Annotated in this window: 45 protein-coding genes and 2 pseudogenes (1 of these 47 running past the window's edge); 32 read left to right on the top strand and 15 right to left on the bottom strand. The window is 49.4% G+C overall.

What is annotated here, in order from left to right; translation table 11 throughout:
- Positions 1 to 115: 115 nt before the first annotated feature.
- From K3T82_RS20315 to K3T82_RS20305, 3 genes are all read right to left on the bottom strand, one after another.
- On the bottom strand, positions 116 to 1,216 hold the full coding sequence (locus tag K3T82_RS20315) for a helix-turn-helix domain-containing protein (protein ID WP_220195374.1): 1,101 nt from the start codon (positions 1,214 to 1,216) through the stop codon (positions 116 to 118).
- Positions 1,217 to 1,588: 372 nt separating this feature from the next.
- The gene (locus K3T82_RS20310) at positions 1,589 to 3,403 is read right to left on the bottom strand and encodes an N-acetylmuramoyl-L-alanine amidase (RefSeq protein WP_220195373.1); all 1,815 of its coding nucleotides are present in this window, start codon (positions 3,401 to 3,403) and stop codon (positions 1,589 to 1,591) included.
- 426 nt (positions 3,404 to 3,829) lie between these two features.
- Positions 3,830 to 4,348, bottom strand: a complete 519-nt coding sequence (locus K3T82_RS20305; protein ID WP_220195372.1) for a hypothetical protein — start codon at positions 4,346 to 4,348, stop codon at positions 3,830 to 3,832.
- 347 nt (positions 4,349 to 4,695) lie between these two features.
- Between K3T82_RS20305 and K3T82_RS20300 the strand changes: the two genes are divergently transcribed.
- From K3T82_RS20300 to K3T82_RS20200, 21 genes are all read left to right on the top strand, one after another.
- Entirely contained in the window at positions 4,696 to 5,052 is a 357-nt protein-coding gene (locus tag K3T82_RS20300; protein WP_220194323.1) for a hypothetical protein, read from the top strand.
- A 10-nt stretch (positions 5,053 to 5,062) separates the two neighbouring features.
- On the top strand, positions 5,063 to 6,247 hold the full coding sequence (locus tag K3T82_RS20295; protein ID WP_220194322.1) for an ISKra4 family transposase: 1,185 nt from the start codon (positions 5,063 to 5,065) through the stop codon (positions 6,245 to 6,247).
- Positions 6,248 to 6,416: 169 nt separating this feature from the next.
- Positions 6,417 to 7,493 (top strand): LacI family DNA-binding transcriptional regulator, encoded by a 1,077-nt coding sequence (locus K3T82_RS20290; RefSeq protein ID WP_220195371.1) that lies wholly within the window; start codon positions 6,417 to 6,419, stop codon positions 7,491 to 7,493.
- Positions 7,494 to 7,651: 158 nt separating this feature from the next.
- A complete protein-coding gene (locus K3T82_RS20285) occupies positions 7,652 to 10,066 on the top strand; it encodes a beta-galactosidase (protein WP_220195370.1) in 2,415 nt (804 codons plus the stop codon).
- A gap of 262 nt (positions 10,067 to 10,328) precedes the next feature.
- Positions 10,329 to 11,969 (top strand): ABC transporter substrate-binding protein, encoded by a 1,641-nt coding sequence (locus K3T82_RS20280; protein WP_220195369.1) that lies wholly within the window; start codon positions 10,329 to 10,331, stop codon positions 11,967 to 11,969.
- A 120-nt stretch (positions 11,970 to 12,089) separates the two neighbouring features.
- Positions 12,090 to 13,082, top strand: coding sequence for an ABC transporter permease (locus K3T82_RS20275; protein WP_220195368.1), 993 nt, complete (start codon positions 12,090 to 12,092; stop codon positions 13,080 to 13,082).
- Between the two features lies 1 nt (position 13,083).
- Entirely contained in the window at positions 13,084 to 14,064 is a 981-nt protein-coding gene (locus K3T82_RS20270) for an ABC transporter permease (RefSeq protein ID WP_220195367.1), read from the top strand.
- A 4-nt stretch (positions 14,065 to 14,068) separates the two neighbouring features.
- The gene (locus K3T82_RS20265) at positions 14,069 to 15,922 is read left to right on the top strand and encodes an ABC transporter ATP-binding protein (protein WP_220195366.1); all 1,854 of its coding nucleotides are present in this window, start codon (positions 14,069 to 14,071) and stop codon (positions 15,920 to 15,922) included.
- A gap of 474 nt (positions 15,923 to 16,396) precedes the next feature.
- Positions 16,397 to 17,167, top strand: a complete 771-nt coding sequence (locus K3T82_RS20260; protein ID WP_220195365.1) for a sugar phosphate isomerase/epimerase family protein — start codon at positions 16,397 to 16,399, stop codon at positions 17,165 to 17,167.
- A 680-nt stretch (positions 17,168 to 17,847) separates the two neighbouring features.
- On the top strand, positions 17,848 to 19,035 hold the full coding sequence (locus K3T82_RS20255) for an extracellular solute-binding protein (protein ID WP_220195364.1): 1,188 nt from the start codon (positions 17,848 to 17,850) through the stop codon (positions 19,033 to 19,035).
- Positions 19,036 to 19,142: 107 nt separating this feature from the next.
- Positions 19,143 to 20,075 carry an ABC transporter permease gene (locus tag K3T82_RS20250; protein WP_220195363.1) on the top strand — a complete coding sequence of 311 codons (933 nt, stop codon included), beginning with the start codon at positions 19,143 to 19,145 and terminating at the stop codon, positions 20,073 to 20,075.
- A gap of 9 nt (positions 20,076 to 20,084) precedes the next feature.
- Complete coding sequence (locus K3T82_RS20245) at positions 20,085 to 20,927, top strand: ABC transporter permease (RefSeq protein ID WP_220195362.1); 843 nt, start codon at positions 20,085 to 20,087, stop codon at positions 20,925 to 20,927.
- 151 nt (positions 20,928 to 21,078) lie between these two features.
- Positions 21,079 to 22,188 carry an ABC transporter ATP-binding protein gene (locus K3T82_RS20240; protein WP_220195361.1) on the top strand — a complete coding sequence of 370 codons (1,110 nt, stop codon included), beginning with the start codon at positions 21,079 to 21,081 and terminating at the stop codon, positions 22,186 to 22,188.
- A 634-nt stretch (positions 22,189 to 22,822) separates the two neighbouring features.
- Positions 22,823 to 23,710 carry a DMT family transporter gene (locus tag K3T82_RS20235; protein ID WP_220195360.1) on the top strand — a complete coding sequence of 296 codons (888 nt, stop codon included), beginning with the start codon at positions 22,823 to 22,825 and terminating at the stop codon, positions 23,708 to 23,710.
- A 146-nt stretch (positions 23,711 to 23,856) separates the two neighbouring features.
- The gene (locus tag K3T82_RS20230; protein WP_420799328.1) at positions 23,857 to 24,942 is read left to right on the top strand and encodes a Glu/Leu/Phe/Val family dehydrogenase; all 1,086 of its coding nucleotides are present in this window, start codon (positions 23,857 to 23,859) and stop codon (positions 24,940 to 24,942) included.
- Positions 24,943 to 25,078: 136 nt separating this feature from the next.
- Positions 25,079 to 25,372, top strand: a complete 294-nt coding sequence (locus K3T82_RS20225) for a DUF1330 domain-containing protein (RefSeq protein WP_220195359.1) — start codon at positions 25,079 to 25,081, stop codon at positions 25,370 to 25,372.
- A 22-nt stretch (positions 25,373 to 25,394) separates the two neighbouring features.
- On the top strand, positions 25,395 to 26,711 hold the full coding sequence (locus K3T82_RS20220) for a sigma-70 family RNA polymerase sigma factor (protein WP_220195358.1): 1,317 nt from the start codon (positions 25,395 to 25,397) through the stop codon (positions 26,709 to 26,711).
- Positions 26,698 to 27,408: an alanyl-tRNA editing protein gene (locus K3T82_RS20215; protein ID WP_220195357.1), complete on the top strand. Its 711-nt coding sequence runs from the start codon at positions 26,698 to 26,700 to the stop codon at positions 27,406 to 27,408. Before K3T82_RS20220 ends, K3T82_RS20215 begins: the two co-directional genes overlap by 14 nt.
- 302 nt (positions 27,409 to 27,710) lie before the next feature.
- Positions 27,711 to 28,016, top strand: a complete 306-nt coding sequence (locus K3T82_RS20210) for an antibiotic biosynthesis monooxygenase family protein (protein ID WP_220195356.1) — start codon at positions 27,711 to 27,713, stop codon at positions 28,014 to 28,016.
- A 434-nt stretch (positions 28,017 to 28,450) separates the two neighbouring features.
- A complete protein-coding gene (locus tag K3T82_RS20205; protein ID WP_220195355.1) occupies positions 28,451 to 29,983 on the top strand; it encodes a sensor histidine kinase in 1,533 nt (510 codons plus the stop codon).
- Positions 29,984 to 29,986: 3 nt separating this feature from the next.
- The gene (locus K3T82_RS20200) at positions 29,987 to 30,700 is read left to right on the top strand and encodes a response regulator transcription factor (protein WP_220195354.1); all 714 of its coding nucleotides are present in this window, start codon (positions 29,987 to 29,989) and stop codon (positions 30,698 to 30,700) included.
- Positions 30,701 to 30,880: 180 nt separating this feature from the next.
- Here the strand turns inward: K3T82_RS20200 and K3T82_RS20195 are convergent, their stop codons facing one another.
- On the bottom strand, positions 30,881 to 31,537 hold the full coding sequence (locus tag K3T82_RS20195) for a DoxX family protein (protein WP_220195353.1): 657 nt from the start codon (positions 31,535 to 31,537) through the stop codon (positions 30,881 to 30,883).
- Positions 31,538 to 32,007: 470 nt separating this feature from the next.
- Here K3T82_RS20195 and K3T82_RS20190 point away from each other — a divergent pair, with 470 nt between their 5' ends.
- From K3T82_RS20190 to K3T82_RS20175, 4 genes are all read left to right on the top strand, one after another.
- On the top strand, positions 32,008 to 34,047 hold the full coding sequence (locus tag K3T82_RS20190; protein WP_220195352.1) for a PAS domain-containing sensor histidine kinase: 2,040 nt from the start codon (positions 32,008 to 32,010) through the stop codon (positions 34,045 to 34,047).
- A gap of 336 nt (positions 34,048 to 34,383) precedes the next feature.
- Positions 34,384 to 35,466 carry an FAD-dependent oxidoreductase gene (locus K3T82_RS20185; protein WP_220195351.1) on the top strand — a complete coding sequence of 361 codons (1,083 nt, stop codon included), beginning with the start codon at positions 34,384 to 34,386 and terminating at the stop codon, positions 35,464 to 35,466.
- Positions 35,467 to 35,600: 134 nt separating this feature from the next.
- Positions 35,601 to 36,656 (top strand): universal stress protein, encoded by a 1,056-nt coding sequence (locus K3T82_RS20180; protein ID WP_220195350.1) that lies wholly within the window; start codon positions 35,601 to 35,603, stop codon positions 36,654 to 36,656.
- 31 nt (positions 36,657 to 36,687) lie between these two features.
- Positions 36,688 to 36,903, top strand: coding sequence for a hypothetical protein (locus tag K3T82_RS20175; protein ID WP_220195349.1), 216 nt, complete (start codon positions 36,688 to 36,690; stop codon positions 36,901 to 36,903).
- A gap of 759 nt (positions 36,904 to 37,662) precedes the next feature.
- Here the strand turns inward: K3T82_RS20175 and K3T82_RS20170 are convergent.
- The 4 genes and pseudogenes from K3T82_RS20170 to K3T82_RS20155 all read right to left on the bottom strand — a co-directional run.
- Positions 37,663 to 38,373 carry an NAD(P)-dependent oxidoreductase gene (locus K3T82_RS20170; RefSeq protein WP_220195348.1) on the bottom strand — a complete coding sequence of 237 codons (711 nt, stop codon included), beginning with the start codon at positions 38,371 to 38,373 and terminating at the stop codon, positions 37,663 to 37,665.
- A gap of 522 nt (positions 38,374 to 38,895) precedes the next feature.
- Positions 38,896 to 39,384, bottom strand: a pseudogene (locus tag K3T82_RS20165) (AAA family ATPase); the annotation flags it as partial.
- Between the two features lie 217 nt (positions 39,385 to 39,601).
- Positions 39,602 to 39,817: a hypothetical protein gene (locus K3T82_RS20160; RefSeq protein WP_220195347.1), complete on the bottom strand. Its 216-nt coding sequence runs from the start codon at positions 39,815 to 39,817 to the stop codon at positions 39,602 to 39,604.
- 231 nt (positions 39,818 to 40,048) lie between these two features.
- Positions 40,049 to 41,242: pseudogene (locus tag K3T82_RS20155) on the bottom strand (nuclease/transposase family protein); the annotation flags it as partial.
- Positions 41,243 to 41,753: 511 nt separating this feature from the next.
- On the opposite strand from K3T82_RS20155, the gene K3T82_RS20150 reads away from it, so the two are divergent.
- Positions 41,754 to 41,975, top strand: a complete 222-nt coding sequence (locus K3T82_RS20150) for a hypothetical protein (RefSeq protein ID WP_220195346.1) — start codon at positions 41,754 to 41,756, stop codon at positions 41,973 to 41,975.
- Positions 41,976 to 42,640: 665 nt separating this feature from the next.
- Here the strand turns inward: K3T82_RS20150 and fxsT are convergent.
- Positions 42,641 to 45,433 carry an FxSxx-COOH system tetratricopeptide repeat protein gene (gene fxsT, locus K3T82_RS20145; RefSeq protein WP_220195345.1) on the bottom strand — a complete coding sequence of 931 codons (2,793 nt, stop codon included), beginning with the start codon at positions 45,431 to 45,433 and terminating at the stop codon, positions 42,641 to 42,643.
- Between the two features lie 347 nt (positions 45,434 to 45,780).
- Between fxsT and K3T82_RS20140 the strand changes: the two genes are divergently transcribed.
- Together K3T82_RS20140 and K3T82_RS20135 are read left to right on the top strand one after the other, a co-directional pair.
- Positions 45,781 to 47,139 carry a helix-turn-helix domain-containing protein gene (locus K3T82_RS20140; RefSeq protein WP_220195344.1) on the top strand — a complete coding sequence of 453 codons (1,359 nt, stop codon included), beginning with the start codon at positions 45,781 to 45,783 and terminating at the stop codon, positions 47,137 to 47,139.
- Positions 47,140 to 47,416: 277 nt separating this feature from the next.
- Positions 47,417 to 48,163 (top strand): GH25 family lysozyme, encoded by a 747-nt coding sequence (locus K3T82_RS20135; RefSeq protein ID WP_220195343.1) that lies wholly within the window; start codon positions 47,417 to 47,419, stop codon positions 48,161 to 48,163.
- Positions 48,164 to 48,780: 617 nt separating this feature from the next.
- Here K3T82_RS20135 and K3T82_RS20130 read toward each other — a convergent pair.
- Positions 48,781 to 49,194, bottom strand: coding sequence for an alkyl sulfatase C-terminal domain-containing protein (locus tag K3T82_RS20130; RefSeq protein WP_220195342.1), 414 nt, complete (start codon positions 49,192 to 49,194; stop codon positions 48,781 to 48,783).
- Between the two features lie 162 nt (positions 49,195 to 49,356).
- On the opposite strand from K3T82_RS20130, the gene K3T82_RS20125 reads away from it, so the two are divergent.
- The 3 genes from K3T82_RS20125 (at position 49,357) to K3T82_RS20115 (ending at position 51,276) form a co-directional block, all read left to right on the top strand.
- Positions 49,357 to 49,788 (top strand): MarR family winged helix-turn-helix transcriptional regulator, encoded by a 432-nt coding sequence (locus K3T82_RS20125; protein WP_220195341.1) that lies wholly within the window; start codon positions 49,357 to 49,359, stop codon positions 49,786 to 49,788.
- Positions 49,789 to 49,879: 91 nt separating this feature from the next.
- Complete coding sequence (locus K3T82_RS20120) at positions 49,880 to 50,593, top strand: SDR family oxidoreductase (RefSeq protein WP_220195340.1); 714 nt, start codon at positions 49,880 to 49,882, stop codon at positions 50,591 to 50,593.
- Positions 50,593 to 51,276 carry an NADPH-dependent F420 reductase gene (locus tag K3T82_RS20115; RefSeq protein WP_220195339.1) on the top strand — a complete coding sequence of 228 codons (684 nt, stop codon included), beginning with the start codon at positions 50,593 to 50,595 and terminating at the stop codon, positions 51,274 to 51,276. Before K3T82_RS20120 ends, K3T82_RS20115 begins: the two co-directional genes overlap by 1 nt.
- A 113-nt stretch (positions 51,277 to 51,389) precedes the next feature.
- On the opposite strand, the gene K3T82_RS20110 is transcribed toward K3T82_RS20115, so the two are convergent.
- Positions 51,390 to 51,866 carry a hypothetical protein gene (locus K3T82_RS20110; protein WP_220195338.1) on the bottom strand — a complete coding sequence of 159 codons (477 nt, stop codon included), beginning with the start codon at positions 51,864 to 51,866 and terminating at the stop codon, positions 51,390 to 51,392.
- A 338-nt stretch (positions 51,867 to 52,204) separates the two neighbouring features.
- Positions 52,205 to 53,098, bottom strand: a complete 894-nt coding sequence (locus K3T82_RS20105) for a DUF2268 domain-containing putative Zn-dependent protease (RefSeq protein WP_220195337.1) — start codon at positions 53,096 to 53,098, stop codon at positions 52,205 to 52,207.
- 274 nt (positions 53,099 to 53,372) lie between these two features.
- Between K3T82_RS20105 and K3T82_RS20100 the strand changes: the two genes are divergently transcribed.
- A complete protein-coding gene (locus tag K3T82_RS20100) occupies positions 53,373 to 54,215 on the top strand; it encodes a MerR family transcriptional regulator (RefSeq protein ID WP_220195336.1) in 843 nt (280 codons plus the stop codon).
- A gap of 404 nt (positions 54,216 to 54,619) precedes the next feature.
- Here K3T82_RS20100 and K3T82_RS20095 read toward each other — a convergent pair whose 3' ends face one another.
- The 3 genes from K3T82_RS20095 to K3T82_RS20085 form a co-directional block, all read right to left on the bottom strand.
- The gene (locus K3T82_RS20095) at positions 54,620 to 55,210 is read right to left on the bottom strand and encodes a CHRD domain-containing protein (RefSeq protein ID WP_220195335.1); all 591 of its coding nucleotides are present in this window, start codon (positions 55,208 to 55,210) and stop codon (positions 54,620 to 54,622) included.
- Between the two features lie 1,171 nt (positions 55,211 to 56,381).
- Positions 56,382 to 57,269 (bottom strand): ABC transporter ATP-binding protein, encoded by an 888-nt coding sequence (locus tag K3T82_RS20090; protein WP_220195334.1) that lies wholly within the window; start codon positions 57,267 to 57,269, stop codon positions 56,382 to 56,384.
- Between the two features lie 33 nt (positions 57,270 to 57,302).
- On the bottom strand, positions 57,303 to 57,671 hold the end of the coding sequence (locus K3T82_RS20085) for a hypothetical protein (protein ID WP_220195333.1). The gene runs 411 nt beyond the window's last position; the window shows 369 of its 780 coding nt (coding positions 412-780); its start codon lies beyond the right edge, outside the window — the gene reads right to left on this strand; the stop codon is at positions 57,303 to 57,305.

Below are 57,671 nucleotides of genomic sequence, written 5' to 3'. Positions count from 1 at the left end.
ACTGATATGATTTTTGTAGGCCATTCATCAACCAAGCCAATGAAGAGATGAAAGAGGTCATCTCTTTATTGGCTTGGTTGATGTTTAACGAGAATATGTCCTAAGGGGAGGTAACCTATTGATGCGTGTGCAGGAACCCCCAATTTAAAAGCGTACTGGCATCAGTCAGGCGCTGCCGCTTTCCTGGTGCTTGTAGAATCGCACCGATGAGTTGTTGATGGACGCCAGTTGCCGAGAAAACCAGGCAATAGCCCGCTTCATATGTATAGCCAGTTTTCACACCTGTTGCTCCTGCATATCGTGAGAGAAGTTCATTGCTGGTTTCCCACAGATAGGCATGATGCCATCTGGTGAGTGGTAGTTGGTAGCGTTGAGCTTGAACCAGGTGTGCGAGAAATGGATTGGCTAAGGCAATGCGTGCAATATGAACAAGATCAGCAGCGGTTGAGTAATTAGTTTGTTCGTTCTCTGCCAGACAATTGAAGGATGGGGTTCCACTGGGATTTACGAAAAAGGTATCGTGAAGATGGAATTGCTGGGCATACTGGTTCATCAATTGAACAAAGGATTTCATCGAACCCTCCAGCGCGTCAGCAATAATGACGGCTGCGTCATCCCCAGAGGGAAGCATCATCGCATAGAGAAGGTCTTTCAATTGGAGTTGGTCCCCTGCTTGGAGTTGAAGCGTATTTCCCCTATGTCTCTCGATTAGGTCCAATATTTCTTGTTTAATAGTAATGCGTTGCTCAAGATTGGCATGCTCGATGGCAATGAGAGCTGTCATCATTTTGGTTGTACTGGCGATGGGGACATGCTGGTGGCCCTGGATTTCCAGGAGTAGTTGATCACTACTTGCATTCAGCAGGTATGCTGGTCGGTGTGGAGAAACCGGAGGTTTGATGCGAGTAGAATAATATTTTTGATCTCCCCCGGATTCTTGCAATAATTGTGTGGCATTGATTGTAACCACACCTGCTGAAGGGAGAATCCCTGTCCGTGCGAAATTCCCAAATGCTGCTAGGGATGAGGGAACAACCCCTAGAGCATGAGCAAGTGCTTCTGTTAGTTGGGAAGAAGGAACGCGCTCGCCGTTCTCTATTTTTCTGACCGTGATGGTTGCGCAATGAAGGCGTGCAGCCAGTTCTGCTTGCGTAAGCGCATACTTTTTTCTCTGAGCACGTATCCATTTGCCAAAATCTCTCTTCTGTTCCATCATGGTTGGTAGCCGCTTCTAGCTGTTCAAGAATATCATTATTGTAGTATATCTATATAGTTGATCTTAAATTAGAAATACCCCTCTTTAAAGAGAACGTTTCTCTCTACAGAGAATTAACAAATGGGAAAAAGGTAGCAGCGATAGGAGATACGGCATACATTTTATATTCTCGCAATGAAATTCAACAGTTAGCGTACCCCCACTTTATACCTCAGAAGATGGTAGCCAGATCAATTATTGACATAGATACAAAGACACATTTCAGGTAAGTAGCACAGAGCACGAAAGAAATGAGATTCTTTCGTGCTCTGTGTAGTGTTTCTCTCCCTGTTCCTTATATGTGTCGAAAGAGCTTAAGCTGTGCTGATGCTCTCATTCGCACACGTTCTGGACAACAGTTGCCTCGTAGGCTGGAACCCATGCCTGACGATGATTGTAGTTAATCTCGTACCAGACAGTGCCGTTGGCCTCTGTAGTCCTTATCTTAGAGGCGAAGATAGCGCCATTGGGTGCGTCTCCAATCTGATAGTAATCAGTGTCGATTGGGCTCCCGTATATTTTCGCTGCCGTCGCATTGCTGAGATTCAGAGAAACAAGGGTGCCTGTTGATTCGACAGCCGCGCCTGGAGGAACTGCAAGCCAGGCAGTCTTAGCGTTCGCAAAATAGCTCACTGTCTTATCGTGTAGGTGCGTCTGTTCGCCATACCAAATCTTGTACATGGTATAGCCAGTTCCTGCGGGATCTGTGACCTTGTCAAGATAAGCATAGCTCATGTTGGTCTCTATATTATTGGTCCCGTCCGTAATATCGGAGTCGCTTCCATGAGGAATAAGACCCGATGCTGTGCTGGGACCATTGTACAGGTAGAAGTAGTTAAAGTTCGCAGGCGTCTCAGTGCCATTCATCTTCTCCGGATTCTCGTCTGTCGAGGGTTGGAGCGTAATAATATGGGAGTTTTCTTCCTCATCTGGATAGGGAACACCCTGTTTGTTAATCAGGTCCATATAGTAAGTCCAGAGCCAATATGGACCTGGATCGACATGGTTTGGTGTAGATGATGCTGATGGTGAAGGAAGGGTTGCATGAGAAAGGAGGTGTTCGCGATCCAGTGGAATATTGTATTTCGTGAGTAAGTAAGCAACCAACTTGGCAGAACCAAGGTATTCGGCGGCGTTATACCATTGGAATCCGGTGGCGTCAAAACCCGCGTGTTCAATGCCAATTGAGCGCTGATTATACCAGTAATTACCACCATGATAGGTGATATCGGTATCATGTACGAGCTGATAGACAGTGCCATCGGCATCTACAACGTAATGAATGCTGACGCCGCTATGTACATCTTGAAAGATGTTCAGGCCAGCCTGGGCGGAGCCTTCGATATCGTGAATGGCAACAAAGTTGATTGGCAAATCTTCGGGGCGCTTCGCGCTCTCGTATGTGCAAGAAGCATTAGCACTGACTGCATTGCAATCAAAGGTCTGAGGATCAAGGATGCAATCAATCGCGCCGGGATAATCGGTTTTACCATCATCGACACAGCCAGTCGGAAGGCCTTCAGTAGTTTTCATACCGCGCAAAGTACCCTTATTGGCGATAACATTCTGGGGAGCCAGATAGATTGCCTCACCGTGTTCCGTTGTTGCGCTAAAGCCTTTTTTCAAGATGGTATATGCTGCGTCTGCATACATAGTGGCTGTGGACCGGGTTGTGGCATGGCTATAAGCCGCAACGACGTTATACCAGTTGTTAAGTGAAGCAGGCAGGGTGGAATTAGTGGATAGCTGCAATGCCTGATCGCGTAGAACCGCCGCACCACCACGAATATTAGTGGCAATATCGCTCTTGAGTTGGTTTGTACTGACATCTAGTAGTCTACTTGCCTGGTCAAGAGTATCTGCGTGTTTGTTTTTTACCAGGTGCATACATCCGTAACCCTGGTCAATACTAGGGCTACCTCCGTGATTGCTTAGGCGACCTTCCATATAGCAAATGGCCTTTAATAATTCGGCTGGTATGCCAAATTCATTGGCTGCCTGATCGAATGCCGAAGCCAGGCTGCTACTGGCCCTGGTATGTGCAGAGGCTTGGGATGGATTGCCAAAGATTGTTGCAACCAGGAGTGCCAATACGCAGAGAAGAGGAATGACAATACGACTGAAATATGGGTGTTGTCGCTCACTCATGTTCTACCTCCAAAAAATCGTCATTTGAGTTACAGGGGGGGCTGATTATCCAGGAAGAGGTTTTGTACCTTTGTGTGTATTGATAAATCAGAATATATTAACACAGCCAAAATTGTAGCACATATGAGCTGCCTTTTGAAGAGTATAGTACTAAAATAGAAGATGTGATTATCAATAGGACAAGCACAGAATTCTAGTAAGAATAGCTTGTGTTTTTATTGGAAACAATCAATATAATGGAAGAAGTGCAGGTGAAATAGTCAATCTGGGATATGCATTAAGCAATGCCGCGCCCCGTTTTCCAGAGTTTCTAGAAGGCGGGAAGCGGCGTCTTAGAATTTCTCGGTTGCCAGGCATTTTGGTATTGTTCTTGTTTTCCAATCAAGCAACCACGGTTTCAGGCAAGTAGATGGTCGAGCCCTGATGTTATTCTGGCTCTTCGACCACGACTTTCCACTGTATCGGCCCTGTAAGAGTGACCGAGAGTGTGGCTTGCGTAATCCCATCAGCCATGACGGTTGTGCCCTTAGGAGTAGGTGAAGAAGATGGAGTACAAGTCATTGATGCGTGTACATTAGTCGTCGCACCCTCCTCTCCACTTCCTTCTAATGTAGCCTCAATCGAGCCGTCGCCCGCGCAGAGCGCGACGACATGAAAGCCGGTCCCAGGAGGAATGTCGATTGGAGCAAGCTTCTGACTCTCGCCTTTGCGTAGGTTCGTCGCGTCATTTGAGGTCTCGTATGCTAACTTCCAACCGGCTTGCGGAGTAATATTTGGTAGTGGTGCGATTTGTGCTGTCGATGCGAGCGTGGACATGTTGCTCTGTTCTGGAGACTGTTGCTTTGCCCGCGCGCTCGGCATGTCACACCCAACAAGTAACAGAACACAGATGAACGCTGCCAGGAAGAAAATGATAAATGCTTGTTTATGCTGTTGTTTTCGCATGAATGTCACCCTCTCTACATAATTCCCATTCACAACCAATTTGCATCCATACGTAGATAATATCTACTTGCTCATGTCCTGACAAGAAAGAAGGACTTTTCTCCTGATAACATTCGAATTGCATCAATGTAGCGTCTCCGGGCTCCAGCACTTGTATCAATTGCCGTTTAGACCGAAATATCAAGATTATGCTTCCGTATGCCCTGTGAGATATTCCACTTGTGAAGGGAGCTGTTTGCCGAGATGGCAATCGCCAAAGAATTTTAAGGGTGTAATTCAGATTTTTGCAAAAAGACAAAGATGGTACACTGAGGAGGAGACAAGCGAGAGAAAAGAGAGGAGAGGGTATGAAGCAGCAAGAGGACGATCAGCAATGGGAGCAAAGAAGCCAGCAGGTAGCCAAGAGTATGCAAGAGTGGCGGCTTGCCCATCCCCAAGCGACCTTAGCCGACATCGAGGAGGCGGTTGACCAACAGATGAACGAGCTACGAGCGAGAATGATCGAGGATCTCGCTCAAGCCAACCAAGCAGACCAAGGAACCGGTCGGAGTAAGCCGGTGGCCTGTCCAGAGTGTGGGAAACGGATGCAAGTGCGTGGCAAGCGAGAGCGCCGACTGCAAACGCAAGGAGGACAAGAAGTCACCCTGATTCGTGAGTATCAGAGCTGCCCTCATTGTGGGTACAGCTTTTTTCCCCCTCGATGAGCTCTTGGACTTGCCTCAAACAGGTTTGATGCCCCATGCCCATCAAAGCCTGGTTCGGTTGGGAGCCCGTCTTCCTTTTGAGGAAGCGGCCAGTGAACTGCATGCCTTGTTGGGGATCCAGGTCAGCGACTCGCTGGTGCGTCGGCAGACCTTACAAGCAGGAGCCAGAGTCCTGGTCATGCAAACCGAGCAAGCCAGCGCGGCCTGCGCCCTGGTCGGGGAAGGCACAGAGCCTGTGGCTTGCCGTCTGGCAATGAGTGGAGATGGAGCCATGGTTCCCCTACGAGGAGGATGTTGGGCAGAAGTCAAAACGGTGGTCATTGCAGAGGTCCTCCCTGCACACACACGCCATCAAGATGCGACGGACAAACGAACCATCAACCACTCCTGCTTTTCGCGGCTGGCAGATGCAACCACCTTTGCCGACCTGGCATCAGTGGAGATCACACGGCGAGGCATTGAGAGAGCCGCAGCGGTCTGTGCGGTGCAAGATGGAGCCGAATGGCTTCAAGGCTTTGTGGATGGGCATCGCTTCGATGCCGTGCGGATTTTAGATTTTGCCCATGCAGCCGAGTATCTGGGTCGGATCGCCGAACAAGGGGAATTGGCAGGTCAGCATGTGCCCAAAGGCTGGCTAAGAGCCATGCTTCATGAGCTCAAACATCATGGGCCAGAGCGCATCATGAAGCATATGGCGTGGTGGCAAGAACACCGCCCCTTGCCTGCGGTCAGCGATGCGGTGCGTTATTTTGGCAAGCGCCTTCCTCAGATGCAGTATCAAGAGTTCCAAACCCAAGGCTGGCCCATTGGCTCAGGCATGGTGGAAAGCGCCAACAAGCGAGTCATGCAGGCGCGGCTCAAACGAGCAGGCATGCATTGGGAGCCCGCCAACGTGAATCCTCTGCTAGCTTTACGCGATGCCCTGTGTAATCACCGCTGGGAAGAAGTCTGGGACCAGCAACATCAGCGACAAAGAGAAGAGCATCATGCCCGACGAGTGCAGCGCAGCCAGCGGCGACGAGCACAACTGGAACAGGTGCTGGAGGAACAGCTTATCGAGATCTTGCTGCTGTCGGCGCGTGGAAAGGCGAAGGCGCAACAGACTCCCCACAAAGGGAGAACCGAAGGCCAAAAGCGCTGGGGACGCATGACCTTTTCTCGCAAGGCGCTTCCAAACCGATTTGCAAAAATGTGAATCACACCCGAATTTTAAGTCTCCCTTGACAGGAGTGGTATTTCTCCTTATACTTTTTATGTAACCGCTCCCGAGAACGGTTTATGAGCTTATTTTTGAATCGTTACCATTGTATAAGGGTGCTCAAGGGACTGCCGGATTCCCCGCAAGGATGAAAAGAGGGAATTGTATGGTTGGGAAACTAACGATACAGGATATTGCCCGGCTCGCAGGTGTCTCCAAGGCCACAGTATCTCGGGTCTTGAATGCCAAACCAGATGTAGATCCTGCGACACGTGAACGAATTTTACAAATTATGCAAGAGCAGGGCTTTGTGCCCAATGTTGCGGCCTCCAGTTTGGCAGGGGGGCGTAGCCGCTTGATAGGCGTCGTAATTCCCCCTTTAACCTGGCCGTTAATTACAGAGATCTTGCGTGGGGTCTCTGAGGTTGTGGAGCAATCATCCTACGAATTGCTACTCTACAGTGTGGCTCATGATCTAGGTGATTATGAGAAAAACAAGGGCACTGTGATTGATCGCATTCTGGCTTCCCACCTCGCTTCCGGTCTTCTAGCTGTATATCCTGGCTCCTCGATTCCTCATCTGACAAAACTCTATGATCAAGGTTTTCCCGTTGTCATTATTGATGACCGCGAAACGCCAACACATGTTCCCTGGGTGAGCGCCGACAATCAAACGGGGGCTGCTGCTGCAACACGCTACTTACTCCAGTTAGGGCATCGACGCATTGCTTTTATCCAGGGGCCTCTAGAGTACGAAGTCTCGCTTAAACGGTACCAGGGGTTTTGTGAGGCACTGAAGGAAGCTGGACTGACACCCGATCCCGAACTGGTACAGCAGGGAAATTTCATGGCAAAGAGTGGGCTACCTGGCGCCAAACAATTCTTTACCATGGAGAAGCGCCCTACTGCTATTTTTGCCGGTAACGATCAGATGGCTTATGATGTGCTTGAGGATGCCGAAGCGCATGGAGTGCGGATACCGGGCGATATTTCTCTTATCGGTTTTGATGATATCCCTTCTTCTGCCTATACACGTCCAGCTCTCACAAGCGTCCGGCAGCCATTCTATGAAATGGGTCGACGTGCTACTGAATTACTTTTGTCCCAACTTGACGCGCCGCGCCCTGTCCCTACTAGCTATTATCCAGCTATTCTACCGCTTGCCATGCAAAACACTTCAGCTAACTACCTTCAATTACCAACTGAACTCATCGTGCGTGCTTCGTGTACTTCTCCCAGATAATTATGCTGATGGAGATGTAGCTCTTTGGAAATATGTGGTAGTAGATGGCTAAGGCCCAAGAGAATGACACATTCTCTTGGCTGGTCAAACTGATGAGTTACCATACACATCAGGCGCTCACTTCGACCTTTGAAAAGAGAGAAAGGTATCGATCAGCGATGATTGCTATCAAAGATAGGCAGATTCTGATAGATGGCAAGGCTCGTATGATTCTTGCGGGTGAGATCCATTACTTTCGCCTCAAACGTGAAGAGTGGCAGGATCGCATCTCGAAATTGAAGGAGGCGGGTTGCAATGCCGTGGCGTCTTATGTTCCCTGGTTGTGTCATGAGCCATTTGAGGGGCAGATTGACCTGGAGGGCAAGACGAGTCCGGAACTCGACCTTGGCGCATTCATCGATCTATGTAAGGATAACGGCCTTTATTTCTTTGTGCGTCCTGGCCCTTTCATTATGGCCGAGATGAAAAATGAGGGCCTACCTTTCTGGCTGTATACCAAACATCCGGAGATCATGCCGCCTAGTTGGGATGGTGTATCGGTCTCCACACGTACTGTTGACTACCTTGCACCTGCGTTCCTACAAGAGTCTTACCACTGGTACAGTGCTGTCATGAAGGTGATAGCGCCCCGCCTGTATACCAGAGGTGGCAATATTATTGCGGTCCAGCTTGACAACGAAGTGGGCATGCTCTCCTGGGTTACCAATAGCCCTGACCTTACTGCGAACGTGTTAGAGGATTTCGCCCGCTGGTTACATCAGCAGCACGGGCCTGCCTTGCTCAAGCAACGATATTCGTTTGATCTGGACAACGCTCTGGTGCGAGACGCTGCATTACGCTCCCCTGCAGAGGAATACGCCGCCTCGCTGCTTCATGATCTTGGCTATTATATGCGGTACCGTTTTGCCCGCTATGTATCCATCCTGCGCCGCTACGCTGAAGAATTTGGCGTCACCGATGTGCCGTTCATTATTAACGTGCATGGTACAGACGCAGGTCGGGGCCTTACCTTTCCAATTGGCATTAGCCAGCTCTATGAAGCGTATACACAGGCTCCAGGATATATCGCAGGATCGGATCACTATCTGGGAGAGTTGCAAATCAGCAACTTCCAGGATCTCTATCTCATAAACGCCTTTATGGATGCTGTCAATAGGCCGGAGCAGCCCTTAACCTCTGTGGAATTCGAGTGCGGTGATGGTGATTACGGCGGGAGTAATGGCAACCACTATGATCCTTCAACAGTTGATTTCAAGGCTCGCATGTGTGTTGCTCAGGGAAACAAACTACTTAGCTACTACCTCTTTAGTGGCGGCATAAACTCTCTCCTGCCGGAACCTGCCAATGATGGGAATAATCGCATTGCCTTTACAGGAGAGCGTCACGGCTTTGCCGCGCCAGTAAACCCTGAAGGAGAGCTGAGTTACTCATACTGGCCTCTGGCAAGGGTCAACAAAGCCATTGCGGCGGTAGCAGATAAATTGGCAATTATGCATGAAGAGCATGATCCACTGACCTTCGCTTTCATCCCTGATTATTACATGACGGAATCTAAATATCCGGCGAGTAGTAGGATGAAGGAAATCGTACAAAATCTGGAGGAGAATCGGGGAAGAGATGCCTGGGAAATGCTCGCCAAAGGTATGCTGCTGGCTGGCTATCGCTTTGGGGCTCTGGATGTGCAGAACAAGGCGCTCGATCAGTGGTCTACGCCAGTGCTTGTGGTGCCGTCAGCCCGCTATATGGACGGGGTACTTCAGCAGAAACTGGTGGATTATATGCAAGCAGGAGGCCATCTCTTACTCTATGGAGAATTGCCACTCTTTGATTTAGAAGGTCGCCCAGCAGATACGCTTTCCAGGCATCTGGGGCTGAACCCTGCTGGTTCGCGTGAGTCTACTCATCGTTACTTTCTTTCTCTGCGAGCCGAGGGCTGGGTTGCCCCGCGTCCTGAAGTACGCTCTTATCGCGCGCATTTCTATGGGGCAACTAGAGGTGAGGTGCTTGTAAGAGCTGCGGACACCAACGAGGCGTGCGGCTTTGATATCCCGCTTGGGCAAGGACGTGCTATTGTGCTCTCGGCGGCTTATCCCTGCGATGTCTCTCTCGTTCGAGCGATCCTTGAAGAACTTGGTGTACGAGCCGGGCTGAACCATCATGACAGGTCCAATGGCATTTTTATGACGACAACTGCCACTGAATCAGGAGAGCGGCTGTTGCACATCTTGAACCTGGATGGCTTCGACAAAGAAATCCATATCACAGAGAAAGAGCAGCCATTATTGGGGGGACGTTCCTTGCAGTTGCGGCGCAAAGAGGGAATGATGTTGCCGTTGAATCTATCCATTGGCGCTATGCGCATTGTCTATTCCACGGCAGAGATCTTGGGCAGGACGGAGACTGCTCTTAAGTTTCGTTTGACTCAACCACAGGACATCATAGCAATAGCTGGACCGCAAAAGGTCGCCCTAAGTCAAGATTACGATGTGGAGCTACAAGGCGGTGTGCAGATCATCACATCGCTCAAACCGGCGGTACTGAGTGATCAGCTCACGCTCTACCTGGAAGCATAGTCGTTCGTTTGCAAGCCGGTCTAACGGCTCAGAGCAGATCTTCCTCTGCTTTGAGCTAGCTTAGAAAGGAGGTAACTAGCGAAAAGCCTATTTTAACGAATCAGGCGGCAATCGGTAGAGAACAGCGCAGCCGCTGCTCTATTTTTCATGGAAAGGAAAACTGCCGCAGGTATTTATTACATACCCAAAACCAACCCAGGCTCAATTGAGCACAGTCCTTTGTCGAAGGGCTATGGATGAGTTTCAGATACAAGGTACAGTGATGGCTAAACAACGTTGTTTCCTCTCCTTCACGTCTTTACTTCTATTACTTATCGTATTCCTTGCAGGGTGTGGAGGGCCACAGAGCAACGGAAATACGAAAGCCGGTAATGGCATGATTGACACGCTCGATGGTGGCGGTTTTGGCGGAGGCGATAACCCGCAGGTCAATTACAATCCCTTTTTATCTAATGCCCTGCTTCCAGGTGTTAACTATCTCTACGAGCCATTGATGGTCGAGGATAACTATTCCTGTAAGGTACAACCCTGGCTTGCCACTGGCTTTAAGTGGCAAGATCCGGAGACGCTCATCTTTACTATCCGCCAGGGGGTAAAGTGGAGCGATGGGCAGCCTTTTGGGCCTGATGATGTGGTATTCACGTTAAATATGATGCAAAAATACCCGGCACTTGATACCCAGGGCATCTGGCAGAGCTTGAATAATGTGACGGCGCAGGGGAATCAGGTGACCCTCAAGTTCAAAGGTCCCTCGGTGCAGGTATTTGAGCGTCTCCTGCAGCAGGCTATTGTCTCCAAACATGTCTGGGAAAAGGTTTCCGACCCTGTCACATTCACCGATCCGAAGCCGGTTGTAACAGGCCCCTTTACAGTTGATAGCTTTAATCAGGAACAACTGGTCCTCAAACGCAATCCAAACTACTGGCAGGCTGATAAGATTAAGGTTGAGCATCTGGTTTTCCACAAGGCAGGCTCCATTCAGGTCGAGCAACTTAAGCTAGCCCGAGGCTCGTATGATTGGAATGCCATGTTTGTTCCCAATGTTCAGCAAGCCTATATTGCCCGCGATCCGAAGCATAATCACTACTGGTTCCCGGCGGGTGGCGAGATCTCGCTGGGTATGAACCTGACCAAAGCGCCGTTTAACGATCTCGCCTTCCGTCAGGCTATGGCATATGCGATCAACCGCCAGGAAATCTCCAAAAAGGCCGAATTCGGTTACGTTCAGCCAGCCAGTCAGACGGGGCTCTCAGTCCCTGGTCAGTCTAGCTTCATCCCTTCCGATATCCCAAACATGGGAATTTTCCCCTTTGATCAGCAGAAGGCTCTCAACATTCTTACCCAGGCTGGCTATACCAAGAATGCCAACAACAAAATTCTAGGGAAAGACGGCAAGCCAATTACGATCACCTTCCTGGTACAGAACGGTTGGACTGACTGGATTCAGGCTGCCCAGGTTATTCAGGCTAACTTGAATGCGTTGGGGCTGACGGTGAATGTGCAAACGCCATCACCTGAGATCATTGAATCACGTCGTAAAGCTGCCGACTACGATATGCTGTTCAGCGTACACGGTGGCTCTTGCAACATGTATGATACCTATAATTACCTCAATAGCCGGGTAGATCCAAGTGTAAACTACCTTCACTTTAAAGACCCTGCAGTTGATAAAATGCTTGACCAACTTCAGCAGGCCTTAACAGTTGATGAGCAGAAGAAGGCTGTGTCTCAACTGGCTGAGTATAGTTATCAGAATTTCCCAGATGTTCCTCTCTGGTATGGTGCCCATTGGTTCGAGTACAGTACCAAGAGGGCTGTGGGCTGGCCCGATGCGAACAATCCGTATTGTCAGCCGGGCGACATCTTGCTCGTCATTACTCATTTGAAGCAGAGTCTGGAATAGTAGTTGCGCAGGCAGTTTCTAGGAGGGAGTGCGTCACTTTGCGCTCCCTCCCCTCTTTCATTTTTGTGTGACTTGCAGGGTAACGAATAATTCCTGCTCTACTATCTGGGAGAACCTGCTATGCGTTACTACATTCGACGTTTCCTGTTTTTTCTTCTGACATTATGGACAGCAGTGACATTAAACTTCATTATTCCTCGCCTGCAACCGGGAGATCCTGCGGAGGATATTGTTCGGAAACTTGCTGGTCAGAACAAGGCGATTGATCCAGCACAGGTGCGTGCCATTCGCCTAATGCTAGGCATACGGGGCGATAGCATATTTCAACAATATATTGATTATCTTGGATCACTGGTTCATGGGCAGTTTGGAATTTCTTACACTTATTTTCCCTACTCGGTACTTTCATTGATTGGGCAGTCGATCTTGTGGACCGTGGGCCTCGTGTTGACGACCAATATTATCGGCTTCATTATTGGAAACATCCTGGGTGCTTTCGCAGCCTGGAAGCGCAACACTCCATTTGACTCAGTTGTGAGTGTTGGCTTGAACTTTCTTGGCACACTGCCATATATGTGGATTGCCTTGATCTTATTATCCGTCTTTGCCTTTCAGCTTCAGTGGCTGCCGATAGGAGGTGGTTTCAGTGAGAACTCGACGCGTCAACTGAGCTGGGAATATGCGTGGGACATCGTGGTGCATGCCACGCTGCCTGCGATCTCGCTGCTTATCACCGGGCCTATTGGCTGGGTTATGGGTATGCGCAATAATATGGTTCAGACCTTGCGCGAGGATTACACTCGCCTGGCTATTGCGAAAGGACTGAAGCCCTGGAAAGTAGCCCTACTTTATAGTGCTCGCAACGCGATTCTGCCCAACGTCACTGGCCTGGCTATGTCGCTGGGAGGTCTTCTCGGTGGCGTGGTCCTGGTGGAAGCCGTATTTGATTATCCGGGCATGGGTCGACTCTTTTTCACTGCTATTGGCAATCGTGATTATCCGTTGATGCAAACCATTTTTCTCTTCTCTGTTGTAGCCGTGCTATTAGCTAATTTACTGGCGGATTTTGTTGTTGGCTGGCTTGACCCACGAGTGCGTAAGGGGGAACAGTAATATGGAATCGCAAGAGTATAAAGGCACAGAATTACCAAAGCAAGAGGGACTCCTACTCGCACAAGAGGGAAGCTCTACGGCTCCAGATGGCGGCCCTGAGCCGAATGAAACCGCATCCCAAACGACCAGGGGACGGTACCATATGCCGGAATGGTTTGATATTCTCTGGAGTAACCGTAAGGCCCGCATTGGGCTGATTCTGCTCGTTTTTTTTATCCTCGTCGCTATCTTCGCGGCCCAACTCGCTCCCTATAATCCCAGCGATATTAGCTTTGGCCCCTCTGAATTGCCCAGCTCACAACATTGGTTGGGGACAACTCAGGCTGGTCAGGATGTGTTCTCACAACTGGTTTATGGTACACGCACATCGTTGCTCGTGGGAGCGCTTGGAGGGGGACTTTCGACGCTGATTGCTCTGGTCATTGGTATGGTGGCTGGCTATATGGGTGGGATTGTGGACGAAATTCTTTCATTTTTCATCAATCTTGGGCTAGTCGTACCAGTTCTGCCTTTAATGGTCATGCTGGCTGCTTACTCGCCAGTGAAAGGCCCAGGAGTCATTATCCTGGTGATTGGGCTTACTAGCTGGGCCTGGGGGGCCCGCTTCAAACGTTCGCAGGTGCTGACACTGCGTGTACGTGACTACATTACCTCGGCTCAGTTCGCTGGAGACAGTACTATTCGTATTATCTTCCGCGAAATTATGCCGAACATGCTTTCGCTGGTTGTCCTTAGCTACATTAATGCGGCAATGGGAGCAATTGGCGCGGAAGCTGGACTGGAATTTCTGGGTGTAGGAGATCCAAGCACGATAAGTTGGGGTATGATGCTGTACTGGGCTGATAATGGAGGGGCGCTCGTCACTGGTCAGTGGGCCTGGTTGGTGGCACCTGGCTTGGCACTTGCTGCCATTACTAGTTGCCTGATGTTGATTAATTTTGGTGTTGACGCGCTGAGCAATCCGCAACTGCGAGAGGAGTAGAAACATGGCACTACTTGAGGTTGAGAACCTTGATGTTACCTATGCCACCACCAAGCGTCCACCTCTATTCGCGGTGCGCAACGTCAATTTTACAATTCATGCTGGGGAGTTTGTTGGTCTGGTTGGAGAATCGGGGAGTGGGAAATCGACATTGGGCAATGCCATTTTGAAGCTGCTGCTACCACCTGGTCGCATAACGGCAGGCCATGTGCGTTTCGAAGGTAAGGATTTGACAAGCATGCCCGATGAAAAATTGCGCCAGATGCGCTGGCGTGATTTCTCTACAGTTTTTCAGAGCAGCATGAACTCTTTGAATCCCGTCACCAGGATTGAGGCACAATTTCGGGATGTGATGGCGGAAAAATCGAATCTGAGCAAACAACAAACCCGTGAACGGATTGCTGAGCTGCTGCAAATGGTCAAGATTGATCCATCGTTCATGCGCTTTTATCCACACGAACTCTCTGGTGGCATGAAACAGCGGGTTGCTCTGGCGTTGGCGTTGGCCCTGAACCCGAAATTTGTGCTTTTGGATGAGCCAACAACTGGCCTGGATGTCCTGGTCCAGAAGGAAATCATGCAGAATCTACGTGCTTTGCAGCGTCAGCTTGGCTTTGCTGTGTTGCTCATCAGCCACGACCTGGGTACCGTACTGGAAGTATCAGATCGCGTACTGGTCATGTACGCAGGTGAAGTTGTCGAGGATGCACCCAAGGATGAGATGTTGAAGCATGCTATTCATCCATATACGCATGGTTTGCTTGGCTCATATGCCGATCCGGCTGCTGAGCAGGTAGCGATTAGCTATATTCCTGGTAGATCCCCTGATCTGACCAGAATACCACAGGCCTGTCCCTACGCTCCCCGTTGTCCCGAAGCGATTGATATCTGTCGTCAGGTGAAGCCTCCTCTGGTGCCAATGTGGGGAGGGAAAGGTGCATGTTATATAGCCAAGGACCAATGGGAAGCCAGCCAGCAAACACGCAGCAGACATTTGGAAGAGGGGCCCAAGCTACTTGATGCGGCATTCTCCGAAGCATCCTCACACAAGGCGCTGAAGTTGGAAGATGAGGAAGTGTTGCGAGTAGAGCATGTCAGTAAAATATATCAACGCCGTACAGGACTGAAGAGCACATCTGTCGTGGCGGTGAATGACGTGTCGTTTAGCCTTCGGTCTGGTCGGGTGGTTGGACTGGTGGGCCAGAGTGGCAGCGGAAAAACGACGATTGCTCGTTTGATTACAGGAACTGAAGCCCCCAGTAGTGGAGTCATCCAATTCGGGGAGACTCAGGTGAATCGATTGCGAGGTGGGGAACTCCGTAACTACCGGAAGCATGTGCAATATGTTTTCCAGGACCCTTTTTCCGCCTTGAATCCGGTCCATCCCATTCAATACTTGCTTATGCGTCCTCTCATCAATTACGAACGGCTGAACGCGTCGCAAGCTCGCCAACGGGTGCGCGAATTACTGGAGACGGTTGGTCTCTCGCCCGCCGAGCAGTTTGAGAATAAATTGCCTCACCAGTTATCAGGAGGGCAACGCCAGCGTGTTGTCGTGGCTCGCGCGCTAGCTCCTGACCCGGATATCATTGTGGCAGATGAACCAATCTCGATGTTGGATGTCTCAATACGAGCCGAAATCTTGCAACTGCTTGATAAGCTTATCCGTGAGCGCCGAATTGCCATGCTCTATATCACACATGACCTGCTGAGTGCCCGTCTTCTTTCGGACGAGATTCTGGTCCTCAATCATGGTCAGGTGGTAGAACAAGGAGTGGCTACGAAAGTGATCCGGCAGCCGTCCGATGAGTATACACGCCAGCTCCTGGAAGCAATACCTCAAACCACAAGAAGGTGAAGGTGATGCAAGCGTGGTTTGAGGTGGATTCCTGCTCCACTTGCTTGCTGTGTAACGATAGCATGCTGCTGTCATGTTAAGGAAATGTGCAGTAGCAGAATACAGATGTTTTCAATGAGGAGAGCCAGAAACGAGATGATCCAGACGCTGATCTTTGGCTGACTAAGCCATTCCAAAGCCAACCTGGGGATGTTCACGTCTTGGAGGTAAGCCATGAATCAGAATGTCTGAGGAGTTATGCTAGCCATTTTCGTTCCTGTTGACAATCTGTCCCTCTCTCATTATTCTTGAATAGTAAACGTTTTCATTAAATATGAAATATTAGCCATGAATTTGATATGCCTGTTTTTGAGTGGTGCTACGCTCTCATATATGTACTGTGAATATGCTGTGGTGATTCATAGTACATTTACAGTACGTCCACTCGGCATTTTTGTGATAGGCCTGGCATTTAGGAGAAAGGACTTTTTACGAATGAAGCCAATTGAGTCCAAGTTTGCTGCGCAACTCTATACTGTGCGTGAAGAATTAAAAACAGATTTTCCCAATGTTCTGAGGGAATTAAAAAAGATGGGATGGGCGGGTGTACAGATTTCTGGGCTGCATGGATATGATCCGAAGGAGATTGCCAGCGTTTTAGATGAAACTGGATTAGGCACAGCTGGAATGCACATTCCGCTCCAAAGGCTCACGGATGATTTGGAGCAGGTCCTCGAAGAATCTCGTCTATTTCATACCTGTGACATCATTTGCCCTTATCTACCGCAAGAGTATCAGAACGCCGAAGGATACACATTGGTTCGACAGAGTCTCAATGAGGTTGCTCGGAAAGTTGCAGATCAAAACGTCCGTATAAGTTATCACAACCACAACTTCGAATTTAAGACGCTTATTAATGGAAAATCGGCTCTTGAATATCTCTTGGAACCATCTGAAACAAATGCAATTCTAGCAGAAGTTGATGTCTACTGGGTGAAAAAAGGTGGAAAAGACCCCGTTTCATTTATCAGACTATACGCCAACAGAATGCCAATCATCCACTTAAAAGATATGACTGCAGATGAAAGAGAGACATTTGCTGAAGTGGGCACAGGAAATATCGATTTCACTGCAATACTTCGCTGGGGCGAACTATCTGGTGTGGAATGGTATGCAGTTGAGCAAGATGTCTGTCCGGGCAATCCTATGGATAGTTTGCAGATTAGCCTGGACAACTTACGCAAACTGGTTCTATCATTAGCGTGATGTCTATTGGAGAATGCGTTAATATCAGGTAATGTGAGTTCATCTCCCGCCTGTTGGCAGTAGTGGTCAAAGGCTTACGCTAAAATTTTCTGGATTTGCTAGGAAAGATTACTGCTGCCCAGGTGTGTAAATCGAGCAACGCTTCTTTTATTTGTTGCGCAGCATCTCCCATGCTAAAGACGGACAAGATTGAGCGCTTGCCAACCATTGGCCTCATCTAGTTTTTCCTGAGCGGTGTGTTCCCCGTAGCGTTCAATGCACCCCCCGATCCAAGAGATGCTTGTTTCTGCCATGCCTGTATCTGTTTGTCTCTGCAATAGCAGTGTACAGTAGGGCTATTAAGTCAAATTTAACAAAATATTACGTTGAGGTAAACTTTTCGTGAAGGAAAAATCTCATGTAGACTCTATGTCTAAAATAACTATAAGTCGCTCATAGAATATAGAAGAGACTACTATTGTACAAAACATATACCCGACTATATACTCGGCTTGGGTGTCAACGCAGACCGCCCTGCTTGTCTTCGCTGATATTTTCCTCTCTGCAACCTCTGCCTGCCTGTATCTACCATATCCTTTAGTTTGTATGCACCCACTTCAGAGACCCTCTGTCGTTATCGTGTCTGAGTGACACGTAATCGTCTTGCTGTCTATCTGTGGGGCATACGGAGGGAAGCTTTCATGACGAACCCAGAACTCTTTGGTAGCATGGTAGATGCTGATAGCCATCGCACTCGTCGTTTATTTCTCAAACAGGCTGGTCTGCTTGGTGTCTCGGCCGTCTCTTTTTCCGCATTCTTAGCTGCTTGCGGCAATAGTTCCGCGTCCACTTCGGTTGCTTCTGACCTTACTGGCCCAATTGATATGCAGACTTTGATTGACAAGGCTAAGAAGGAAGGGAAACTCGAAGCCATTGGTATTCCGCCAGAGTGGGCAAATTACAAGGAAACGTTAGAGACGTACACATCAAAGTATGTCAAAGTTCAGTATCAGGCCGAAGCAGAGTTCTCATCAGCTCAGGAACTTGAGGTCTTTAGCAAGTCAAAATTGCATGCTCACGGCGATATTGGTGATGTCGGTTTCAAATTTGGACCTCAGGCCGTACAGCAAGGTCTTGTTACACCTTACAAACATTCGAAGTGGGATGATATTCCCGCAGAACTGAAGGATCCTAAAGGGTACTGGTGTACTGAATATTGGGGTGCGCAGGCCTTCGTCATAAATACCGATCTGGTCAAACAAGTCCCAACATCCTTTAAGGAGCTGCTTGAAGGCGATTACAAAAACATGGTTGGTATCGATGGTGATCCGCGCGAAGCCAACGACGCTTTTATGGCTGTGTATACTGCTGCCCTGGCAACGAGTGGTAGCCTCAACAGCATTCAGCCTGGCATCGACTTCTTTGCCCAGTTGAAGAAGAAAGGCAACTTCACTGTCGCACGCTCTAGCATCGCCAATGTAACGAAGGGCGAAGTCGCCATTGCAGTGATGTGGGACTATCTGGGGCTGAGCTTCCGGGATCAGCTCAAAGGCAAGCCAAATCTGAAGGTCATTATTCCTTCTGATGCCTCCATCGCCGGACCCTATGTTTCAATTGTCAATAAAACCGCGCCAGATCCGTATGCTGCTCGCCTGTGGATGGAATACATCTTCTCTGATGAAGGTCAATTAAATTATTTGAAGGGTTATGCCCATCCTGCTCGCTATGACAGCTTAGTGAAGGCTGGAAAGGTTCCAGCTGATCTTGCAGCTAAGCTTCCTCCCGCAGAACAGTACACTAACGTCAAATTTGTTACTGACCTCAAACAGCTTGATGCCGCCGCAACAGCTCTTAACAATAACTGGCAACCACAGGTGCTTGGTCAATAAGAGACTGTTCAGCGTCACTTGAATGCTTGCTTCATAAAAGCTTCTCCGATGTGGGCGTGAGGAATCTCTACTTGCGCCCACTCGTTCTCTATTGAAAAGGTTGTGCGATGGAAGTACCAGCCGTCAAAAATACAGCCTCAACCAAGGCTGTGCCTGCGACTACAAGTGAGCGCCGTCCTCGTGTTCGTTGGGGATACTCGATTGCCAGTTGGTTGGGGTTAGCGCCTTTCTTCTTGTTCTGCCTCTTGTTTGAGATATTACCTACTATCATCCTCATTCAGAGTAGCTTCACAGATGATCAAGGAGAGGCGACGCTTAGCAACTATCAACAAATTCTTACGCAGCCCAGTATGCTCCGTGCTTTTCAGACGAGTATCTGGCTCTCTTTCGTATCCGCGATCATTAGTGTGATCATCGGCTTTTTTGCCGCCTATGGTGTCTATACTATGCGTGCAAATTGGTTGCGTAACTTCTTGACTGGTTTCTCTAGCCTGGCCGCTAATTTCTCTGGTGTTCCATTGGCCTTTGCGTTTGTCTCTACGCTTGGGGTAACGGGATTTGTCACAGTGCTCTTCCGCACCTGGTTCCATGTGAACCTGTATGATCTAGGTTTTAATCTGTATAACTTCTGGGGCCTGGTACTTGCGTATGTGTACTTTGAATTGCCACTCATGATTCTGGTCACCGTTCCCGCTCTCGATGCGCTTCGACCTGCATGGCGAGAAGCTGCGACGAACCTGGGTGCCTCCGGTTTTACCTACTGGCGCAAAGTCGCGCTTCCTATCCTGTTTCCTTCCCTTATCGCGGCAACTATGCTGCTCTTCGCGAATGCCTTTGGTGCTTTCGCAACGGCTTATGCGTTGGCTCAGGGCAACATCAATCTCGTCCCGATTCTCATCAGTTTCGCGGTCGCAGGCAATGTCAGTGTCAATATTGGACTGGGAAATGCGCTTGCAGTTGGCATGATTCTTGTCCTTTTTATCACTGTTTCGCTCTATATTTTTATGCTGCGTCGTGCCAGCGTCTGGCAGGGAAAGTAAGGGAAGTGTATGCAACAACAGACCACACGTTTTACTTTCGGGCTGGATAAATTCATTCTCTTGCTCGTGGTCCTCTATCTGGTAATTCCGTTGGGAGCCACCCTAGTCTTCGGTCTTTCTAACGGCTCAAATCTCAATCTAGGCGTGTTCGCCCAGATCATAAGTGATAGCGATTTCTCGCAGACCTTATTGCTCTCTCTCGGGCTTGCCATTGCCTCTACCATTGTCGCGATCGTACTGATAACGCCAACAGTCTACTGGGTCCAGCTTCGTCTTCCACAGGTACGTCCAGTGCTGGAGTTTCTTTCTCTCTTGCCATTTGCGGTTCCGCCCATCGTTCTCTCGCTTGGCTATCTTGAGGTGTTTGGCAACGACCATCTATGGATAGATGTGCTTTCACTGGGGCTTGTGCCACTGTTAAGCAGTGAGCCTTTTGTAATCGTGAATACGCCACAGTTGCTGATCTGCGCCTACGTAATTATTGCCCTGCCCTTCATTTATCGTCCCATTGACAACAGTTTACGGGCGCTCAATACGCGGGTACTCACAGAGGCAGCTTCTAGCCTGGGTTGTGGTTGGTGGCGCACCTTCCTCACCATCATTTTGCCTAATATCTGGCCTGGAGTCATCAGTGCCGCATTGTTGACCTTCTCAACGGCGATGGGCGAATTCACCATTGCTGTCCTATCCGGAATTTACACCTTCCCGGTCTATCTGAATCAAGTTGGGCAAGGGGATGCCCACAAAGCGGCGTCACTGACCATTATGAGCTTTATCATCACGCTCATTTGTGTTCTGAGTATCATTTTGCTCACGCGTTTTCAGGAACCTCGTCGGTCCCCAAAGGCATAGTTTCTGACAGCTACCCCCATATTCCTCGATTGAAAAGATGATAAAAAGTGGAATATGTACTGAATGTGTCGCTGGGTTCTGTAGAAGGGGAATCTCTGGCTTAAGGTGAGGTCTTCAGATACACAGTTGCAGAGAAAATAAGGAGTGATCCATGGCATTTCTAGAATTGACGAATATATCAAAGCACTTTGGCCGCTCAACTGCGGTGAACGATATTACGCTCTCAATCAATCAAGGCGAGTTTCTGACTCTGCTTGGACCGAGTGGCTGTGGTAAAACAACTATTTTGCGCATGATTGCAGGTTTTGAGACACCAACTATCGGTAATATTCTACTTGATGGCGAAGATATTACCTATCGAGCCGCCAATAAGAGACCGATGGGCATGGTATTTCAATCGTATGCACTCTTTCCGCATATGACTGCCGAACAGAACATTGCCTTTGGCATGAACATTCAACGTCAGCCAAAGGACTATATCAAGCGGCGCTGTGCCGAACTGCTCGAACTCGTGGGGCTTGCCGAGATGGGGCGTCGTTATCCTCATCAGCTTTCAGGGGGACAGCAACAGCGTATCGCGCTTGCGCGCGCCCTGGCTGTCGAACCAAAGGTATTGCTCCTCGATGAGCCTCTCTCCGCCCTCGATGCCAAAGTGCGAATTTCATTACGAAATGAAATTCGTCGTATTCAGCAACAGCTTAAGATGACTGCAATTTATGTCACCCATGATCAGGAAGAGGCGCTCTCGCTTTCGGACCGTATCGCGGTGATGGCAAAAGGGAAAGTTGAGCAATTAGACGCTCCCGAAAACATCTATAGCCACCCGCAGACTGCTTTTGCAGCCACTTTTGTAGGGAACAGCAATCAGTTTAGAGGAGTTGTGGAATCGGCTGTCGATGGCCTATGCCGGGTTGGTGAGCAGGCGCTCCGAGTCTCCCCGCTGACACAGCTTCATAGCAATGATAATGTGTTGATCGTCGTTCGCCCCGAAGATATCACGTTGCAATCTGAGCATACTCAAGATAACGGCAACTCCCTTTCTGGTACCATCGAACTGCGAACATTTCTAGGACCATTTACGCGCCTGCATGTTCGTATCGATGCTGATACGACAGTTATTGCTGATATCCCCAATCAACAGGCCGCAACTTACACAATAGGCATGCCAGTGTTTCTGGCATTTGCGCCCCAGGCATGCAAAGTGTTACCACTTGCTTCCACCGATGCGGAACTGGTTCATCTCGCAGCAGAAGCAGTATAAGCGCGATTGTTTAGAACAACAAAGACAGATTACCGAGATGAGGTACCTATCTCATCTCGGTTCGTGCTATTTTGGACTCGCTTCTTTCGAGGTATTCCTGATCTCAGCTAGAATGTTACGTCCTCTGTATTCCTCGATGTGAGTCTTTGACCATTCTCTGTTGCCAAACACACACAATATCTAGGCGCTGACTCTTCACGGGGTTGGCGAGATCTCCCCCTCGAAGGTTGGCTCCATAGGGAGTTGGCTGTATTTTAGGATGGGCCTTTCCGTTATCCGAAACTTACCCAAATATGGACAAGCCATATTTCGCGTTCGGTTCCTGCTTCAACGAACAACCTGCCTGGATCTACCGGGTCTTACAGGATCTCCACAGGCGTGCATTCCGGTGTAACTCACCGTACGAGGAGTAATTATAGCAGAAATGAGGTACGAACGCAAGAGCAATAGATGTCAACGGAAAGAGCTATTTGTCTGCTCTTCAAGAAACTTGTTTTAACCCCATTTATTCCATGCTCTGACTTTTTATGTGTGGCGTTGTTGAGATCTCCTTAGCCCGTTCGTCTTTATATATGTGCATATCGCCACTAGAGTTCATTTTCCCCTCCATTATTCCCTTTTTGGAGGTCCTCTTATGAATACTCGCCAAATGATTATGCTGGGTATCGTTGCGGTGACTCGGGGAAGCTCGTTCTTGTTTGTTACTCTCGCACTCAAAAGTTTTGGGCCATTTTATATCGTCTTTTTCCAAATCTTCCTGGCAGCACTCGTATTGGGAGGTATCGTTCTCTTGACTGGAGAATGGAGTGCTACTTTCAGGCTGTTGAGACAGGAACTGAGACAAGCGCTTCTCTTTAGCTTGATGCAGGTGGCTATCCCATTTCTCTGTATCACGCTTGGACAACAGATCATTGCTTCAAGCACAGCAGCCATTCTTCTTGCGACAGCCCCTTTGTTTGTAGCTGTTCTCGCGCCCTTGCTCAATCGAAATGAGCGTATGCAATCATCTCAACTCATTGGATTGCTTGTGGGCCTGCTGGGGGTTGCCCTTGTAGTTGGTGCAGGACCCGAAGTTCTTCATGCTCACATTCTCGGAATAGGAGCTATTCTCATAGCTGCTTTCAGTTACGCGCTATCGGGTTTGTTGATGAAGCGATTCTACCTACGAACGTCACCAGTTACCGTAACTTTTCTAAGCAACCTGATAAGTATTCCGTTGTTGTTTCCTTTAATCATCTTTGTTCACCCCTTTGTACGACCGGACGTGATGAACTTGCTCATCATGCTTGTTCTTGGTGTTTTTAACACCGCACTCCCTTTGACTGTTTATGTATACCTTTTACAGGAAATAGGCGCAGGACAGGCTTTGTTGATGACATATCTCAGTCCTGTTATTGCGCTCTTCTTGGCGATCATCTTTCTCCACGAGGAAATTACGGTATGGATGCTATTGGGTTTGGTCTTTGTCCTTGGCGGAATAACGATGGTGGCACGACGATCATCAGCAGTATCTCACCAATAAGAAATGGAGAGCCAAAACTTAGGTAGAGAGGAAAAAACAGTCAATGTGAAGTGTGCTGTACCCTTGAAAAGCTATGTTAGAGCAAAACAGCAAGAGAAAGGAGATGATTGCGATCAGATAATGAGACTGATGCAATCAGTAAGATCATGACAAACTCTATTTTGGACATTATGCAGACATACGACCATGAAAATGTCATTTTGTGTCAAGAGAAAGGCCTGGGAGTACGAGCGATTATTGCTATTCACGATACAACGTTAGGGCCTGCTGCTGGTGGAATGCGTATGTTGCCATACGCGTCTGAACAAGATGCGATTGACGATGCCTTACGCCTTGCTCGAGGAATGACGTATAAGGCTGCAGTAGCTGGCGTCAATCATGGTGGTGGCAAATGTATTGTCATTGGCGATCCACGGCATGATAAAAACGAAGCTCTCTTCTGTCTTCTTGGCCGCTTTATTGAACGTTTGGGAGGCCACTACATAACAGGGGAAGATGTTGGCACAAATGCTTTTGATATGGACATCATTGGTCGGGAAACCAGATATGTTTTCGCTTTACCTTCGGGAGAAGAGGTCTCTGATTTTACAGCTATTGGAGTCATGCAGGGAATACGCGCAAGCTTACAACAAGTCTATGGCAGTGCCGACCTGCAAGGCTGTAGTGTTGCTGTTCAGGGCATAGGTTCTGTAGGGGGGAAGCTCGTCAAACGCCTGATCGAAGCTGGTGCTGTTGTCTCAATTGCGGATATCGATCAAGCGGCGGTAGAACAAGTTGCGAGAGACTTTCCAGAGGTTTCCGTCCTTCCTCCTCAGGAAGTTCATACTCACCCTGTTGATGTTTATTGTCCCTGTGCGTTAGGGGCAATTTTGAGCAGCAGGACGATCCCAGAACTTCAGTGCAAAATTGTATGTGGTGCAGCCAATAATCAGCTTGCCGATGAACAGTGCTCTGATCTCCTTATGCAGCAGGGTATTGTCTATGCTCCTGATTTTGTGGTGAATGCTGGAGGGCTGATCGCATATGCAGATAGTTACACTCCAGAGGGCTTTCAGCGCCAACGAGCGCTCACGAATGTTGAACGCATTTATCATACGCTGGAGAGCATCTTTGCTCTGAGCGGACAACAAAGTATTGCGACTGCTCATGCAGCAGATCTCATTGCCGAACAACGTATTGCTGCAATGCGCCAGGCAAAATCAGCGATGGCTGGTTTGAGTCACATTCGCTAGCCTATAGACGGCATTTCAGTTTAGATGGGCACATGCTATCCACTAGCAGGACTCAACTGTATTCAACGAGCTGATTGCTTATGTAGTAGGTGTATGAGTATGCATACACCGAATAAAAAGAAAAAGAGGATGTAGTATGCCAGCGTACTTTATTGTTGATGTCAAAGAGATAACGGACCCACAGCTGTATGGGGAGTATCGTAAGCAAGTTGATGCAACTCTTGCTCAATATGGCGGTAACTTTCTAGTGCGAGGTGGAGAGTATGAGAATATAGAAGGAGATTGGCAACCACAACGACTTGTTGTGCTACAGTTTGATGACATGGAACATTTCAAGCGCTGGTATTATTCTCCTGAATATAGCAAGGCTCGCCGTATGCGCTTGCAGGCATCCACTGCTAGAGCTGTAGTAATCCAAGGAGTGGAGTAGAAGAAAGAAGGTGAAGTGCCTCGTGGAGCCACTGACCAATACTGTTGAAGAACTTTATCGTCAACATCACAGGGAAATTGTGCGCTTCTTTACCGACCATCTTGCTGATCGTGAAGCAGCCTGGGATCTTTGTCATGACGTGTTTCTGCGGCTCTTACTTGCTTATGCTTCAAAAACACGCATTAGCCATCCTAGAGCATGGCTGATGCGTGTGGCGAAAAACCTATTGATTGATACCTATCGTCATCAGCAGATTGCGCGAGCAATAGAGCTTTCTCCTCAGGCACAAGAGGATGCCTTGCTTATGGGTGATGCGACGACATTCAAGGTACTGCTCGAGCGCAAAGATATGCTGCAAATGATTGTAAATGCGTTTCATGCCTTGCCTGAAAAGTATCGACGCCTCCTCTTCTGGCGAGAAATTGAACGACTACCACTGCAGGAGCTTGTCGTACGTACTGGCACAACTGAGGCAGTTCTCTCGACTGAGCTTTGGAGAGCGCGTAAACTCTTGCAAAAAGAATATCAACGCCTGCGCTTTAAAGACCTGCTTCCCGCCGACGAAGAGATTTTTGAACATCTTGATGCCTTGCTCCATTTTCAAGCGATAGATGCTCCAGAGAACGATTTGAAGCATCTTGAGTCCCATGTGCGCGGCTATTTTGAGCGTATTGCGCCAACCTGGGATACCTATGTTGCAAGTGCCTACGAAGCCGATCTTCAGGAGCGTTTTGGCAAGTTACTCCCCTGGCATCAGGGGATGACTGTACTTGATGCCGGAACTGGAACAGGGTATCTCGCAGGAATTATTGCCCCGCTGGTCGGAAATGTTATTGGGGTAGACTGTTCTCCTGCAATGCTCAAACAAGCTGGAGAGAAGATGGCCCAGGCAGGATTTGAGCATGTTACTTTGCGCGAAGGTATGGGGGAGCAACTTCCGCTTGCAACCGATTCGGTTGATGTGGCGACATGTCATATGCTTTTGCATCATGTAGTGAGTCCGCGCTTGGTTCTGCGTGAACTGTGCCGTGTCGTACGTCCTGGTGGATATATTGTCATCATTGACGCACATACGCATAGCTATCGTTGGACGCCTGAAGCCTTTGGCGACCTTCATTATGGGACTAATCTAAGAAAGCTTCGTCAACATCTTCGGACTTTACATATACCACTGCTGGAAACAGAAGATGCAGGGATTTCTTATTCGGGTCTCTCTATTGGCAATGATGCGACATTTTCGAACTTTCTGCTTGTTGGACAAGTAGGGGAACAGAGCAAGCGCGCACTGACCAGTGAGCAGATCAAATATTGGAAGGACATAGAGTATGGACGTTTATGAGCTCTATCATAGAGATAGTTATCTTCGCGAAATGGATGCAAAAGTGACGCATGTTGAAGAGGACTGGGTTGTGCTGGATAAGACTGTCTTCTATGCACAAAGCGGTGGGCAGCCCTCAGATCATGGAATGCTCTCCTGGTCAAATAGTCAGGCACGTGTTATAGACGTTCGGCGTCGTGAGCAAAAGGTTTGGCATAAGCTCGAGGGACCAATCCCTCAGAAAGGGGAATATGTTCATGGGCAACTTGAATGGGAGCGTCGCTATGCGTTAATGCGCGCTCATACAGCCCTTCATATTCTCTGTGGGGTTATTTGGCGGGATTATCGAGCGCATGTCACCAGCAGCTCCATGTCACCAGGCTTCGCCCGACAAGATTTTGAACTAGAGCGGTTAACGCTTGATTTTGTTGATGAGGTAGAACGGCGCGTGAATACCGAAATTGACGCGAATCGAGAAATCCTTCTACATTTCTTGCCGCGAGATAGGGCCTTTGCTATACCTGATCTCATTCGTACAAAAATAAATTTGCTACCTGAAGGGATTGAGCAAGTGCGCATAGCCGAGATTGTAGGCTTGGATGTGCAAGCCGATGGGGGGACACATGTTGTACGTACTGGAGAGGTGGGCCGTATCCAGGTCATAGGGCACGAAAGCAAAGGGCGCATAAACAAGCGATTACGTCTTGCCATAGAATAAGGAGTGACTAAAGCGAGAGGAACGCTGATGGTTCAATCGCAGGCAGTTTCCCTACCGATCTTATGATCAAAAGTCTATTGTCTTCAAGTCTGTGCTTCGGATTGTGCTGTTGCACTTGTTTACTTTGCTGTTATTGAAGCCATATCCAGTTGGTCAAGCAGATACAGGTGAGATTGAAATTACATAGGTTTACACGTTTCAGCTTCAAATGAGACTGCGTTTGGCTCGAACTGGTTCGTAACATTGAAAGAGAACTTTAGTCAACCTTATTATTATGCAAAAAATGATAGGAGATGTATCAGATGATAGCTCGTTCATGGAGAGGCTGGACCACCCTGGGAAACGCGGACGCTTATGAGCGTCTTCTTCGCGAGAAAGTGCTTCCTGGTCTTCAACAGATTGATGGATATCAAGGAGGATATGTGTTACGCCAGGAAGGAAGCCAGGAGGTTGAATTTGTTGTATTAAATTTCTTTAATTCTTTAGACGCTATTCGCGCATTTGCTGGGAATGATTATACTATTCCAGTCTTTGAGCCAGAAGCAAGAATCCTCCTCTCCAGAGTTGAGCCCATTGCTCACCATTACGAGGTAAAAGTCGCACTCTAGCGAAAGCAGAGCAATAGCCTCAGAGAAATTACGGAAGAGCTTCAATTACCTCGGTGAAAGGAGTTGCGATAGGTCTGTGGCGAGATATGCAGGATACGTTGAAAGTGCAAACGAAACGTCGCTGCTGAACTGAAGCCACAACTGGTAGCAACTCTCTCTCTGTTGTATCACGGAAAGATCACAGAGCCCTCCTCTGTCTCCATACCTTGAAGCATTCATTGGAGGCAAATGGGAATGGCGCAATGAAGCAGAAGGATGGGCGTCGTCAACCACAGGCATTCCGACGACGGGATAAGAAAGGAATTATCATATTCTGTACTGTCTTTTGTGATCTGATTGTGATATTTTTCTGGCATAGAGAGAGACGCTTGTGCGGTTTTTCAGCTACAATAAAGAAACGAAAAAAGCATTTATCATATATAAAGGAAGATCTCGTGACTGCCCTGGAGCAACCATCGTGTCGCTGTTCTTCTTACCAAGAGCAGAACACCTCAAACTCACCATGTCTTGACCTGATCACGCAGGCTCGTCTGGCAGGAAGACAACTGTCCGCAAAGGAAGCAGACGCGCCGAGCGTCGCCGTTCGTCTCCTTGGGCGTCTCTTGCATGTTACAACCTATTCCCAAGGTGCGCTCCTAGTTCCATTTCCAACCTTGACGATGGAGCGGCATGCTCATGCAGTCTTCACGCATTTTCCCGTATTCCCAAGTTCCTCTTCAAAGGAGCCACCATACTGGTGTCTTCTTGCCTCCTGGGCCGTCAGTATCGAGAAGGTGAGAAATGCCCTTGTGCATCTGGATTTCAAGGGGCCGCAGCATCAGGTATTCTCAGAGAGCAAAGGATATGCGTGCTATCAGCTACCTATTGCAGCACCTTCTCAGGTCATGGCAGATGAGCAAGCTTCCAAACTTGAGGCTAACTCTCGTGGTGAAGCCGAAGGGTATGCTCCATATGTGCCATCTCATGCGGTCCTCCTCCTGTTTGAGCAAGCCAGTTCATCAGAGGCAACAGGACGCGCAAGCCATCAGGCACCATTTCAGCCATCGTTGCCTGCCTGCCTTCAAGAAGCAGCGGGCACAGTGCTGATGATGTTGTTTCTGACGCTTTCGAAGGATCCCTCCTCGCAAGTTGACCAGGCGTTCTTCTCAGAGCGAAAGAGGCAACAAGAGGACCTACAAGCCACGCTTAGCCACGAATTGCGAAGTCCACTGGCAGCCATTAAAGGCTATGTAGAAACGTTGCTGCGCCACGAACACCGCCTCCAACCCGAAGAACGTCATGATTTCTTGCTTGCTATTGCTGATGCCAGCACGCGGCTGACTGGTATCATTCAACAGCTCCTCGAATGGTCAGACCTGGAGACAGGTGCTGTGCTGCTGACCTGGAGCCAAGTGAATGTAGCTGCGCTTACGCGTGAGTCGCTGCTAGCAGCCAAGCTTCGTTTTGAACAAGAGGCTCACGCGTCTGTGTCAGAGCACACCTTTTCCTTATCGATCCTTGACGCGTTGGGCCTTCCCACATTGCATGAGCCAGTCATCGAAGCCGATCAGCAGCGATTGCGGGAGGTGCTTGAGCAGGTGCTGCACAATGCGCTCATCTATTCTCCCAAAGGAGGAGCGATTGAGGTCGTCGTGCGTCTGGTGCCATCTGCCGAATGTCAGGCTAAAATAGCAGAGAAGCGTCTATCCAAATGGAGCCGGTCTCATACTTTTACGACATCTTCTGTGCTTGAGATTAGTGTGCGTGATCATGGGATTGGGATCCCCCAGCAGGCCCACGAGCGCATCTTTGACCCCTTTGGCCGCGTCGATATGAGCCTAACCTGCGAAGTCAATGGACTTGGACTGGGGCTCGTCATCAGCCAACGGATTGTCGCGCTGCATCAGGGTGTCATCTGGGTTGAGAGCGAAGTAGGGCAAGGTAGCACATTTCATATCTGGTTACCCTGTAAGAAGGAAGGATTGTAATCTATGCCCACGAAAAAAACGACCATAGTCACCGCCGATGATGATGCCCAACTTTTGCGGCTGATTAAGCGCAACCTGGAATTTGAGGAGTATGAGGTGTTTGCTGCCAGCGATGGGGAGCAAGCTCTCCAACTGGTGGAGGCTCATGCTCCTGACGTGGTGTTGCTCGACGTCATGATGCCTAAGATGGATGGTTTCACAGCTTGTCAACGCATTCGTGAGTTTTCTAGTGTTCCCATCATTATCATTACGGCACGGGGGCAGGATCGCGATAAAGTTCATGGCTTAGATCTGGGCGCAGATGACTATCTCACTAAACCCTTTAGTGTGGAGGAACTCCTGGCCCGTGTTCGTGCCGTCCTCCGTCGCTCGCGCCTCTCCTCTCATGAGCTGAGCCAGGGGATGCGCACGACGGTGACCATCGGGGATCTCACTATTGATTTCACTCAGCATCTAGTGCGGTTGGGACAACGAGAACTGGCTCTCACCCCGATTGAGTATCGCCTGCTGGCTTATCTGGCGCAAAATGTTGATCGCATTGTGACCCATGATCAGTTGTTAGAGCATGTCTGGGGCAACGAATATATTGGTGAGAGCCATATGCTACAAGTTAACATTAACCGGCTGCGCCGCAAAATTGAGCCTGATCCCACACATCCACGCTTGATCCTCACACGAGTTGGGATTGGCTATCAACTCGTCACCCCACCATCCTAAAAGAAAGTATTTTGCCCGAGCACTTAGTAGCCTCATCTTCTTCATTTAAAATACCCAAAGGCGTCTTCTTGTTTGCCTGTTTCATGTAAACAAGCACACACATTGAAGGCGATGACGGAAGATCTTCCATCATCGCTTTCAATGTGTGTGCTGTTCTGAGGCCTGCTCATTAGCACTTTGCTATCTCAAAGCATGGTTTGCCGTTGTCCCACCATCATGGGTTTGTTTTCTGGCAAGAGAACCGGTCCAGGGGGTACCCAGCAACGGGAGCAGGTATCTGTCAAGACCGTAGTAGCCAGCAACCCGCCAGCCCAGGACCAGTAAGAGAGCCAATGCTCCAATAACCGGGTTGATACTCACTGTACCAGCCAAGAGGAAGTTGAGATTCATAAAGACCCCGAAGAAAGCTGCTATTCCAGTCAGCGCGCCAAAGATGAGGCCCAGGCCAATGAGCACTTCCCCAAAGGTGACCATGTAGGCGAAGACGCCTGCGTTTGGCAGAACCACATGTTGCAGAAAGGCAGCATACCAGCCCTGTACCGCTGGATGTGCTCCGCTAGCCTGAGCCAGAGCCCCAGCGACAAAGCCCTGAATGGCGGTCCCGTCATGTCCTCTGAAGACCCAGGCACCACCTTTGGACACTTCGCCAAAGGAATCGAAGGCAATAGAGCGACCTGTCAGTTTCTCGATGCCAGCGGTAATCCATTCATAGCCAACATACAAGCGGACGATGAGCCAGAGCCAGGCCATGCGGGTATCGGCGAAGAGAAATTTTGCCACAGGTGGTTCTGGAATCTGTGTCGAGGCGCGAGGTTGAAGCGTTTGGAAAAGACGCATGATGTTTCCTCCTTGTGAGAAACACAAACGGTATGAGCAATAAGATAAGAACGAAACCTGATTTTTCGGGAGAACATGAAGACTGTATCCCCATCTCATCATTGAGTGGTGTCCAGCGATTCTCATTGCTCTGACAGTCATAAGTATAGAGCCGGGGGCTCACGACAAGATCACAACGCATCGCAGTATGATCACAGCGACATCACAACGAGAGATACGCCTACAATAGTGATTCATGACGGGGCTTGGATTGGAGATCAGAAGCCATATACCAGAGGAATTTAGAAAGACCTTGAGAAATCTCTTTCGTCTCTACCGAATACGGAGTGTTGTATGGTAGTATAGAAAACAGAAGAGAAAGGGAGTGCGAACAGGTGATGAATGTATCCTTTCCACGCTCGATACAGGAAATAGGTTGAAATGTCACGTCTGAGCGGGAGACTACAATTATCCTCAAGAGGCCTTACAGGATGAATCAGGACCATGATGCTTCTTTTCAGCCTCATAGCGATTATAATAACGCATCAAATGCACAGGTGATAAAAGAGAATATGGCAGGCGCTCTTGAGTTGACCACACTGGCAACTTTGCAAGACCTGCTGCATCTCTCCCCTGACGCGTTACTTGTTGTGAACCAGGATGGTACCATCGTGGGAGTCAATGAGCAGATGCTGCGCCTGTTTGGCTATCTTCGAGAGGAGGTGATTAGACAACCACTTGAGTGTCTGCTTCCTCCACGTTTCCGAGCAACCCATATCGCTCACCGATCCGTGTATGCAGCTGCGCCTCGCCTGCGACCAATGGGCGTTGGGCTCAACCTATTCGGGAAGAGGAAAGATGGGAGCGAGTTTCCAGTCGATATCAGCCTCCGTCCGGTGCTTGTTGAAGATAAGGTGCATGTCATTGGTGCAATTCGAGATATGACCATGCAACGCCTCCTGGAGCGGGAACGATTGCAGCAAGCCGAACGCCTCCGTGTCCAGGCTGACCTCATTAACCTTTCACACGATGCCATTTTCGTACGAGATCCTATTAGTCGCATCGTCTCCTGGAACCAGGGAGCACAAGAGCTCTACGGCTGGACGATGCAAGAAGCTTTGGGACGTGTCTCGCATACCCTCTTGCAGACGCGCTTCTCACAGAGCCTGGCGACGATTGAGGAACAGCTTGAACGAGAAGGCTGTTGGGAAGGAGAACTGTCCCATATCTGTCGAGATGGTCGTATTGTGGTCGTTGAGAGTCGACAGGTGCTCATTCGTGATCCACAGGGGACCGTCACCGCCATTCTAGAAATCAACAGGGATATCACCGAGCGCAAACGTGTCGAGCAAGCACAATCGCAGGTCCACGCGACGACTCTCGCCCAACGAGCCTTTCTTCAACATCTGCTAGATCAGCTCCCAAGCAGTATCTCTGTTGTTTATGGCAATGATGCACGCCTGGTCCTTGCCAATCGCGCGTCAACGCTCATCTGGGGAGCATCCTGGCCCTTGGAACAGCCGATGCAGGCATTTCTTGAAACACAGAATATAGCGATTGTGGATCAACAAGGCCAACCATTCCCGCCAGAGAGACGCGCAACCACACGAGCACTCCTGTATGGAGAAACCGTTATTCAGCATCAGGAGGTGATACGCCAACCATCAGGAAAATTACTTCCAATTCTGGTTAACGCCGTCCCGCTCACCTCGGACTCCTGGCAAAACATTGATACCCCAGTGCAGCAGGATGGGCAAGCATGGGAGCAGGAACCACTGGCTCTGGTTCTTCACCAGGATGTCAGCGCTTTAAAAGAGGCTGAATATCTCAAAGATGAGTTTATTGGGATTGCGGCCCATGAATTGCGAACCCCTCTGGCAGTCCTCAAGGCTTCTGTGAGTAGTATGATTGTGCAGACAGCTCGTGGACATGGACCTCAACTCGCTGACTGGCAGCAAGAGATGTTGCAGGATATCGAGCAGGCAACAGATCGCCTTACTGACCTGACAGAAGATCTTCTCGACGTCACGCGCCTGCAAGCAGGTCAGATGGTCTTACAACGCGCACCTACCAATGTGGTATCTCTGACCAAACGTGTGCTCAATCGTTTCTGTCAATCCTCGCCACGGCATCAACTGGAATTACGAACAGCCCAAACCATAATAGAAGCATTCATTGATCCTCGACGAATTGAGCAAGTGCTGACAAATCTGCTCTCCAATGCGATCAAATATAGCCCACAAGGTGGCCCAGTGATTGTGCAAATTGAGGCTCAGACAACATCGCCAATGGTCGAGATTCGCGTACAGGATCCTGGGATGGGGATCCCTCACCATCAGCAAGCTCAAATATTTGGCCGATTTATCCGTGCGGAGAACGCAAAGGCGGCTGGGATTAGTGGCACAGGTCTTGGTCTCTACCTTTGTCGTACTCTGGTTGAGCAACATGGTGGACATCTCTGGTTTGAATCTGAAGAGGGAAAAGGAACCACATTCTTCCTGACTCTTCCAGTCACAATGCCGTCTCACTGAAATTATTACTCTCCTTGAATACAATGACCCATACAACAAAGCTAAACGCCACTTTGTTGTATGGGTCATTGCTCCCCTTTTTGCGTATGCCTTTGCGTGCTTCGTGGTTGATGGAACAAGAAATGGTGTGATCTCGCTGTGATTTGTGGCTTGAGTTTTGAGAGGAAAATGTGTAGGTATCATTCTATAGTTGATAGTAGTAGGGGACATTCATAGATCATCACATTTCCTTTGTTGAACGGTTTTCCGGTACGGTGTTTGTTGCGGATGGTGGAGAGAAGCAGGAATTGTCCTGAGGAAGAAGGAGATACATTCACCAAAAAGGGAGGAATGGCAATGATTCACACGAGAGAAACAACGAGCAATCTTACGTATCCATTGCGCTTCGAGCCAAGCGATATCTTGCTCGATCACACATCGTTGATTCCTCGCCTTCGCGGAATGTCAGGTACTTATGAGGAGCGTATCGCCATCATTGGCTCTGGCCCTGTTGGGCTCAACGCTGCGAATATCCTCACTCAATTGGGATATAGCCATGTGACGCTTTTCGAGGCGCGTTCTGAAGTGGGAGGCATGTTGAACGTGCCAACTCCTTCTTTCGGTTTTCCTCTGCAGGCAAGCAAACATCTGATAGATCTCCTGCTTCGACCCAATATCGAGGTTCGCTTGCGGGTGAAAGTGGAGAATGAACAGGCCTTCGTAGCGATTGTGGAGAACTATGATGCTGTTCTGCTTGCGATTGGAGCGCAACGCAGTATGCATGGGAAGATCCGTGGGGAAAATGCCCTGAAAGGAGTGCTTTCCGCACACGATGTGATCTGTGGGGAAGGCACCGAGGTCCCCAAAAGGGCACTCCAAGGAAATGTCGTTATCATAGGAGGAGGGCGGATGACCTTTGATGCTGCATTTATGGCTCTGGAGGCTGGCGCGTGTGTTGTTCATATCCTCTTCCCAAGTTCCCTGGAGAACCTCTCTCTTCAGGCATGGAAACGAGTGTCTTCTTTACGAAAAGGAGCCCTCCAACTTCATCCCTTTACAATGCCAACTAGCATCCTGGGAACTGAGGAGATGGATGTGTGTGGAGTGCGCTGTCGGCAGACGCGATGGGCTTCTTCTCCAGAAGAAGGTCGCCTCAGCTTTGTTCCGGGACGTGGCTGTCTTTTTACTGCAGATGCAGTGGTGGTGGCAATCGATGAGATTCCTGACATATCCTTCCTTCCACCTACATTAATTATCTCAGGTTCCTATGGCCCGGAGCTTCACCTTCTAGAAGCATGTATGACTTCGCTTCCAAATGTCTTTGCTGCGGGCGATGTAGTAGCGAATATGATTTCGCTACACGAAGCTCTCGTACAAGGGAGGGAGGCCGCAAATCGGATCCATGCCTACTTACGGCAAAAAACAAAGGCACAGTTCTGATAACACTTCTTGAGACGTGAACAATGTGTAACATAGCATTGTGGTAGTACCACAGCCAAATGCGACATTTATCGTTCCTCTGACAACTTTGTACACTGATGGAATGATGCCCTGGTTGAAAAAGGAGCACAATTATGTTTCATCATATTCTCGTTCCACTTGATGGCTCAAAACGTTCTGAAGAAGCCCTTCCTTTGGCGGCACGGCTGGCTCGTTCAACAGGTGCATCTTTGCTTCTGCTGCGTGTCATCCCCTCTGAGCGCGTCTATATAAGCCTCTATCCCAGTGTTCCTGGCCACATGGCTGAACAAATACGGCGATCCTTTCTTGAAGGTGCTCAGGAGTATCTAGAACATGTGGTTGCCAAGACACATCTGGATGATATCCCTGTGATGCTCGACGCGAAGATTGGCATTCCAGGAAATATGATTGTCCAGGTCGCGCGAGAGCAGCTTATTGATCTCGTTGTTATGCGTAGTCACGGATACACAAGAGTTGCACGCTTTTTCTTCGGGAGCGTCGCGCAGCATGTGGTCCGCCATAGCACTGTTCCTGTACTTGTGATCCGTGATAGTGCATCCACTGAGATATTACAGGTTAAGAGGCTGGCATCTATTCCTCGTCTTGTCGTAACGCTAGATGGATCTTCATTCGCTGAGGAGGCACTTGTACCGGCAGCACAGCTTGCTGCTGCTCTTGCGAGTCCGCGCCAGGGGCGAGTACATCTGCTCTGTATCGTTAGTCAAAGCACACCCCATGAAAAGGAGAACACGGCGCAAAGTATTCAACATGATGCTCCCACGTGTGCCAAAGCCGCTGCGTATCTTGCCTCTATTGAAGAACGTTTCCGTACTGGTGACCTGGCAGCCTATGCACTTTCGGTTACCTCTTCATTCTCGACCTATCTGCGAGAAAAGGCGATCTGGCAGAAGATCGTTGAAATTGGTACATCCGGAGAAGATGAAGGCGGGCAGGCAGGAAATAACATTTTTGCCATGACTACTCATGGGAGAACTGGGCTGCAACGTTTGCACTTCGGAAGTATCACCGAGCACGTTCTCGATGCAACTCCATCTCCTTTGCTCGTTGTTCATGCGCATCTTCCAGTTCCTTCCATGCATGGCGCACAAGACCAAAGTAAGTCAACGGCTGAGATGCCCCGTGGATGGTATGAGGATTATCACCTATAACATCTTTTATGGAGGGGAGGAAAGGATTCCATTGATCACGCAGATTTTGCGTGGCCAGAATTCTGATTTGGTAGCCCTTCAAGAAGCCAATGACCGAAGCAATGCCGAGAAATTAGCTGCCGCGCTGAATATGCACCTGATTTTTGGCGAGTCCGACAACACATTCCATTTGGTTGGTGATCTGGTTGCTTGGGTTCCGCCTTGCGCAACATTTCTTGGCGCACCAGGTGTGTCCTTAGCTTGCTGATTGACCCAGGTTGTGCAACCACATAAGCAGTTGAGGCGTGGGACGTGCGCTTTCCATAGGAAGACGCATGTCCCACACTCCGTGCTCATACTTACTGCCTGCTGTTGACTTGGTTGATCATGTTACCTTCGCAGCACCTGATTGTGGTGGTGACCATGATGTAGTCTCCCAGACCATCAGTGAACTGCTGCTGCGTCCGTACCCTGGCACGAGGAATGGTTACCCTGATCGCACGGTTCACAAACCATATTATAACCCCCTCTTGTCGGTGAAGGATCTATCGACGATGACCCTTCCAGTTGGGAAGGCTAATTGTTCAGCCTACAAGGCTTGCTTGACACGGTGAATTTGCGTCAAACGACCCTTCGTAGCCTGACATCCGCAAGATTGTAGAGTGCAAGGCCAAGATCCATTAAGCAGATGCTTGGCGGTCTCCCTCTTCTGCCACGCCTTGAGCAGACGATGCGATAGCGAATGGGTATTCAGCAGATCACCACGCGAACACTTGTAGCAGAAGGAGACATAACTTGATGGATTTTTATTGTCGAGAATGGGTAGCCCAATATGCTTGTGCATCTGCATTAGTTTACCTTGCCCACTTGTTCCACAGTTGTCGTTCTGTGAACTCCGCAGCCTGCTCGTTTTTGAGCTTGTCCCTTTCGGCTATGAAATCGCAGCCACATCAGGGTTGATCTCTAGCCGGTCTCAAGCACTTTAGTTTCCTCGTGCATGAATTCGGAGTAGAATCCTTCGATTTTCTTAGCTTTTGCTAGTCTCCTTTTTCTTAAATGCTTCTTGCAGCATGAATTTTAGCATGCTAGGCTGTTCGGAGAATGTTGCGACTGCGATAACTTTGCGTACAAATTGATCAGTGGTGAGTTGTTTAAGCATACAATCAGCCAAATCGGCTCTGGAGGTAAATTGGCGGCGTATGTGATCTTCCTCTATCCGATAGTCAGTAATGGCCTCCGTCTCGAAGAGACCCGAGGGCCGAACAATTGTCCATTCAAGATCGCTCTTCATTAACAACTTTTCCATCTGTTTCATATCATCATAGGTTGTCTTCCCAATCGTCGACATCACTATTGGTTGTAGAATCTTATCAAAGATGAAACCAGCCCCAGTATCGTGGTTGGCGCCTGCGGCGCTTGAAGTGACGCAGATCACACGACTCACACCAGCGCTCTTCATCGCCTGTATAATGTTTTCCATGCCGCGCGAATAGATCGTGATGGGCTTGCGGCTAAAGGGAATGCCAAGAGTAGAGAGAATGGCACCTTGTCCGGCAACCGCTTGTTCGACCAGGGGAAGATCGAAAACGTCTCCTCCAATGACCCGCAATCGGCCATCTTTCAGTGGGAAGGTTTCCGGGTGGCGGGTAACAGCCACCACATGATGCTCTGCATCCAGAGCCTGCTGTGTCAATAATTTACCCGTTGCGCCATTCGCTCCAAAGATGACTATTTTCATGCTATTTCCTTTATGTTTACTTTGTCTCCATTGGTAGAGAACTTCCTTTTTGATGGGTAGAGACGTTTGAACATGACCATTCCATGTGATCATCACTAAGATAGAGGGCAAAAGGAGCTACTTTGGGACAACGTTCTTCTTGATGTAACAACTATTTGATTGCTATCATTGTGCTATTTTGCATTAAATGCAGGAAATACTAAAAATTATATAAATATTTTATTGTTGATGTCTATCAAATGATTGCGCACATAATACACAGCTTTTGCCAATTGCTATATCGATGAGGTATTTAACAAATCTGTTGTGCAATTTGTGAGTAATTGAATTGGAAAGGGGCCGGAAGATCTTCCTGAGCAGGATGTTGTTTAGGCTAGCTTCTCTCTTACCTCAGGAGATGTTCATGCCTGATTACCAAATTCAGGCGCATCTCCGTTTCGGAAAATGCATAATATCTATTACTCGTGGGTACTTTGTGTCCCTTTGCATGCAGATACACAACTAAATTGTGCAGGATCTTCTCTAGAATCGATTGATCGAGGTTTGTGCTTCAGTTACTGAAAGCTCTCCGTGCTCAAGCAACGGAGGTTCCAGGGGTTCGGCCCACGCTTCCTGTTCTTCTCGCCAAAGGAGAAGAGCAGGCTCTAGTGGTGGTTTCCCTGAACTTTCGGGCAGACGCGCTCTGGCTCGAGTCAGACCCAAGCTTCGGGGCAAGACCTGCCCCTCTCTCGCACGTTGGATGAGACACTCGTGTGCTGCCCGCAGGCGCGCCTCCGCACCTTCCCAATACGCCTGGTATTGGGCACACGAGGGGATGGGATCTACTGGATCAAGGTAGGCGGCAAGAAACGCGGAATAGAGATCGCGTTGGATGGGACCCACGCCGCAGGCACACTGATGCCAGCGCTGGGAGAGGGGCTTCTTGACCTTTGTGCCACAGCCATGACACCACTGACTCAATGCCGTGGTGCGTGTGGGAACTTCTACCAGGGTGCCGCCCGTGCTTGCAACCCCCAAAGGGGGCACGGCGGTGCGGTAGGATAGGCCGCCAGCGAGGTACTGGCTCACGCCAGCCCTTTTCCAACGGCCCTCCCCCGAACCATGGCATGCACGATTTCCATGCACCAGGCTCTCCAGAGGCCTGCGTCTTTTCAACGCAACTCCCACGATGGTCTGCTGACACATCCGTGCCAACCATCGCTTCTTGAGTCTGGCCTCCTGTGGCGCTTCACTTTGTCACAAGATGACTCGCTACTACCGCCACTCCGTCGCCTTGATCCTCGCGGATGGTAGGCGATCCCCAAGTTACACCTGATCTTCGCTCCGTCTGTAGGCACCCCGTTCGTCGTTTCCCGTTCCCTACGGGCTGGTCCTGATGCAGGCGAGCACAACGCTTGAGACGTTCATTGTGCTCATCAGGCATGGGCAATTCTACCAATCCCATCGGACGCATGAATTCCACCACGACTAGGGTTCAAGCCATCAAGCCTTTGCCTTGGACGGCCTCGCTGCCTCTCGTCTGGCTCTTGGTAGTAGAGCTTCAAGAGACGTTTCAGCAACCATGCTACAGTCCCCCCATACCTTTCGGCTGGAAGTAAGGTGCCGCGTTACTCACCTCGCCTGAGTGAGGTCGTGCTCTCGCACGACAGAAGATCAGACGCCTCTTTGGGCGCACTCTCAACCATGCTACAAACATCCCTGGAGCTCGCAGTCCCACACTTGTGCCAAATTGCCTCTGCCATGCCTTGTAGGAAATCTTTTCCAGGATGATGGTGTTACCCAGCGCAAGCACCTCATGCACTTTGCGTCCATGCAGGCTCTTACGATGCGCCACCAACTTGCGCTCTTTGCTCGCCTTGCGTCGCCTCGTCGCCTGGTAGCGCTTGCTCTGCTTCCACCGCCGCTTCTTGGTCCCTTGCTTCTTGAGACGCCCCTTCTCGTCGTAGTGCTCTGGATTCGCTACTCGCCTTTGCCGATCCATCTGCCGCTGCAAGCGACGAATGGCTCTCTCGTCAGGTGCAAGTTCGACGCACAACACTTCCAGGCTGGCTTCCCCTTCCTGGGGAACGAGCGCCAGAGTCGAGGGACCCAGGTCAGCGCCAACGATCCCTTGCCCAACCGTGTGCTTCGCTTTGCGGTGAGGCATACCCTCTAAGGCGAGCTGCACACAGTAGCGATCCCCTTCTGCATCGGCGCCTGCCGCTCTCTTGCTGCTGGCAGGACGCTGGAGGAGGCGAGCGTACTTGATGCGATGTCTCAGGCCATGACACACCACCTCATCCTGCCAATCAATACGGGCTGGGAGACGATCCCCGTTCCAGAGCAGGAACCCTGCGTTTCCCTTCTCGGGTGGCTGCAGGACAAAGCGCAGACCGGTGTCATGGCGCTTGTTCTCGATGCTGCAGAAGCCTCGCCCTCGGCTCTTGAAACGCACGCGTTTGGCCTTGCCCAGGCAGACGCGGTTGAGGGCACGGTAGGCGCGGGTGGCCAGCGTTTGGGCGAGCACTGCCTCGATGTGTTCAGCAATCCATCCCACGCGCAAGCTTTTGATTGCTTCATGCAATGCCGCCTCGGTAAACCCATACTGCGTGCGCAAGGCAGAGAAGGCTGCTGCTCGTTGAGCCTTCTGCGTGCGAGGAAGCTCGCGAGCCGCTTGCCAGGCAGCGTCAGCACGCATGCGGCGCAGGCGTTTCTGTCCCTGGGAGAGGATGGCATTGTAGAGGTGACGAGCGGCTTCCAGGTGAGCGCGGAGGCGAGTGGCTTGTCCTGGATCAACGGCGAGGGGTAATTCGAGCAGAAAGGTTGGCGTTGACGATCGCTTCTCCTTGGGAGGTGGTGGCTTCTGCTGTCTCTGGCGTGGTCCAGGCATGTCGGCTCCTTCTCTCCATTCCCGCTGATGCGTCGTGCTGATCTCCCTATTCTACCAGAACGAGGAGAAGAACACAAGTTCCATTGCAGGACACACGCGGCGCTGTTCCATTCGCGCACGAGAGCGGATGTGGCGATTCATCCCTGGCATTAATGACTGATTCTTACCCACATCTTTTTGGAGGGGCTTCGCAAGCCAATCACGCTCCATGTGTTTGTGGAACACTCAACAGAGGAGTTGGCCTCCTGAGCTGCTCCACCGAACCTGAGTGGAAGATGTGGGTAAAAGACAGGCATTAATGACCAGGGCTTTCTCGCCATCTTCTCTGTAAACGATCTTTTGCCCTTTTTGATGATTTGCTGAGAAGTTTGCGGAAAATGAATCAGTATTCATGTCTTATAGTTCCAGATGTTGCTTCTGGAAGGAAACCATACTATATGTTTAAATAGACTGATTATCTGGTGAAGGCTCTATGACTGGTTAGTACGCATTGCAGTTGAAAGGAATGCTCATGTTTCGTTTTATAAATTTGCTTCTCAATGGCCAACCACTTCCCCGTATTTTGATTGGCCTCCTCTTTCTCATTATTGGCTTTGTGGGGCTTTATGTTGCCATGATGCAAGGGCGATCAGATGGCTGGATTCTGGCAAGTCTCGGAATTGTTTTAGGATGTATCTTGCTTTTTCTTGGAATTAAAAGTTTGAGCAACAAAGGGAATCGCGCTCGTTATTAGACGATGGCGAGGCTGGGCTTTGACATGAGGTGGCTAATCTGAAAACGGAATGACCTAATAGACATTTGCCGCACTGTATTGTTCGCTATGCACGACAATGGGATCGCACGCGTTCTCTTCTCTTGCAGGTTGCATTCGTCCTTGTGGGCAGGCCAAGGGAAAGACTCTCACATCAATTCGCCATGCTGTCCAGCAACAATTCGTTGATCAGGACTCTCAGAAAAGTGCCCGTTCCAGATCTCAAAAGTCTCAGAGTATCCGGGGTGAATGATTGGGCATTCCGCAAAGCCAAGACCTATGGCAGTATTCACAAGTTGGTTTCGTGGGGTAAGGGATAAATCCCCAATTTCCACGTGACCAACGCGTGTCTAGCGCATTCAGAAATGTGTCAGTTCTCGCCTTATCGAGGTTGATTCCTCCTTATCGAAGGCGCTTGATGACCGTGAGGCTGAAGTGCGAGTATCCATCACGGACCTTCTCGTTATTGTCTTTAAGGTCAATAGATGCTTATGGAGAGATACAATGGAAAGAGGTATATTACGATGCTCAGACAAATCCATTGCTAGGTCAATGCAAATAGGACGTAAGAGATACAACAACATGAAGCATCCCAAACTTTGAAGGGAGGGAAATTATAGGCGGAGAATGTTCCCGAGAAAAAGGCATTAAATCGTAGCTTGCTCTTGCTTTCCCCCTTTTGGGTAGAGGGAAAGCAACGTCTCTATAATTTTTGTCGTTGCAGGATGATGCGCATCCAAATGCTCCTCTTGAATGAGCAATGCTCGCTTATAAAGTATTTCAGCTTGTCCATGCTTGCCCTGTGTTGCATAAAGATTCGCCAAACCACTAAGTAACAGTGCCATATCAGGATGCGTTGCTCCCAACGTTCTTTCTCGGATCTGCATCGCCCGTTCATAGAGAGACTCTGCTTGTGCATATTTCTCCTGGTTACAGTAGAGAACGGCTAGATGATCGAGCACAGCAGCAATTTCTGAATGGTTGGGTCCCTGTGCATGCTCGTAGAGTTGTATAGCCCGTTCATAGAGCGATTCTGCTTGCGCATATTTTTCCTGCTCTCGGTAAAGGGTCGCCAGCCCATCGAGTGAGATTGCGAGGCGTGGATGTTCTGATCCTAATGCCTGTTCGTTGACCCGCAATGCCCGTTCATACAACTCCTTGGCCTGCGCATACTTTTCCTGCTCTCGGTACAGAGTAGCCAGTCCATTGAGTGCAGTGGCTACCGCAATATGCTCCGCGCCCAATACGTGTTCCCGAAGCTGCAATGTATGCTGATAGAACTGCTCTGCTTGCTCATGCTTTCCCTCCGCATGATACAAGGTCGCTAGATTATAAAGTGAGACGGAAATATCAGGATGCTCAGATCCTAATATCTGCTCACGAATATGCAATGCTTGTTCGCAAAGCATCTTTGCTTGGAGGTACTTTCCTTGCCTCACATAGAGCATCCCCAGGTTATCCAACGCGTTTGCGAATTTTGGATGTTCCACACCCAACGTTTGCTCCTTGATCCGCAATGCTCTCTGGTAGAGTGGTTCAGCTTGTTTATATATTCCCTGGCTTTTATAGAGCAACGCTAGGTTGTTCAGGGTGTCGGCTATGCGTAGGTCCTCGGGCTCTAACCGCACCTCCAAAATGTGCAATGCTCTCTGATAGAGCGGCTCAGCTTGTTTATGTTTTCCTTGTTCCCAGTAGAGCAAGGCTAGATTGTTTAAGGCTTCTCCGATGTCGACATGAGCAGGTTCCAGGTGCCGTTCAGCAATCTCCAACACGCGAGAAAACAGCGCTTCAGCCATTACCAACTTTCCCTGACGCCAGGCCAGTTCCGCCTGATCTGACAGGTAAGGAATAAGCCCCGGCTGATCGAGACCATAGCGCCTTTCTTCCAGTACCACCGCTTTAGCCAGCAGTGGCTCTGCCTCTTCAAATATTCCTCGCTGGAAGAGATATGCTCCTATCTTGTGAAGCAACTCGCTCGATACTAGCAGATCTTCTTCCAATCCCTCAATTAATGACACACAGGCTAGTGCCTGGGTCAAATAGCGCTCACACTGCTGCCAAACGGGTAAATTCGGTTTGGGGAAGGCTGCATTGACCATATAGATGACACGTTTTCTCCAGAGCCGCACCTCATTGGCATCCATTTGTTCCCGCAACACTACCTGAACGAGCCGATGCAGGGAGAGTGTCTGTGTCTGGGAATGCCGCTGTATTAGCGACAGATTGCGCAGAGCCGCGAGCGTCAGATCGAACGCCACAGGATCCGTTACGATTGAGGCCAAGTTCGGTCCCAGATGGTGGGCTCCTACCTCAAAGAGTTCTTCTGGGATATCTTCTGCGTGGAGGAACGAGCATACTCTTAATAGTTCTGCCGCCCTATTCTGCTCCTGCTCCAGACGCTCGTGCGCCAGCAGAAATGTCGCCGACACCGAATGAGGATGATCACTTGCGCCCTCTCCGCGTCGCGCCAACAAGAATGCCTTTTGCCGCTCATAGCGTTGCAGATAGGTGGGAAGGCCACAGCTCGTCTCTTCTAGATATGCTCCAGCCTGATCAAGCGCCAGCGGCAATCCTCCCAGGAATGTTACCAACTCTAAGGCAGCCATATAATCGCCCGGCGTCTGATTCTTCAGGTTGCCCATCTGCTCAGCCATCGCTTCGGGTTCCAGAAACTTGGCTCGCCGTAGCAGCAAAAGTATGCTCTCCTCCTGGTTCATCGGCCTGAGATTGATTCCTTGCGCCAGCGTTCCAAGTGCCTGCCTACGCGTGGTGAATAAGTACGTGCCCTGGCGGGTTTGTGGCAGTACCCGTTGTGGCAACGTCAGGTCCTCAAGATTATCCCAGATCAGCAGCCAATTGTCGTGTGCTGTTAGCCAGCGCTGTATCGCCACCACAACACGCCGCTGGTCCTCTGCCTCTCGTTCCGGCAGCCGCAATAGCTCAGCGATGCGTTGCAAACTAGACATCACTCGCTCGCTGCTCTCTGCCTCAATCCAGAAGATGGCATTATATTCCAGGACGTGGCGATAGGCATATTCGAGCGCTGTATGCGTTTTGCCCACGCCACCTAACCCTTGCAATGCATACGACCGAGTGCGCATGACAGCTTGCTCCGCATTTAGACGGGTATGTAGTTCTGCCAGTGTTGCCTCCCGTCCCGTAAAAAAAGGATTTCGCGGCAAGGGCACACTCCAAAGTGGCGTGGGTGCTGTCATACTCGCTTCCAGCAGGCGCCGAGCTTCCTGATTACCCAATCTCAGGCAACGAGCCAGATCAAGTACGACCGTTTTGCTTGCTGGGAGCACATCTCCCTGCTCCCAGCGAACGATAGTATGCCGGTGCACACCCATTGCTTCAGCGAGCTGCTGCTGCGTTAGGCGTTTCTGTTTACGAAAAACATGTACGAGTTCACCAAAAGAATCTGGACCCTCGTTGCCCATTGCCGTTCCCTCAATCTCTCTTCTGTGGTTTGTGTATATTGGCGCAAAATGTTCCATCAAATGGAACATGCCCCTTTTATACTTGAAATGAATGGTATTTGTCCAGCCTATGTGACCCCAACTGGAGTTCTACAAAATACTGTTCAATCAAAGAAAATTGACTTAAAAGAGAGAGAAGCAATTTAAATAGAGAGCAAAAGAGATAAGTAGAGAATGGTGCGACGAGCAAATAAAAAGCCGATCTATCAGCTATCGCGGATGTGCGATAGCAAATGCGAAAACTCAGCATTCCAATACCCCAGAGAGAGTTATAGTATCAAAGGAACAGAGCAACAAGAGGTATGAATATGGATGATCTTTTTCCCCCATTTGGTGATTTGCTGAAAAACTTTCGTAAACGAAGCAAAATAACACAACAGGCCTTAGCCATACGTTTGGGCATTCATCGTAACACGATTGGTTTTTGGGAACGGGGAGATATCCTTCCTGACAGCAAGGCAAGGGTACTGGAATTGGCAGATACACTTTCTCTGAACAAAGTGGAGACACTCCAGTTACTTGAAGCGAGCATGACGAGTATCATCCCATACTGGTATCAACCCTTTCCCAAAAACCCCTTCTTTATTGGGCGAGAAGATGTTTTGCGTACTCTCCACGACCATATGATAACATCTAAAGATACATCTACATCGATATATGCCTTGCAAGGAGTGGGGGGAATTGGGAAAACACAGATCGCGATTGAATATGCCTATCGCTATTCATTTGAGTACACAGCTCTTCTCTGGGTTGATGCAGAGACACTGGAGACTGTGCTCGACAGTTTCCAGCATATTGCTGGTGTTCTCCAATTACCAGGACGGCAAGAAACGGAGCCGCAGCAAATTTTTGAAAAAGTGTATCACTGGCTCTCCAGCCATACACAATGGTTATTGATTTGGGATCACATTGACACTCCGGAGTTGCTTCTGCGTTTTCTTCCCCCGATGCGGCAGGGACATATTTTACTCACGACGCGTAATCATATATTTGGCCCAATCGCACACAGGATATCGTTGCGGCCGATGACGCAAGAGGAAGGAGTGCTTTTCCTGTTACAGCGCACCAGAACGCTTGACGCCCAATCACCACCCTTATCGATACACCAGATCGCTGAGTCCATGCCTACAGAAAATGCGGTTGTAAAAGATATTGTTAGGCAGATGGGGGGGCTTCCCTTAGCTCTTGACCAGGTAGGGGCTTATATTGAAGAAACTGGATGTCGCTTCTTGGACTATGTGCGCCATTATAGGCAGCACCCCATACGTTTGCTAGATCGCCGTGGTACATCGGGAGGAGCGCATCCTCTTGCTGTTGCTGCGATGTTCTTGCTTGCGTATGAGCAAGTCCGGCAAGAGATGCCAATGGCAGCAGACATCTTATGCGTACTTGCGGTTTCACATACAGTGGTCATTCCTGAAGATTTTTTCCTTATGGGGGCAATTTATTTGGGACCAATACTTGGAACTCTTGCCACTGAGCCCTTTCAGTTCGATCTTGCTATTACCGTTCTGCGCCGTCTATCGTTAGTCCAGCGGCATACATATAAACGCGTGCTTTCTTTTCCACCCCTACTTCAAGTAGTGCTCTATGAGCATATGAGCAAGCAAGAGCGATCTCTGTGGCAAAGCCGAATTGCATCAAAGCACAATGCAATAGGAGCTTGAGTCCTTGGGCCGTACGTGTATAGGAAGCGTCTCCTCCAACTGATGAAGAGCCCTTTGAGTGGATCCTGCTGACATAGGTGCCAACCACAACCCTTGCTCAGGCTTGGGAACGATTCGAGTGGTACAAGCATCGTTGGGTGGTTGCGTAATATCATCAGTGCCTCAAAACAGGATATAGTATTGAGGAGTGTCAATGGTAATTTGTGTATAAAAGACAACTCTTCAAGCATGGGGAGGATGTTAGCCCTAGAAATATATCCCATTGGAGGCGACAGCTTTGAATAAGGCACGGGAATTTCTAAAAAGAAGAGTATGGCGAGTCGGGCTTGTTTTGCTTTGCCTGCTGACAGTGCCCATTTTGTGGTATACAGGCATTATCTGGCCGAATTCCTGGTTTGTGTTGAGTAATAATGTGCAAGGCCTTGATGTGTCGAGCTATCAAAAGCAAATTGATTGGAAACACGTTGCCCAAACAGGCAGATTTACGTTTGTGTTCATCAAGGCGACCGAGGGGAAAACATATCAGGATGCCTATTTTCAGGCAAACTGGCGTGGAGCAAAAGATCAGGGGTTGCTTCGAGGTGCGTATCATTTCTATATAGCGTCATTGAGCGGGGCTGAGCAGGCAGATAATTATATCCATGTGGTCCCTAAAGAAGCTGGGATGCTGCCACCTGTGTTAGATCTAGAAGTATCCGCGAAGGATCGCCAGGTAACGCTACGCGAGATTACTGTGTTTCTGAACCGCCTGGAACACTACTATGGGATGAAACCCATTATTTACACGGACCTCACTCGATACGCAGAATTTGTCAAAGGGCATTTTGAGGAGTACCCCCTCTGGATTGGTGAAGCGCTTTTCCCTATTCAATGGAGCAATGTCACCAATTGGACGTTTTGGCAGTATTGTGATCGTGGACATGTTCCTGGAATATCGGAGCCTGTTGACTTAGATGTCTTTTCAGCAGGGCGTGACAAGCTTCATGAACTTGTCTACCGATCTATCTCTTCCAACAGTGAGTAGTAGCATTAAGATGCGGATGAACTCTATAGGGCAATCTACATAAGATAGCTACAGAGAAAACCTCCCAAAAGCAGAAACGAGTGGTCAGAGTTGTATTTCGCATCCTCTTCAAGGATTTGACCACTCGTTGGTTTTTGTGTCTCAGGTACCCTGTGGTAGGCGCATCAGTCGGCGCTTGACGCTTTCAACAAGCAAGAGATAAGTTATCGTCATGAGCGCGAGAAACAGAAAGTAAATGTCTGGGAGCGGGTAAAGACTAATCTCAGAACAGGTCAAATCATGTTAGCATGAATCCAACTTTGTGATTATGGACAGTGACCTTAATTCCCCTATCGTCGCTGGCTTTCCAGCTCTTAAAAATATATGGAGTAGCCCTACGCAGAGTGCTACCAGGCCAAGCATTTTAAGCGCCAGTTCTGGACTAAAAGCTTGTATGTAGACGGCGCGAAACAGGAGTAGCACACCGACGCCTCCTCAGAGAAGGGAGGTGGACATTCGTCCTCTCCCCCTTCTTTATATCGCCTATATCGACAAAGCTCTCTCCTCAGGCTACTGCCGCTCCTCCTCTCTGGAGAAGAGGCAAAAATGGACAGAGCAGCCATCCTGTTCATACATGTTTACGGGGTAATGATATTGAACCCGAACTCGAAGGTATCCAGCAATGAGAACATCTCGTGAAAGGCTTCCTTCTTGCCATGGACGTTCGCTTCGCCAGTGTCTATTTCCCGTTTCAGAGATGATTCGCCCATGATGATCTTATTGAGTGTGGATCGCGAGAGCGAGAGCGTTGCGTCAGCGTCTGCTCTCTGTTCTCCTAACGTATGATTCAACGCCCCATTCGCCAGGACTAGCACGCACGCGTATCGGAGAACCGGAGATTGAGCGTGATTGGTTTGTTGGCGGCCTTTGGGCCATTGAGTCGTGCCTTTGAAGACCCATGTGTGAAACACAGGAGGGTGAAAAGGCGTTCCTTTGCCTACAGCGGCCTTCGCAAAGATTGAGCCATTACATGAGCAACGTTGAGATGACATGCGAGAAATAATTTCCATTCTTCAGGCAATCAAGTAATCTCTGCTTTTTTTGTCTCATGCTGGCAAAAGCATGAGGGGAGAAACAGGATGAGAAAAATGCTTGACACGTGCAAGTTTTCAGATTATTATATGGACATCCAAGTAATTAGGGAAGGAAGAAATATGGATCTCACTCATGTTGGTCATCTTATCAGTGGTCAGCTCGTGCGAGCCTGCAGAGCTCATAATCGTGCAGCCAGTGAGCGTTTGAAGCAACTCGACCTCTACGTTGGGCAGGAAATGTTGCTGCTTTCTTTGCAGGGAAAGGATGGTTTAACTCAGTCCGAACTCGCCAGTATCCATGGGGTTGACCTCTCAACCATCACGAAGGTTGTCCAGCGTATGGAGCGTGCCGGACTGGTTGAACGCCGATCGGACGCCCATGATGCACGCATCTCAAGGGTCTATCTTACAGAACAAGGGCGCAGTCTCTGTGAACCTTCCTGGCAGATGTGGCTGGATCTGGAGGAGCAACTCACACAAGGATTGACGGAATCTGAGCGTATTCTCTTGCGTCGGCTCCTGGAGACGGTTGCAACCAACCTTGAGCGGTAGTGTTTTGTGTCTCTTTTTTTGTTTATTTACTTGGACGTACAACTATAATAAGGGCGACATGGTCTCATGAATAACTGAAAGAGAACATCACATGTCTACACAGGGAAAAAACGTTTTCATCGTCGGTGGGAGTTCTGGCATAGGACTCGCTTCTGCTCATCTGACACTCGCGCAGGGTGCCAACGTGACCGTTGCCAGCAGTTCAGTGCAGCGATTGGAGCAGGCGAAAGCAAGCCTGGGTGGCAAGGTCAAGACGGCAAAAATCAATATGCTCAATCCATCAGAGGTCAAGGAGTTCTTCACAGGCTATAGCGAGATGATCGATCATCTGGTCATCAGTAACCCCACACCAAAGGAGGGCGCATTTTTGGAACTGGAGATTGAGGAGGCGCGTCAATTGTTTGAAGAGAAATTCTGGGGCTTGTATCACATCGCGAAATATGCAGAACCACATATGACCGAGCGTGGATCTCTGACCTTCTTCTCTGGAGTGAATGTAGTATCGGCAAAGCGTGCTCCTCTCGCAGCAGTCAATGCTGCGGTCAATGCTCTCGTCACGTCCCTAGCTATTGAACTTGCTCCCAGGCGAGTCAACGCTATCTCTCCTGGCATTATTGATACTCCATTGCGTGCTTACTGGCCTCTTGAAGCGCGCCAAGCCGTCTATGCTTTCACTGAGCGGGCAGCTCCGGTGGGGAAAGTAGGCACTGCCGAAGAAGTGGCTCAGGGAATCCTCTACCTGCTGAACAATCCCTATGTCAGTGGCACAGTTCTCGATATTGATGGTGGATTGAGGCTGATCTGATGAAATTCGGGATACTTGGAACAGGAATCGTGGGACGCACACTAGCGGCAAAGCTCGCCGAATGCAACCATGAAGTTATGATCGGCACACGTGATGTCGCCACTCTTCTAGCACGTACAACACCGGATGCCTGGGGCCCTCTTCCTTTCTCTGCATGGAAACAACAGCATCCTGAGATCCAACTGGGGACATTCGCGCAAACAGCGGCTCATGGAGAAATCCTGTTGAACGCTACAGCTGGAAACGTCTCCCTGGAAGTTTTCCAAACCATACGTGGAGACGATCTGGATGGCAAGATTCTCATCGATACTGCCAACCCGTTGGATTTCTCTCACGGTTTCCCTCCGTTGCTCTCGATCGTGAATACCGACTCGTTGGGCGAACAGATCCAGCGAGCCTTTCCCACAATGAAGGTGGTCAAGGCACTCAACACGATCGTTGTAGAGCTCATGGTGAATCCGAAGAGACTCGCTGATGGGGAGCACCACCTGCTGGTCTGTGGGAATGATACGCAAGCGAAAGCCGAGGTCATGAGCCTGCTCACCAACGAGTTCGGGTGGGAATACGTCCTCGACTTAGGAGATATTGCTGCGTCTCGCAGCATGGAAATGCTCTTACCAATCAACTTTCGACTCTGGAATGTCCTCCATACGCGCTTGCTCAATTTCAAGATCATTCAATAGCTCAGGAATACGGGTCTGGGCAATGTGTCGATCTTGCCCAGGCACTAGTGTATCGTTAAGAGCAACATCTTTCTGAGCAGTAGCGCCGATTTCTTGGTTTTTACTTCTGCCCTTCATAACAGTTTACGTAGCGCTGGGCCATATTCTATTGCGGAACGAATTTCCTGGTGATGGATTTGTCCTCCCAGGAAGCCGACATACGCAAAGAGAGCCGTATTCAGTAACAGTACAATCAATACTGTGATTAACAGGAGGCGTGGGAGTTTGTGGTGTTTTCTGTAGAAAACGGCTCCCCACAGAGCAATCACGCCTGTGATGAACATCAAGATCAGGCCTATGCGAGCTACATTGGCATGCAGGTGAATTATCTGTTCAGAAATACCTGGAAGTCCTTGCACAGCAGCCTCCGCCTTATCTCCTGTCGCATAAGCTACTGCTGTCAGTAGCGCGATGACAACGAGGAACCAGAGTGAGACCTTCTGCATCAAGGTACTACGGAAAACGAGAGCAATAATGAATAGTGCCATTATAAAGAGTGTACCCAGGATTGGGAAGTGATTCACGAGAAGGTGTACGTGAGCTAGTGTCATATGTACGAAGTCCTCATCAAGTTGAATTTTGTCTATTTGATAAAGAAACTGAACTTGATTATCCTTGCCCAACATTAAAGCATTATGAGAATATATGCCTTGAGCATTGCCCCCATTCCAGGTAGCGCTAGTTGTTGGGAAATGTTCTCTATCTGTTCTGGTGGATAGGGCATATCAGTAGCAACCCACCATTTGATCAAGGTGAGAAAGTCCCCAGCCAGGTAGTGGGAGACCACCGGCTGGGGATCAGAACGTTTTTTGCACAAAAGGTGGAGGAGAGGGTTGGTTCAATCGCTCTGCCATATCATACTATTTGAGAACATCCTCTTTATCTCTTCTTACTTGAAAAAACCTGACTCCACGATAATTTCCTGAGAAGGAAGGAAGGTGGCTTCGACGACGGATCGACCTGTGCGCTTGAGATATTGCTGGACAACACGATAGCCGATGGCGTATCCGGAAAAATCTGGAATGCCAGCTTTGGGCAATCCCCAAGTTGCGGCAATGGTATCGCCGAAGATATAGCTGCGCACCGCATTGAAGCCGCTCACCTCAAGCGCACCGCTGATGACGCGCTGGGCGGTGGCTAACTCCTCATCGTTGAAATCAGTGACAAAGTAGCCAACCAGTTCCTCGCCAAAGAGTTCGGCTGCGAATGCTTCTGCCAGCCCTTCGGCGATGATGTAATCGGCAACCGTGACGTGCATGGGTAGGAAGGGGACGATCTTGAAACGGACGTTGTGGTTGAGCTCATGAACCAACGCGGGTCCGACGCGGGGCAGCGTATAGTTGTCGGCGAGGCTGAGTGAGACCATGAGATAGCCCGGGATACCACCAAATCCCGCGTAGCCTCGATTGGGAAGATTGCTATTGTGCTTGGTGAGGACCACAGCACAGTTGATGGTGTCCAATCCAATGCGGTCAGCATAGGGGGAGAATGCAGTCACCCCCTGTTCAAGTGCAGCCGTGGACTTCTGCCAGGCTCCATCATCGGTCAGTCGCCTGACCATTTCCTCAATGAGGGGACGCTGCTCGCCGTCGAAATCTTCAGGCGTATAGAGGCTCCATATTTTCGCCCATGCTATAGTATCGCCGCCCCCGCCATAAATACGCATCATGCCTTCAAAGGGAGCTAGCAGCTCCTGTCGATATATGGCCTCGCGTTCCTGCGCGCTGGCGCTGTTCAGCAAACGTTGATAGATAGATTCGACATCTATGATCTGTAATTTCATCTGGTATTCCTTTCGAGCTTTCGCGACAGAAGAGTGACTGGGAAGAGTCTAACCTATGACGTAACGTCATATGCAAGCCCTTTTCACGCTTTGTGGGTTCGACTTCTCTCTGTCTGTGAGTAGGGATTTTGGGATAGATAACGTTGTCTGGCTGTTGGGTGATGGTTTATCCATATCGACATGCAATGCTCACCCTATGATCCTACTGGTTGTCTAGAGTATTGTGTATGATGCTACGTCATACCGTATATTTTCGAATGAAAGGAGAAAGCGCATGGATCGCAAACACTATACGACCAGTCAATTTGCGCAGAAGGCCGCAGTCACAGCACGGACCTTACGTTTTTATGACAAAGTGGGCCTGCTCTCCCCCTCTGGTCATACCGAGGCTGGACACCGACTGTACTCGGATGAGGATTTGTGGAGCTTGCAGCAGATTCTAGCGTTGAAATTCCTGGGTTTCTCTCTTGAAGAGATCAAAGTGTGTCTGCAAAAGAAACCGGAACATTTACAAAAGGCCCTTGTGATGCAGAAGGCGATGCTGCGGGAGAAGCGCAGCCAACTGGATGCGGTCCTCCAGGCCATCGAGAAAGCTGAAGAATTGTTAAAAAAGAACCAGAGAGATTGGGAATCAATTCTTCTCGATGTAATCCAGGTGATGCATACGGAACAGGATAAAGCGTGGGTGAAGAAATATCTTACTGAGGAACAACAACAGAAGTTGGCTGAAATCTCTCAGAAATCGTACAGTCCTGAAGCAGCGCGGAAACTGGCAGTATGGGGAGTGAATTGGACCGAGGAGGATCAGCAACGTGCAAGTCAGCAATGGGAGGCAGTGTTTGTGGAACTGAGGAGGCTGGTTGCGGAAAGGAAAGCTCCAACCAGTGTGGAGGGTCAGGCTCTGGCGAAGCAGCACAGTGAGCTGATCAAGCAATTGACTCGGGGTGATGCCGATGTCGGGGCAGGTGTGCAACAATGGTGGAAGAACTATGAGGAACTTCCCTTAGAGGAAAAGCCGTTCCCAATGTATCACTCCAGTAAGGAAGAAAAAGCGTTTCTGCAGAAAGCGCTGGCGCACTATAAGATCAGCAATGGGATACAGTGTTCGCAGAACTAGAGTAACCCTGATGCTACATCACTGAGACTCCCAAACCAGGGGAAGCTGAAAAACAATATGTTTCAATGCCCTATTCCTCAAAAGGAGAAACATGATAGCGTTTGAAGCCAGCTATGGCTCATGTTCCCACTGAGGCTTGGACAACTGGCGAACCAAAACATGCTTGCAGTGACAGAAGCGTCTCTTTCTGAGGACAAAGACACTCAGAAAAATAGGAGGCCAATGAGAGCGAGTGATGGTACGACTAAATGTGAATTCAGGAGAGCGGCTCGCGCTCTTCATGCTCAAATGTGCTAGAGCCATAGAAGAGCGGTCGCCATTCTATAACCTTGTTGGTCCTGTCGTGTTAGAGAAGCGGTTAGGGGGCTATTGTTTCGCGCGAGCCCCTCCCTGGCAGCAGTCTGCTAATTGCTGGTCTGACCAAGCGAAACCGTTGCGTGTGTTCCCGTGAAGGAAATGTCACCACAGGCAATTACCATCTTTTGCTCGTCGGTATCCAATGTTGGGCCGTTATGAACGTTGAGGGAGATGGGTTGATCAGGAAGTTGGAAATTTGTTAGCGTCGTGTCCAGCATGGCATTCCCTTGTTCATCGGCAGTAATGTTAGGGAGAGGATAGAGAATAGGCCCTTCTGGATGCTGCTCACAGGAGCCAGAATGAATGTGGGCGGGATGGGTGCTGTTGGGGGCTAACCCAGTGAGTGAGATGTGGATGGTCAGTAGATTCCCGTTAAGCTCAAGCTCCGCTGTGCCTTGGGGATCAGATACCACGGTAGATGGCGTGCTCTCCAGCGGAGGTGCTTCAGTTGTGCGCTCCTGTGGCGGCAAATCAGTGACATTTTCCTGCGAGGATGAACCGGTTACGCTCTCCTGTGAAGGAGAGCCATCAAGAGCGGAAAGAGATTTGGCAGAAGATATACTCTGTGTCTGAACGATCACAAATACGAGAACCAGAAACGATGTATACAGGGTGAGATTTCGTATATGTTTCAACATTGCTAAGTGCTCCTTCTCTCTGTTGATGCATTATAGGGGATGAGCATTCGTTCTTTACGTTGGGTGTGATGGTGCCATCATTTTCAGTATAGAGGAGTTTAAACAAGAGAAAAGATGACGTGAAAAGCATGGCGAGGGAAAGGGAATAGAAGAGGAGCCGATTTCCAATAAATCATAAATTGACGGGATAAGCCACTATAATTTGTATATGCTTTTCTCTTATAGATATGATGTAGTTGTCATCTGATTTCAGAAGGGGTTGTATGTTCCTGAATCTGGTAGCATGTTGGGAATGAGGGGGTGATCATAGCTTCTTGAACTATGAACATTTCTTGCCATTTGTAGACATTTAAGGCCCTTGACTCATCTGCTATACTCATTGCTAGTACGGCGAGTTACGTCGGAATGTACGCCTGTGGAGATCCTGTAAGACCTGGGAAACCAGGCAGGTTGTTCGTTGAAGCAGGAACCGAACACCAGATATGGCTTGTCCATATTTGGGTAAGTTTCGGATAACGGAATACTGGTGGGCGTACTGAAAGGGCGTCTGGAGATGGTGTTGATAGGAATGTTGCTGACTAGTGAGCAGAAATAGGGAAGTTGTGTGCCTGATCACACCCGGAGGGATGAACGGTGTGACCAGACAAGGTAAGAGCGCGAGATGAGATAGGCCTGTTTGGTGCTGGCGCGTCTCTGGTTTCCCATACTGGAGGTGAGCGTGAAGTAGGGACTTTGTCTCCTCCGGATTGAGCCCCGTTGGCGAGAGATTGAGGAAGCGTCAGAACAAGAGGCTTGGTTGACTCCAGAGGAGGATGCGATGTCGCTCTTGCTCCCACTTGCAACTAAACCAACGAGTAACTCAGTGCGTGCATAGCAGATCATCTCAGAACCATTGTCTCTGGAAATTAGAGGTCGTTCGTGAACAACATATTCCCAGTTGGTTTGCCCCTACGATTACAGCTTTCACTGGTATTACGATGGACATGGAGTGCTGTTCATAGAGATAGGATCGCCTCCATCTCTCAAACGGCAGAAGTGTTCCAGGGATGCCTGGAACACTTCTGCCGTTTCATGCATGTTCATAACGCGAGTTTCGGGTTCAGGCCGTTAGTCCCATCGACACAATATACAAGGCACTTAGCTCAAGCCAAGAGAGAGAAAATGAGGGCGTTTATGCTTGCCTACGCTTTGTTTGTTGGCGAAGCCAGACATAACCATCTTCTAGTCCAGGTGTCAGGGATTGGATGGCTTGCACTGGCCCATGTGGTTGCGGACCAATGACATGATATAGAATGCCATGCTGCTGCGGCAGTGTTGAGATGACACTAAGATCCGTTGGAGGAATATAATCAGGGGGCGCGAGAAATTGCCAGGTATGGCCTGTAGCAGCCTCAATCAGTTGGCGTGTCTGCCCATTGAATGTTAATGTGCCTTGATCGAGGACCGCAAGGTGTTCGCAGATATGGCTAATATCCTCAACAACATGAGTCGAAAGGATGATAATTCTTTCCTCGGCCAAACGGGCAAGGAGCATACGTAACCGAATGCGTTCTTCTGGATCAAGTCCAACAGTTGGCTCATCAACGATGAGAACGCGAGGGTTACCTAAAAGCGCCTGCGCAATACCTAGACGCCGCTTCATGCCACCAGAATAGGTACCAATCTTACGGTTTGCATCGCTGGTCAAGTTGACAGCCTCACAGAGCGCCTCGATCTGCCGTCGGCGTTCTGAACGGTCATAAAGGCCTTTGAGCAACCCCATATAATCGAGCAGTTCCCTCCCTGTGAGATCAGGATAGAGACCAAAATCCTGAGGAAGATAACCCAGGAGTGAGCGTACTGCTTTGCGCTGGCGCGGCTGACTGATATCCAGGGAGCCAATAAACACATGCCCACTTGTTGGACGGCGCAGTGTTGCTAGAATGCTCAGCAAAGTCGTTTTGCCTGCCCCATTAGGTCCAAGCAAGCCAAACATCCCCTCACTAATGCGAACAGTAATGTCTCGCAAGGCTTCATGTGCTCCATAACGTTTTGTCACATGTTCGATTCCAATTTCCATAAGAGTGTCTCTTTCTTCAAGCAATATGTTTGATTATGAGGCGTTTCCCAGAAGAAGTTCTTCATGATGCAGCCACCACCAGTTGCACGCGGCCAGGAGCAAGGCAATACCTAGTAATGTCAGGCGGTTGTTCCACCAATCTATGGCGTCGGGTCCCCAGGATGTATAAGGAATAAAGAACGAGTGTGCTCGCTTGTGCGGAAGCAGAAATGGATAAAAGGCCAAAGCTAATGCTAAGGGGAGGATAGAGGCCACGAATCCTAGTGCGGTATTATGCGTGAACAGCGAACCAAGCAACCCAATCATAGCCATCAGTAGTACGGGGGCGAGCCAGACGCACATGAGGAAAAGCAGGCTCTCTTGTTGGGCATAGTGAAGACCATTTCCAAGAGACCAGGCAAG

This window comes from Ktedonospora formicarum (assembly GCF_016587355.1).
Lineage (GTDB): Bacteria > Chloroflexota > Ktedonobacteria > Ktedonobacterales > Ktedonobacteraceae > Ktedonobacter > Ktedonobacter formicarum.
The sequence above is the reverse complement of the archived record's forward strand: the minus strand, read 5'-3'. Positions and strand labels throughout refer to the sequence as shown.

What these genes read in the sequence shown, in the direction of transcription:
- K3T82_RS20315 (WP_220195374.1), bottom strand. Translation starts at nt 1,216, where the DNA reads ATGATGGAACAGAAGAGAGATTTTGGCAAATGGATACGTGCTCAGAGA.
- K3T82_RS20310 (WP_220195373.1), bottom strand. Translation starts at nt 3,403, where the DNA reads ATGAGTGAGCGACAACACCCATATTTCAGTCGTATTGTCATTCCTCTT.
- K3T82_RS20305 (WP_220195372.1), bottom strand. Translation starts at nt 4,348, where the DNA reads ATGCGAAAACAACAGCATAAACAAGCATTTATCATTTTCTTCCTGGCA.
- K3T82_RS20300 (WP_220194323.1), top strand. Translation starts at nt 4,696, where the DNA reads ATGAAGCAGCAAGAGGACGATCAGCAATGGGAGCAAAGAAGCCAGCAG.
- K3T82_RS20290 (WP_220195371.1), top strand. Translation starts at nt 6,417, where the DNA reads ATGGTTGGGAAACTAACGATACAGGATATTGCCCGGCTCGCAGGTGTC.
- K3T82_RS20285 (WP_220195370.1), top strand. Translation starts at nt 7,652, where the DNA reads ATGATTGCTATCAAAGATAGGCAGATTCTGATAGATGGCAAGGCTCGT.
- K3T82_RS20280 (WP_220195369.1), top strand. Translation starts at nt 10,329, where the DNA reads ATGGCTAAACAACGTTGTTTCCTCTCCTTCACGTCTTTACTTCTATTA.
- K3T82_RS20275 (WP_220195368.1), top strand. Translation starts at nt 12,090, where the DNA reads ATGCGTTACTACATTCGACGTTTCCTGTTTTTTCTTCTGACATTATGG.
- K3T82_RS20270 (WP_220195367.1), top strand. Translation starts at nt 13,084, where the DNA reads ATGGAATCGCAAGAGTATAAAGGCACAGAATTACCAAAGCAAGAGGGA.
- K3T82_RS20265 (WP_220195366.1), top strand. Translation starts at nt 14,069, where the DNA reads ATGGCACTACTTGAGGTTGAGAACCTTGATGTTACCTATGCCACCACC.
- K3T82_RS20260 (WP_220195365.1), top strand. Translation starts at nt 16,397, where the DNA reads ATGAAGCCAATTGAGTCCAAGTTTGCTGCGCAACTCTATACTGTGCGT.
- K3T82_RS20255 (WP_220195364.1), top strand. Translation starts at nt 17,848, where the DNA reads ATGACGAACCCAGAACTCTTTGGTAGCATGGTAGATGCTGATAGCCAT.
- K3T82_RS20250 (WP_220195363.1), top strand. Translation starts at nt 19,143, where the DNA reads ATGGAAGTACCAGCCGTCAAAAATACAGCCTCAACCAAGGCTGTGCCT.
- K3T82_RS20245 (WP_220195362.1), top strand. Translation starts at nt 20,085, where the DNA reads ATGCAACAACAGACCACACGTTTTACTTTCGGGCTGGATAAATTCATT.
- K3T82_RS20240 (WP_220195361.1), top strand. Translation starts at nt 21,079, where the DNA reads ATGGCATTTCTAGAATTGACGAATATATCAAAGCACTTTGGCCGCTCA.
- K3T82_RS20235 (WP_220195360.1), top strand. Translation starts at nt 22,823, where the DNA reads ATGAATACTCGCCAAATGATTATGCTGGGTATCGTTGCGGTGACTCGG.
- K3T82_RS20230 (WP_420799328.1), top strand. Translation starts at nt 23,857, where the DNA reads ATGACAAACTCTATTTTGGACATTATGCAGACATACGACCATGAAAAT.
- K3T82_RS20225 (WP_220195359.1), top strand. Translation starts at nt 25,079, where the DNA reads ATGCCAGCGTACTTTATTGTTGATGTCAAAGAGATAACGGACCCACAG.
- K3T82_RS20215 (WP_220195357.1), top strand. Translation starts at nt 26,698, where the DNA reads ATGGACGTTTATGAGCTCTATCATAGAGATAGTTATCTTCGCGAAATG.
- K3T82_RS20210 (WP_220195356.1), top strand. Translation starts at nt 27,711, where the DNA reads ATGATAGCTCGTTCATGGAGAGGCTGGACCACCCTGGGAAACGCGGAC.
- K3T82_RS20200 (WP_220195354.1), top strand. Translation starts at nt 29,987, where the DNA reads ATGCCCACGAAAAAAACGACCATAGTCACCGCCGATGATGATGCCCAA.
- K3T82_RS20195 (WP_220195353.1), bottom strand. Translation starts at nt 31,537, where the DNA reads ATGCGTCTTTTCCAAACGCTTCAACCTCGCGCCTCGACACAGATTCCA.
- K3T82_RS20190 (WP_220195352.1), top strand. Translation starts at nt 32,008, where the DNA reads ATGAATCAGGACCATGATGCTTCTTTTCAGCCTCATAGCGATTATAAT.
- K3T82_RS20185 (WP_220195351.1), top strand. Translation starts at nt 34,384, where the DNA reads ATGATTCACACGAGAGAAACAACGAGCAATCTTACGTATCCATTGCGC.
- K3T82_RS20180 (WP_220195350.1), top strand. Translation starts at nt 35,601, where the DNA reads ATGTTTCATCATATTCTCGTTCCACTTGATGGCTCAAAACGTTCTGAA.
- K3T82_RS20170 (WP_220195348.1), bottom strand. Translation starts at nt 38,373, where the DNA reads ATGAAAATAGTCATCTTTGGAGCGAATGGCGCAACGGGTAAATTATTG.
- K3T82_RS20160 (WP_220195347.1), bottom strand. Translation starts at nt 39,817, where the DNA reads ATGGGATTGGTAGAATTGCCCATGCCTGATGAGCACAATGAACGTCTC.
- K3T82_RS20150 (WP_220195346.1), top strand. Translation starts at nt 41,754, where the DNA reads ATGTTTCGTTTTATAAATTTGCTTCTCAATGGCCAACCACTTCCCCGT.
- fxsT (WP_220195345.1), bottom strand. Translation starts at nt 45,433, where the DNA reads ATGGGCAACGAGGGTCCAGATTCTTTTGGTGAACTCGTACATGTTTTT.
- K3T82_RS20140 (WP_220195344.1), top strand. Translation starts at nt 45,781, where the DNA reads ATGGATGATCTTTTTCCCCCATTTGGTGATTTGCTGAAAAACTTTCGT.
- K3T82_RS20130 (WP_220195342.1), bottom strand. Translation starts at nt 49,194, where the DNA reads ATGTCATCTCAACGTTGCTCATGTAATGGCTCAATCTTTGCGAAGGCC.
- K3T82_RS20125 (WP_220195341.1), top strand. Translation starts at nt 49,357, where the DNA reads ATGGATCTCACTCATGTTGGTCATCTTATCAGTGGTCAGCTCGTGCGA.
- K3T82_RS20120 (WP_220195340.1), top strand. Translation starts at nt 49,880, where the DNA reads ATGTCTACACAGGGAAAAAACGTTTTCATCGTCGGTGGGAGTTCTGGC.
- K3T82_RS20115 (WP_220195339.1), top strand. Translation starts at nt 50,593, where the DNA reads ATGAAATTCGGGATACTTGGAACAGGAATCGTGGGACGCACACTAGCG.
- K3T82_RS20110 (WP_220195338.1), bottom strand. Translation starts at nt 51,866, where the DNA reads ATGACACTAGCTCACGTACACCTTCTCGTGAATCACTTCCCAATCCTG.
- K3T82_RS20105 (WP_220195337.1), bottom strand. Translation starts at nt 53,098, where the DNA reads ATGAAATTACAGATCATAGATGTCGAATCTATCTATCAACGTTTGCTG.
- K3T82_RS20100 (WP_220195336.1), top strand. Translation starts at nt 53,373, where the DNA reads ATGGATCGCAAACACTATACGACCAGTCAATTTGCGCAGAAGGCCGCA.
- K3T82_RS20095 (WP_220195335.1), bottom strand. Translation starts at nt 55,210, where the DNA reads ATGTTGAAACATATACGAAATCTCACCCTGTATACATCGTTTCTGGTT.
- K3T82_RS20090 (WP_220195334.1), bottom strand. Translation starts at nt 57,269, where the DNA reads ATGGAAATTGGAATCGAACATGTGACAAAACGTTATGGAGCACATGAA.